Raw genomic sequence first — 57,671 nt, 5'->3', positions numbered from 1 at the left:
TGCCGTCGGATATCTTGAAGGTGAACTTTTCGACGAGTTCGTCTCCCGGTCCGAGTGCGGCGACTTCGGGCTTGGAATGATCGAGCGCGTAGGTGTAGGTGCCGTTGGAGTAAATGGTGAGCGTACCGTATTTTCCTTCGATGATCGTCTTTGTCGGCTCGCCTTCCGCATCCGCCGGTTGTTTGATCCGCTGTCCATTGACGAAATTCAGGCGCACCTGATCTCCGTCGGTATCGTATGAGTTCTCGAGAATGTCGCCGCTGATTGGGTCGTTAATATCGAAAACAGGCAAGTATACGTCGCCTGCGAACGGCTTGTGGTTTGCCATTTCTACCTCCCGCCTGATGTGCTGTTGGACTATGCAACTGCATCGAGTATCCGGCAACAAAAAAGACCGAGCTGTCGATCAACTCTACCACCAGATCGAACAGATCCGATGTTTGCAACCTAAACAATCAAATACAGAGATCGATGCCGGCAGCACAAACCGGAAGGCGAAATAAGAATGGCGGATTGCCGATGACATCGTCATGGCTATGTATTGCACCTGTTGTTCTGCCTGTCAGGCAACCTTGCGACTGAACCGGACTAAGCGGCAGTGGCGGTGGAGCTCATGTCAGTGGAGACCGCCGACGCCGAGGAGGCTCTCGACCGTCTGATGATCCCTGGAGAGGCTTTCCGGCGTCCCCGTCCAGGCCAGTCGTCCGCGTTCGAGAATGACGACTTGATCGGCGAAATCGAGGGCGCTCTGGATACGCTGTTCGACGAGAAGGATGGTCATATCACCCGATTTGGCAAGATCGGTGAAGGCGGCCATCAGTTCCTCGCAAATAACCGGGGCGAGGCCCTCGAGCGGTTCGTCGAGCAGCAGAAGGGATGGACGGCCGAGAATGGTGCGGGCGGTTGAAAGCATCTGCTGCTCGCCGCCCGAAAGTTGATTGCCGAGATTGCGGCGGCGTTCTTTCAGCCGCGGGAACATGGCATAGGCTTCTTCCAGCGCCGTTTTCGGCCGCGCCTTCAGGCCGACGAAGAGGTTTTCCTCGACTGTCAGCGTCGGAAAGATGCAGCGTGTCTGCGGCACATAGCCGAGACCCTTATGTGCGCGTGCGGCGCTTGGCGCCGCCGAGACATCCGAACCGCCAAGACGAATGCGGCCGTCATAGCGCCTGGTCTGCCCGGCAAGGGTCGCCAGCAGCGTGGTCTTGCCCATACCGTTGCGGCCGAGAACGGCCAGCCGTGCGCCCGGCGGTACGGAGAAGGAAATGCCCTCCAGCACTTTCGTCGGTCCATATCCGGCCGAGAGATTTTCGACCTCAAGCGACAGGGCTGGCATTGGCATAGCTCCCGAGATAGGCCTCGCGCACGCGGGCATCCTTGGTGACATCGGCCGGCAGGCCGTCGAAAATGATCGCGCCGGCCGCCAGCACGATGACGCGCTTGGCGAAACGGAAGACCAGGTCCATATCGTGTTCGATCATCAGGACGGCGAGATCGGCGGGAAGGTCGGCCAGCGCCTGCTCGATGCGGCCGGTGTCGCTTTGCGGCACGCCGGCGGCCGGTTCGTCCAGCAGCAGCACCTTGGGCCTCAACGCCAGCGCCACGGCGATCTCGAGGAGCCGCTGCTGGCCATAGGCGATCTCGCTGACCCTGCGATGCGTCAGCGAGGCCAGCCCGAGTTTTCCCAGGAGATCGTCGACCTCCGTCATGACGTTGGGCATGGCAAGGAAATTCCCGAACATCTTGCGGGTCTTTCCGTCGCGCTGGAGCACCGCAAGCCCCACATGTTCGGCCGGCGTCATATCCTGGAAAAGCCGCGTCACCTGAAACGAGCGGACGAGGCCGCGTTTGACCCTGCCGATCGCATCGATCTTCGTCACCGCCTCGCCGCCGAGGCGAACCTCGCCGGAATCGGGGGAGAGATTGCCGGTGACGAGGTTGACGAAGGTGGTCTTGCCGGCCCCGTTCGGGCCGATCAGCGCGATGCGGTCGCCCGGCGACATCGCCAGCGAGACGTCATTGGTGACGGCCAGGCCGCCGAAGGCTTTTCTGAGGTTGGCGACTTCGAAGACGGGGCTCATGGGCGCTGCTCCCTGTATCGGCCGATGAAGGCGGCGGCCGTTCCGTAGAGACCTTTCGGCGCAAACAGCACCACGGCGATCAGCAGGGAGCCGACCATGGTCAGCCAGTGGAAGGGATTGGCGGCCGAGACATAATCTTCGAAGAGCATGAAGATGACGGTGCCGGAGAGCGCGCCGAAGAGGGAGCCGGTGCCGCCGAGCACGAGCATGACAAGCGCTTCGGCCGATTGCGTGAAGGACAGGCTGTCGAGCCCGACGACCTGGGTCGCGATCGCATTCAGCGCGCCGCCGACGCCGGCAACGGCGCCCGAGATCACGTACATCTTAATGAGAGCAGCCTTCGGCGAGCCGCCCATGGCGCGGATGCGCAGCGGGTCTTGCCGGACGCCGCGGCAGAGCATGCCGAAGGGTGAGCGAACCAGCAATCGCAGCAGTACGAAGACGATGACGAGCAGTGTCATTCCGAAGAAGAAGGCGGTATGGCCGTAGAGATCGAATTCAAAAATGCCGAATATTGGGTCCGGCGCGATGCCGGAAAGCCCGTCGCTGCCTCCCGTCCAGGAGGAGGCCTTGTTGGCGAATTCATGGAAGAGGTGGATGAGGGCAATCGAAAGCACGAGTTGCGGCAGCCCATGGGCGCGCAAGATGATCGCGCCACAGAGCAGCCCAGCAAGCGCGCCTCCTGTTATGCCGGCAAGCATCATCAGCAGTGGATCGTTGATGCCGTAATGCGCCGACAGAATCCCGGCGGCATAGGCGCCGGAGCCGAAGAGCGCGGCATGGCCGAGCGTTGCGACGCCGCAATAGCCGGTCACGAGATCGAGCGACAGGACGAGCAGGGCGATCGTGATCATCCGCGTCAGAAGCGCCAGATTGTCGGGAAAGGCGAAATAGCCGATCGCGGCGATGGCTGTGATGGCCGCTATTCCGAGAAGATCGGCATTCAATGCGCGCCGATGCCGGAGGCGTTCGGTTTGGTTGTTCATCACGAGCGTCATCCTATTTCACCCTTCCGGCAAGGCCGCGCGGGAAGACGCAGATGATGGCAATCACGGCGAGATAGAAGAAGAATTCCCCGAATTCCGGCATCAGATAGCGTCCCGTCGTATCGATGGCTCCAAGCAGCAGGCAGGCAATCAGCGCGCCCGGAATGGAACCGGCGCCACCGACGGAGACAACGACAAGGAAGGTGACCATGTAGCGCAACGCGTAATAAGGCTCGACCGGCAGGAGTTCGGCGCCGACCACGCCGCCGAAGGCGGCAAGCCCGACGGCAACGGCGAAACTCACCGCATAGATGACCTCGGTGCGCACGCCGAGTGCGGCAGCCATCGCCGCATCGTCGACGGAGGCGCGCAGCTTGACCCCGAAGCTGGTTCGCTCGATGGCGAACCAGAGCGCGAGCGCAACGGCGAGACCGCAGAAGATGACGAAAAGCCGGTGCACGGGAATGGTGCGGAAGCCGAGATCGGCCGATCCCTGCAAGGCGCCGGCAAGCGGTATGGTTTTCAGCGTCGGTCCCATCACGTAGTTCGCGATGCCGATGACGCAGAAGGTGATGCCGATCGTCATCAGGACCTGGGTCAGCTCAGGCGCGCCATAGATCCGGCGGTAGAGAAAACGCTCGAGCGGAATTGCGATGATGATCGTGGCGACGACGGCGGCGACGACTGCGACAGCATAACCAAGACCGAGGTCGCGGGCGGCATAGGAGGCGATATAGCCTCCGATCATGGCGAAGGCGCCGTGCGCCAGGTTGACGACACGCATCAGCCCCATGGTCACGGAAAGGCCGATCGAGATTACGAAGAGCACCATGCCATAGGCGAAGGCGTCGACGGCGATGCTGAAGACTGTCTGCATGAAAAATACCTTACTTCGATGCGGCGGGCGCGATGCGCGAGCCCGCCGCCGGTCCGGATGCCGGATCTTACTTGGCCGCCGCGAGGCCCGGATCGCCCTGCTTTTCGAAGGTCTGGACCTCCTTGTTTATGTAGGTCCCGTCATCGGCTTTGGCGACTTCGCGCAGATAGATGTTCTGTGTGATGTGACGGCTTTCCGGATCAATCGAAACCGGGCCGCGCGGGCTCGTCCAGGCCAGGCCCTTGACCGCGTCGACAGCCTTCTCGGCATCCTGCTTGCCGCCCGTCGCCTCGATCATCTTGTAGATGACATACATGCCGTCATAGGCGCTGACCGAGGGGAAGGAGAGCTCTGCCTTGTTGCCGATCGCCTTGGCGGCAGCCTCGACGAAGGCCTTGTTCTCGGGCGAGTCGTGGGAAACGGCATAGTGGAAGGTCGTCTGGATGCCGAGTGCGGCGTCGCCGAGCGCCGGCAGATCGGATTCCTGCGTCAGATCACCCGGCGCGAAGAACTTGATGCCGGCGGCCTTCAGGCCGTTTTCATTGTAAGCCTTGACGAAGCCGAGTGTCGTCGGGCCCGACGGCAGGAAGGCGAAGACGCCGTCAGCGCCGGAATCCTTGATGCGCTGCATGATCGGGCTGAAGTCGTTGGTGGCAAGCGGCATGCGGATCGCCTCGACCACCTGACCGCCGGCCTTCTCGAAGCCGGTCTTGAAGGCATTCTCGGCGTCAATGCCGGGGCCATAGTCGGTGACGACCGAAATCACTTTCTTGACGCCGGCGTCGAAAGCGACCTTGGCGATCGGCGTCGAGGTCTGCCAGGTGGTAAACGAGGTGCGCACGACGAGCGGGCTCTTGGTGACGATCGCCGAGGTGGCGGCGTTCATGACGACCATCGGCACATTGCCCTGCTTCAAGATCGGCGTCACCGCCATGGCATCGGGGGTGAAGTAGAAGCCGGCGAGATACTGGACCTTTTCCTTGACGATCAGTTCCTGCGCCAGCGCCTTCGATTGAGCCGGATCGGCCTGCGGCACGTCGCGATAGACGATCTCGACCGTGTCGCTGCCGAACTTGTTGCCGTTGACAGCTATATAGGCGTCGATGCCGGCCTTGAAGTTCTTGCCCTGGAGGGCGAACGGACCGGAGAACGGGCCGATGACGCCGACCTTGATGGTGTCGGCATAGGCGCTCGTGCCCATGGCGATGGCCGCAATTGCGGCCAGAAGCAGTTTCTTCATTTTCTCTCTCCCTGTTAGGCGCCCTCCCGGCACCGTGCTTGCAAGCGCTCAATACCGAGCGCCAGCTTGTCATGCGAAATGGTGATGTAAAATGAAATAAATGCTGTAATTCATCACCGCGCGATTATGATTGTATCATGGAATTATCGTCGTATCAGAACGGCAAGCCCACATAGTTCTCCGCCAGCGCCGTGGAGGCCGCGCGGGAGTGCGTGAGATAATCGAGCTCCGCCTCCTGGATCCTCTGGTCGAAATTGCCCGTATCGGGAAATCGATGCATCATCGTCGTCATCCACCAGGAGAACCGCACGGCCTTCCACACACGGGCGAGCGCCCGTTGGGAATAGGCGTCGATCCCGCCGTTCGAGCGTTCCTGGTAATGTTCGCGGAGTCCGGAGAAAAGATAGTGGACGTCGCTGGCGGCGAGGTTCAGCCCCTTGGCGCCGGTCGGCGGCACGATATGGGCGGCGTCGCCGACGAGGAAAAGCCGGCCGAAACGCATCGGCTCGGCGACGAAGGAGCGCAACGGCGCGATCGATTTCTCGAAGGATGGCGCGGTCGTCAGCGCCTCGGCGTGATGTGCGGGCAGGCGCCGTCTCAACTCGTCCCAGAAGCGGTCGTCGCTCCAGTCCTCGACCTTTTCGTCGAGCGGGCACTGGATGTAGTAACGGCTGCGCGTGGTCGAGCGCATCGAACAGAGCGCAAAGCCCCTTGGATGGTTGGCATAGATCAGTTCATGGCTGACAGGCGCCACGTCGGCAAGAACGCCGAGCCAGCCGAAGGGATAGACCTTTTCGAAATTCCGGATAGCCCGTTCGGGGACGGCCTTGCGGCTCGCTCCGTGAAAGCCGTCGCAGCCGGCGATAAAGTCGCAATCGATACGCTGGACAATGCCGTCCTTTGCATAAGTGATGAAGGGAGAGCGACCATCGAAATCATGCGGCGTGACGTTGATGGCATCGTGGATCGACGGGGCCCCACTCATTTCGCGCCGCTCCATCAGATCGCGCGTCACCTCGGTCTGTCCGTAGACGGTGACGCGCCTGCCGCCGGTCAGTTCGTAGAGGTCGATGCGATGGTCGCGTCCGTCGAAGGCGAGTGAGAAACCGTCATGCAGCAGGCCTTCGGCATGCAGTCTTGCTCCAGCCTTGGCCTCGTCCAGCAGCCCGACCGTGCCTTCCTCAAGAACCCCGGCGCGGACCCGGCCAAGGATATAGTCTTTGTTCACACGGTCGAGAATGACATTGTCGATGCCGGCTTCCGTCAGAAGCTGGCCGAGCAGCAGGCCGGATGGTCCCGAACCGATGATGGCGATCTGGGTTCGCAAATGCTTCCTCCCTCACATTTTTGCGTTTTGCCAGATTCTGCCGCGCCGCCATTGCCGCAACAATGGACATTCCAGCCTAAAAATTGCACTAATCGAACATTGACGCGGGAGACGTCCAATGAGCAAACATGTCCCAACCTATGAGCTCTACGGCGAAAATACCGGGCGATCGCCGGAATTTTGGTTGCATTGCGAAACAATTCGCTCCCGCAGCAGCCTGCATCAATGGGAGATCCGGCTTCACCGTCACGAGAGCTTCTTTCAGATATTGTACATCGGAGCCGGTTCGGGCGATGCGATCTTCGGCGAGAAGAACCATGCCATCCATCCGCCGGCGGTCGTTACAGTTCCGCCTGGCCTAAATCACGGCTTTCGCTTCTCGCGCGATATCGACGGTCTCGTCATCACCATTTTGAGATCCCATCTCAGCCACCCGCCCGGTGAGCGAAGCCCTCTCGGCGAATGGCTGGCGACGCCGCATCTGACGCCGCTCGATCCCGATAATGCCGAGGCTGCCTATGTCATGCAGACGTTGAGGCGGATCGGCGACGAATTCGAAAACCGGCGCAGCGGCCGCAACGAGATGCTAGCCGCCTATGTCGGGCTGGTGTTGCGCCTGACGGCGCGCGTTTCCGATGAGGCGAATGCGCAGGAGCCTCCGTTAAACGAGAGCGAACGGAGGATGGGGATACTGAACGAGCTCATTCAGCAGCATTATCGATCCCATAGGCCGGCTTCCTTCTATGCCAGAGAGCTTGGCGTTTCGCCGACGCATCTCACCCGGATCGTCCGGTCGATGACCGGCAGTACGCCGCATGAATTGCTCGCCGGCAAACTCATCGAGGAGGCGAAGCGACAGCTGGTCTTCACGCTTGGCAGCGTTCAGGAGATCGGATTTCGGCTCGGCTTTGCTGATCCTGCCTATTTCTCGCGTTTCTTCCTGAAATACACGGGAGAAACGCCGCGGGTCTGGCGTATGAAGGAGAAGGTCCGGCTTGAAGGGGCATAGCGTGCAGCGCAGCGGCGGACAGTCCTACCGCCGGAACATTTTATCTGATGCCGCGTTGCCAAGGCACGGATTGGAGGACATCAGATGTCTCAATATCTCGATGAAAACAACAATCTGCCTATCGACGAGACAACCGGCCTGCCGCTCGAGACCAGCCCGCGTCGCCAAGATGAAGAGATCGTCACCAGTAAGCGGCGCGCCTTCTTTGCCTGGAATGTCATGGCAGCCGGTATCGTTATCGTGCTTATGGCGACCGCGACCGTTGCGCTGTGGCCAGGTCAGACAACCGATCCGACCACGACCGCATCGACGACACCCGTGGCCCCGATCACCTCAGGCGTAGCCGACAATACGCAGTAGTTGCGGTCTCGCAGTTTATAGACGAGTTAATCGCGCGGATGGTCTTCGCGCGAGCGCATTTTGTATTCGCCTCACGCGGTCGGCCACACCCAGTTCCGCACCTCCGGCATGTCCTCGCCGTGCTCTCTGACGTAGTCATGATGTTCGGCAAGCTTGCCGCGGAAGGCGGCGAGCGCGTCTTTTGCCTTCTCCTTCAGGCCCGGCACGCGCTCGATCGCTTCGATTGCGAGGTGGAAGCGGTCGAGCTGGTTGAGAACGGTCATGTCGAAAGGTGTGGTCGTCGTTCCCTCCTCAATAAAGCCGCGGACGTGGATGTTCTGGTGGTTGGTGCGCTTATAGGTCAGGCGGTGAATGAGATAGGGATAGCCATGATAGGCGAAGATGACAGGCTTGTCTGATGTGAAAATCGCGTCAAAGGCTTCATCGGTCAGGCCGTGCGGATGCTGGTCGCTGGATTGCAGCGCCAAGAGGTCGACGACGTTGACGGTGCGGATTTTCAGCGCGGGAATGGCCTTGCGCAGCAGGTCGACGGCGGCGAGCGTCTCCATGGTCGGCACATCGCCGGCGCAGGCCATGACGAGATCGGGCGAGATCGCGTCGTCCTCGTTGCTTGCCCAATGCCAGATGCCGATGCCGGCTTCGCAATGTTTCACCGCCTCGTTCATCGACAGCCATTGCGGCTCCGGCTGCTTGCCGGCGACGATGACGTTGATGCGGTCATAGGTGCGCAGGCAATGATCGCCGACCCAAAGCAGGGTGTTCGCATCCGGCGGCAGGTAGATGCGGACGATGTCGGCCTTCTTGTTGGCGACGAGGTCGACGAAACCCGGGTCCTGGTGGCTGAAGCCGTTATGGTCCTGGCGCCAGACATGCGAGGTCAGCAGGTAGTTCAGCGACGAGATCGGCTTTCGCCATTCGAGCTCGCCCGTCACCTTCAGCCATTTGGCGTGCTGGTTGAACATGGAATCGATGATGTGGATGAAGGCCTCGTAGCAGGAGAAGAGGCCGTGCCGGCCCGTCAAGAGGTAACCTTCCAGCCAGCCCTGGCAGAGATGTTCGGAGAGCACCTCCATGACACGCCCATCGCGGGAGAGGTGGATATCATACGGTTCGATATCTTCCATCCAGATACGGTCTGTGACGTCGAAGACACTGCCGAGGCGGTTCGATTCCGTTTCGTCCGGGCCGAAGATGCGGAAATTGGCGGCCGCCGCGTTGCGTTTCATCGTGTCGCGCAGGTAATGGCCGAGGATCTCGGTCGATTGGGCAACGACGCTGCCGCGTTTGCCGATATCAACCGCATAGTCGCTTATATCGGGAACGTTGAGCTCCAGGCGCAGCAACCCGCCATTGGCATGCGGATTGGCGCCCATGCGGCGTTCGCCGACGGGCGCCAGTGCCCGCAGATCGGGTTTCAGCCGGCCATCGGCGTCGAATAGGTCTTCGGGATCGTAGCTGCGCATCCAATCCTCGAGAATCTTGCGATGGCCTGCATTCTCGCGGCAGTTGGAAACCGGCACCTGGTGGGCTCGCCAGAAGCCTTCCACTTTCTTGCCGTCGACCTCTTTCGGCCCGGTCCAGCCTTTGGGACTGCGCAGCAGGATCATCGGCCAGCGCGGGCAGCCCTTTGCCGCCTTGCCGTTGCGGGCTCGCTTCTGGATATCGCGGATGCGGTCGAAGACCTGATCCAGCGTCGCGGCCATTTGCTGATGCATATCGCGCGGCTCATGGCCGTCGACGAAGAAGGTTTCGTAGCCGTAGCCTTCGAAGAGACGGCGGAGTTCGTCGTCACCGGCCCGGCCGAGAATGGTCGGGTTGGCGATCTTATAGCCGTTCAGATGCAGGATCGGCAGAACGGCGCCGTCGCGGGCGGGATTGAGGAATTTGTTTGAATGCCAGCTCGCGGCGAGTGGTCCGGTCTCGGCTTCGCCATCGCCGACGACGCAGGCAACGACCAGATTGGGATTGTCGAAGGCGGCGCCATAGGCATGGACGAGGGCGTAGCCGAGTTCGCCGCCCTCATGGATCGATCCCGGCGTTTCCGGTGCGGCATGGCTCGGAATGCCGCCGGGGAAGGAGAATTGCCGGAAGAGCCTGCGCATGCCTTCGGCGTCTTCGGAAATCTCGGGATAGATCTCGCTATAGGTGCCTTCGAGGTAGGTGTTGGCGACCATGCCCGGTCCGCCGTGGCCGGGGCCGCATATGTAGATGACGTCGAGGTCGCGGGCGCGGATCAGGCGGTTCAGATGCGCATAAATGAAATTGAGGCCGGGTGTCGTGCCCCAGTGGCCGAGCAGGCGGGGCTTGATGTGCTCGGGTTTCAGCGGCTCGCGCAGCAACGGATTGGCAAGCAGGTAGATCTGTCCGGCCGAGAGATAGTTGGCGGCCCGCCAATAGCGGTCGATCAGGGTGAGTTCGGCATCGGTCACGGCGGCGGCAGTCGAGACATGCTTTTCCATGGGTTTCTCCCGGTCAAAAACGCGTTCAACGTCCATTCTAGTTGTGGGCGCCGGCCCGCCATTGATCTGGATCAGCGGGCGCCAAGAACGGAGAGCGCCTCATCGGCGATCACCTGTTCCTCGTCCGTGGCAATGACATGGGCGGCGATGCGGCTTTCGCCGGTGCTGATCGTGAAACCATTAACGGCATTGGCCTTTTCGTCGATCGAAAGGCCGAGCCAGGACAGGCGTTTGGCCACGCCGGCGCGGATCTCCGGCTGATGCTCGCCGATGCCGGCGGTGAAGACGACGGCATCGAGGCCGCCGAGCGTCACTGCCATGCGGCCGATCTCGCCGGCAATGCGCAACGTGAAGAGGTCGATCGCCTGGCGCGCCTCCGGCCGTCCGTCCTTCAACAGGTCGCGCGTGTCGGCGCTGATGCCGGAAACGCCGAGCAGGCCTGAGCGGTGATAGAGCAGATCTTCGATCTCTCCCAGGGAACGCTTTCTCTCTCCGGCCAGATGCAGGATGACGCCGGGGTCGAGCCAGCCCGGGCGCGTTGCCATCGGGATGCCATCGAGGGTCGAAAAGCCCATGCTGCAATCGCGGCTGACGCCTTCTTCCAGCGCGCAGAGGCTGGCGCCGCTGCCGAGATGGGCAACCACGGCCTTTGCCGCCTGCGGCGCCTTGCGCTTAAGTTCGCCGGCGATGAATTTATAGGAAAGCCCATGGAAGCCGTAACGCTTGACGCCCTCCTGATGCAAGGAACGGGGTATGGCAAGGCGGCGAACGAGATCGTCCTGCGTGGCATGGAAGGCCGTATCGAAGGAGGCCGCCTGGACAAGATGCGGCTTCAGATGCCGGAGCGCGCGGATGAAGCGCAGCGCCTGCGGCTGGTGCAGGGGGGCGAGCGGGATCAGTGCTTCGATCCCATCGATGGCGGCGTCATCAAGCGCGATGGCGCTCGTGAAGCGCTCGCCGCCATGGACGACGCGGTGGCCGGCAGCGACCGCGGCAGCCATGTCGAAATGATCGGCGAGAAGCGCGAAGGCTTCGTCGATGACCCCGTGCAGATCGTTCGTCACCTCCGCCTTCAGCGGCATGTCGAATGTCTGCGATCCCTTGACCAGACCGAGAGAAAGCGGTTCGGCGCGAAGATCGATGGCGCCCTTGCCGATGTGTCGCGCCTCGGCGCCATCAATCGAGAAGACGCCGATCTTGACGGTCGAAGAGCCGGCGTTGAAGGTCAGGAGGAGGTCGGTCGAGGGCATGTCTTCAGAGACTCCGCGCAGCCATGACGATGACCGAACTTAGGGCCGGGACTTCAGACGGAAAGACATTTGTTCGTTCCTCACGCGTTTTTGCGCCGCCCCGACCGTCGTGATCCGCACCGTTTGCAAGGCGGCATCCTTCATGAATGCGCTGGCGCGGCCAGCCCGGAGCGGTCGCGTCGACCTCGCCAACCAGTTCCTGGCCCCGGTTGGCACCGCGACGGCGATCACGCGTCGGCCGGTCAACTCGGCCTGCCAGTGTCGACCGCGCATGTTCGGTCGTCAGGCGCACGATGGCGACGAACGGTTCCGGCCTGCAATGGTCGACGGTGCACTACATGCCGATGGCCTGGGTGCTGACGCTGCCGGCTTCGATCGCGATCGGCTTCGTGCTGTTCGTGAGCCTGCGGCAGATGTTTTAGAGAAAATTCCAGGAAAAATGCGAAGCGGTTTCCCAGGCAAGGCGCTAAGCGGTTTGCCGAGAATCGCGTCAAAACAAAAGGTGGAACGCAGCGTCAGGCCGTTGACGCCAGATTGGCATTGCGATCGCGCAGGAAGATGCTCGCCTCGGCGGCGGGCATCGCCTTGCCGAAAAGATAGCCCTGGCCGATGTCGCAGCCGAGCTGCAGCAGGAAGTTGAGCTGGCCATACTCTTCGACGCCTTCCGCAGTCGCCTTGATATTAAGGCTTCTGCCGAGGCCAAGGATGGCGCGGACGATCTTTTCCTGGCGTTCGTCGTCGCGACAGGTGGCGATGAAGCTTTTGTCGATCTTGATCTTGTCGAAGCGGTAGCGGGCGAGCTGCGCGAGGCTCGAATAGCCCGTACCGAAATCGTCGAGCGCGATCTGGATACCGGCCGCATGCAGTTCTTCGAGTACGACGGCGGCGACGGCGGGATCCTGAATCAGCGCGTTTTCGGTGATCTCGACTTCCAGGCGTTGCGGCGGCAGCCGGCTTGCCGAAAGGACCTTGAGGATGCGGGATGTCAGCAGCCTGTCTTCCATCTGGACCGGCGAGACGTTAAAAGACAACATGACATGCGCCGGCCAGGTCAGCGCATCGCTGCAGGCCTGGGCGAGGAGATCCTCGAACAAGGTGGTGATCATCCCGGTTTCCTCGGCGATGTCGATGAAAACAGGCGGCGGAATATTGACGCCATCCTCGCCGATCCAGCGCGCCAGCGCCTCGAAACCACAAAGCTCGCCAGTCTTCAGATCAATCAGGGGTTGATAGAAAGGCTTGATCGCCTTATTGGCGATGGCGGCGCGCAGTCGGCTTTCCAGGGAGGCGCGCTCCGTTACCTTGTCCTGCATCGACGTTTCGAAGACGAGATAGTGGTTGGGGCCGCGTGATTTGGCCTCATACATGGCGAGATCGGCACGATGGGCGGCGTTTTCCATCGGTTCGCTGCCCTCAGCCCAGCGATCGTAGCCGACGCTGGCGCCGACTTCGACGGCAAAGCCATCGATATGGATCGGCCGGGTAACGGCCTGGATCAACAGTTTGGCGAAACGCTCCTCGCGCTGCGCGGTCAGGGCGAAGGCGATAATGATGAATTCGTCACCGCCGAATCGGTAGACGCAATCGGCATTGCCGAGCGCGCAGATGCGTCTGGCAACTTCGATCAATAGCACATCGCCGCCCTTGTGACCGACGAGATCGTTGACCTTCTTGAAGCCGTCGAGGTCAACCGAGAAGATGGTGACGTTGTGCTCCCATTCCTCGATTTCGGCCTCGTCGCTCCTGATCGGCCGTGAGAGAATCTTGCGCTCGAAGGCGTAGCGATTCGGCAGCTTGGTCAGGTGGTCGTGGGTTGCCGTCCAATCGGCCTTCGCCTGGGCGGCGACGCGCAGCTCCATTTCCTTGCGCAGATCGGCAATACGCAGCCCTGAATAGACGAAGCTCATGGCGCCGGCGATGCCGAGCCCCAGAACGAGCTTGTCGGCACCGTATTTGCCAAAACCGGTCATGAAGGAGACGAGGCCGTCGTCCAAGTGCAGCAGAGTACCGAGGAGCCAGAGGGTTATCCCCAAACCGACGATCGACATGCATTGCCTTCCGGCCCTGCTCTGGAAAAACACCGGCATTATGCCTTCTCCATCTCCACCCTGTGCCGAACTATCATGAAAATCTGAAATGTTCGTTGAAACCAGAAGGCGAATTATTGAAGGGGGCAGCCTGTGGCGGCTGGTATTGGGACGGCGGTGGTGTTTGCGACCGTTGGTCGGCGCGATTGAAAAACAACGGACGTCGGGCAATGGTGAAGGAGGAGACCTCGGGAGAGAACGAGGGCGAGCGTGCTGTCGCATCGCTCGCCCTGTCTCGCTTTTTCAGGCGGTGACGATCAGTAGCGGGACGCTGACGACCAGACCGACCAGAATTACGGTGAACGTCGCAACCCGCATCAAACGCAGGCGCCGCGTACGCTCCCCACTCCAATCATATGCCATGTCTTCCATCTCCTTAGGACAAGGAAGTAGTCCCGGTCTCACCCGGTTCTATAGAGATGACGCGATTTGCTTGCGTAAAGCTGGATAAGTATCAGCGAAGTCTAATGCTAAAGGCGCAGCGACCAGCGCTGTCCGTTGCTGGTCATGCGAACGACCGCCAGCGGCTCGATGTCGACGAGCCAGAAGGAAGCGAGCGGCGCCTTCAGCACATGGGCGACCGCTGCCCGGATGACAGCCGCGTGGCTGATGGCGATCACATGGCCTCCGAGCAGAGATTGCTCATCCATCCAGCCGGAGACGCGCCTCCGCAGATTGAGAAAGTTCTCGCCGCCGTGTGGGGTGGCTTCCGGATCGCTCATCCAGGCCATGAGATTCTCCGGCTCTTCGGTCCCGATCGCTGCGATCGGCCTGCCGGCCCAGCGGCCGTTGTCGCAGTCGGCAAGCCGCTGTTCTATCTCGGCTTCGAGACCGAGCGCCGTCGCGGTCTGGCGGGCGCGCAAGGCCGGGCTCGTGACGATGCGCTCGGCCTGGGGCAGGGCGGCCATGTTGCCGGCTTTGTCGAGGGTCTTGTCTTCCAGTGGTTCGTCAAGCGGGAACCGGGCCTTGCGGCTTGCCGCCGTCGCACCGTGGCAGATCCAGGTGAGGCGCGTATTCACGATCGTTCTGATCTCCGCAATGTGGTGGGACGGCGCTTTGCCGCTTCGTGAAGTTTCGTTGACAGTCTCTTCGGCGTGCAGATATAAGCGTGCTGTTGCGGGTTTGGAAGCCGGTGGAAATCCGGCGCGGTCGCGCCACTGTGACCAGCGTGTCGAAAGCTCTTCGCGCTGGAAGTCAGACCCTGCCGCACAAAGCACTCTTTCGACTGAACGCGTCATTCCGGAGGAATACATGTCTGACACCACTTTCGCGCCCGCAGAGGCACCGGCGCCGATCCCCGTAGGAGATATCCTCCCCTGGGCGATCTTCGGCGGCCTGCTGATGCTTATCGCCATCTATTTCGTCGGCACCGAGGAAGGCGCGATGGCGCTATTCAACGGCATGTATGTGCACGAATTCGTGCATGACGGCCGCCATCTCCTCGGCTTTCCCTGCCACTAAGGGAATACTGACATGGTCGGAAACCTTCTGCTTCGCGGGATGCTCGCGGGCCTGATTGCTGGCATCCTCGTTTTCGCTTTCGCCCACACCTTCGGCGAGCCGCAGGTCGATGCGGCGATCGCCTTCGAGGAGGCGAGCGCCCAGGCGGCCGGTGAAGCTGCCGAGCCTGAAATCGTCAGCCGCGCCACACAGGCCGGTCTCGGCCTTTTCACCGGCGTCATGGCCTACAGCATCGCCGTCGGCGGGCTCTTTTCGCTCGCCTTCGCGTTCGTGCACGGCCGCCTCAGCAGCCTTTCGCCACGCGGCACCTCGGCCGTCATCGCCATCGCCGCCTTCGTGGCGATTGTGCTCGTTCCTGCAATCAAGTATCCGGCTACCCCGCCGGCGGTCGGCAATCCCGATACGATCGGCGTCAGGACCGAGCTGTTCTTCCTGATGATCGTCGTTTCGCTCGCCTCGCTGATTGCGGCGGTCGTGCTTTCGCGTCGCCTTGCCGAGCGTTTCGGTGTCTGGAACGGCGCGATTGTCGCCGGCATCGCTTATCTCGTCTTCATCGGCGCGGTTCTCTATCTGTTGCCGCCTATCAACGAGGTGCCGGAGAATTTCTCGGCGGTGGTGCTTTGGCGTTTCCGCACCACCTCGCTCGGCATGCACGCGATCCTTTGGGCGACGCTCGGCCTTGTTTTTGGCATCCTGGCGGAGAAGCGGCTTGCCGTGAAGGGCGGGCTGCGACCGGCACTTCGGTAATGCGGTGTGTCGAGGTTGCGGCTTGTTACCCCTTCTCCCCAGCGGGGAGAAGGTGGCCCGAAGGGTCGGATGAGGGGGCCACACGGCATGCCCTATATATTGCCCTTCGCTTGCGCTCCGTGCATTCGCAGCTTCGCTGCTTACCCCCTCATCTGCCTGCCGGCATCTTCTCCCCGCTGGGGAGAAGGGATGTGGCGCAGCGCCGTATTTCTCTCACATCTGTCAGGAGCCCGACGACTGGAACGAGCGAAACTGGAGGGGGGGCGCGCTTTCTCTATCGACGGATTGCCGTTGTTGCCATTAGTGCAAGCTTGCTCTTCCTCGCTGTCGGCAACGCCTGCGCGCATGGTCGCAGTGCAGGCGGCAGCCATGCCGGTATCGATATTCCGGAAATTTCCCATGGCGAGATGGCGGTGATCTCAGATTATCGCAGTGGGATCATCGACCTTGCGTCGGGCGCGGTCGATACGAACGAGCCGTTCCGGCGCGTCCTGAACTATGCGGAGATCCAGTATTCCTACTGCCTCTGGGGCAGGGTGCCGGGCAGCGTGGCGGATGAGGAAAGCCCGTTCAACGAATGCGCCCATGCCTATCTTGCAGCGACGAAAGCCGTGCTGATGGCGATGCGGGAGATGCCGCGGGAGGCGGATCGAGCCAACGAGATTATCTCCGCCGTCGACATCGACATGGTACGGCGCGGGCTTGCGCTCGTCACCTGCCGGTTCAGCGGCGAAGCTTTCAATACGGCCGATATCATCAAGCCGCGCTGGAGCAGGATACCGCTTCATTTCGCCAGCATGGCATCGCTGACGGGGCTTGCGGCTTTGTTTTGCCTTGCGGTTTTTGCCCTTCGGCGCTTCCTGCGGCCGAGGGCTCAGTCGTCGGAATAGCGCTGCTCGCGCCAGGGATCGCCATACATGTGGTAGCCGTTCTTTTCCCAGAAGCCGGCTTCGTCTGCGGCCAGCAACTCGATCCGGCGCAGCCATTTGGCGCTTTTCCAGAAATAAAGGTGCGGCACGACGAGGCGCATCGGCCCGCCATGATCCGGCGTCAGCGGCAGGCCCTCCCATGAAGTCGCCAGGATTGCGTCCTCGGCGGCGAAATCGGCCAGCGGCAGATTGGTGGTATAGCCGTCATAACTCGTCAGCATGACGTAAGCTGCTTCCGGCTTCGGCATGGCGCGGTCGAGCAGATCGCGCGTCGATACGCCCAGCCAATTGTTATCGTAGCGCGACCAAGTGGTGACGCAGTGGATATCGCTCACCCCAGTGCTTTGCTCGATCGCCTGGAAATCGGCCCAGGTGAGGGTGAGAGGCGTTTCGATGAGACCGCGCACCTCGAGCCGCCAGCTATCGGTGGAAATGACGGGCTGCTGGCCGAGATCGAGCACCGGCCAGTTCTTGACGAGGTGCTGGCCCGGCGGCAGGCGCTCGGTCTCGGGACGGCTGATGCGGCCGGTGAGGAACTTGCCTTCTGCCGCCCAGCGGCGCTTGGAGCTGGTGAGCTTGCTGTCGGCGGGCGTCTGGTCGTCGCTCATGGGCGGGGTCTCCTTGCGGTGCAGCAATAGGACATCCGCTCCCGCCGGCTGTCAAGTTTCGGTGAGCCCTTGGAAATCCTCGCCTGCCTCATTAAACTGAGACCGTCGGGCGTGCCTTGCTGGGGAGTGAAGGCAGAAGGGAGGAGCCGGATCTGTCTTCGAGATATCGTGCGATAGCGGCGCTGCTGGTTGTGCCGATCGTCATTTTCGCCTTCTTCACCTATGGAAGCGCGATTGCGACGCGCGCCTATATGCAGGAGGCTTCGGCTCAGGCGGGAACGGCGCTGCGCCTTGCCGTCTCGGCGCTCAGCGGCCACCTCAACCGTTACGAGGCGCTGCCGGCGCTGATTGCCGATCACGACGATATCAAGGAACTGGTCAGCGCTCCCGACGACATGGCGCTGCGCGATGCGGCCAATCTCTACCTCAAGGAGATCAACGGGCTCCTGAAATCATCCGACATCTATGTGGTGAAGCCGGATGGGGAGACGATCGCGGCGAGCAATTACGATGGACCGGCAAGCTTCGTCGGGCAGAATTTCAACTATCGGCCCTATTTCCAGGAGGCGATCGAAGGTCGGCAGGCCCGGTTTTACGCTCTCGGCACCACTTCCCTGAAGCGCGGCTACTATTTCTCGGCTCCGATCAGGGTCGATGCGGACGTTCGCGGCGTCATCGTCTTCAAGGTCGATATCGACATGATCGAGTCCTCCTGGAGCGGTGGTGAATACAAGATCTTCGTCTCCGATCCCGAGGGCATCATCTTCATGTCAGGCAGTCCGGAATGGCTCTACGGCGCGATCCTGCCGCTGACGGCCGACCGGATCGCCCGCACCGAAGCGTCGCGGCGCTATGCCAACGCCAAGCTGACGGCGCTGCCGGTGACGCGCCATCGCTTCGAGCCGCATGATTTGATGACGCTCTCGGGCGACCGAGGCGCGAGCGAATATCTGGTGCTGTCGCATTACATGCCGGCCGAGGACTGGACGGTGAACGTCCTGATGGAGACGAGCTCCATCCGGACGCAGGCCCGCACCGCACTTGTCGCCGTCTTTCTCATCCTTTGCATCGCCGGTCTTGCTGTGGCGGTCATTCGCCAGCGGCGGGCGCGGCTTGCCGAGCGCATGCAGATGCAGGCCGAGGCGCGGGGCGAACTGGAGCGGCGGGTGGAGGAGCGCACGGCCGATCTTGCCCGCGTCAACAGCCGCATCGAGGAAGAGATTGCCGAGCGGCGGTTGACCGAGCAGCAGCTTCGCCAGACGCAGGCCGATCTTATCCAGGCCGGCAAGCTTGCTGGCCTCGGACAGATGTCGGCCGCGCTTTCGCATGAGTTCAACCAGCCGCTCGCCGCCGCCAAGACTTACACGGACAGCGCCTCCGTGCTGATCGACCGCGGGCGGATGGAGGAGGCGCGGGACAATATAAGGCGGATCGGGGGGCTAATCGAGCGCATGGCTTCGATCAGCCGGCACCTGCGCAACTTCGCCCGCAAACCGAACGAGAAGCTCGGGCCGGTCTCACTCGACGACGCGATGCGCGACACACTCGAAATCATCGCCTGGCGGCTGAAGGCTGCGGATGCCGAGCTCCTGCTCGATTTCGGGCAGCGGCCGCCGGTGGTGCGCGCCGGTTCGGTACGGCTGCAGCAGGTGCTGGTGAATGTGATCTCCAATGCGGCGGATGCGGTGGAAGGGCTGGATGACAGGCGTATCGAGGTTTCGGCGCTCGAAGAGGCTGGCAAGGTTGTGTTGACGGTGCGCGACCACGGACCCGGCGTACCGGCGGCAATCGCCGAACGCATCTTCGATCCCTTTTTCACGACCAAGGGCGTCGGCAAGGGGCTCGGCCTCGGCCTCTCGATCTCCTATAACATCGTCAAGGATTTCGGCGGCAGCCTGACTGCTGCCAATCATCCCGAAGGAGGCGCGGTCTTTCGCATCGAGCTGCAATCGGCGGCGGGGCTGATGCCGGAGGCGGCGGAATGAGTGATGCGAAAATCCTTCTGGTCGATGATGAGGAAGAACTGCGCCGTTCGACGGCGCAGGCGCTGGAACTCTCCGGCTTCAGCGTCGAGACCTTTTCGAACGGCGATCACGTGCTGGAGCTGATCGGCTACAGCTTTCCCGGTGTCGTCGTCAGCGATATCCGCATGCCTGGCATGGACGGCATGACGCTGATGCAGAAGATCCGCGAGATCGATCAGGAGGTGCCGGTCATTCTCGTCACCGGCCACGGCGACGTGCAGCTTGCGGTCAAGGCGATGCGCGAAGGCGCCTATGATTTCATCGAAAAGCCGTTCACGCCCGAGATGCTCGCCGGTGTCATCCGCCGGGCGATGGAGCGGCGTGGCCTCGTGCTCGAAAACCGGTTGCTGAAGGCGGTCGCGGGCAAGCGCGATGATATCGAGGCGCGGCTGCCGGGGCGCACCCAGGTGATGGTGGATCTGCGTTACCGTATCCGCGCGATCGGGGCCAGCGATGCCGATACGCTCATCGTCGGCGAGACCGGAGCGGGCAAGGAGGTGGTGGCCCGCGCGCTCCACGACATCAGCGCCCGGGCGAGCCGGCCGTTCATTGCGATCAACTGCGCCGCGCTGCCGGCGAACCTGATCGAGAGCGAGCTCTTCGGCCATGAAGCTGGCGCTTTTCCCGGCGCGGTCAGGCCGCGTTACGGCAAGTTCGAGCATGGGCGCGGCGGCACCATCCTGCTCGACGAAATCGGCTCCATGCCCTTCGACTTGCAGGCAAAATTCCTGCGGGTGCTGCAGGAGCGGGTGATCTCCAGGCTCGGGTCGAACGAGCTCGTGCCGCTCGACGTGCGCTTCATCGCAACAAGCAAGGTCGATCTGGAGGCGGAGGTGGCAGCGGGGCGCTTCCGCGCCGATCTGTTCTACCGGCTAAACGTAGCGACGCTGCACGTGCCGTCGCTGTCGCAGCGGCGGGCGGATATTCCGCTGCTTTTCCTGCAGCTCGTGCGGGAGGCGGCAGCCCGCTACGGCCGAGATGAGATGGCCGTGTTGCCGGAGATCATATCCGACATTGCCCAGCGCGACTGGCCCGGCAATGTGCGTGAACTCAGGAATGCTGCCGACCGTTTCGTCCTGGGCCTCGACAATGGCGGACGGCAGACGGAGGAGGCGAGCGGGCTCGCCGAGCGGGTCGCAGAATTCGAGCGGGGGGTCATCGCCAGCGCGCTGGTGGCGCATGGCGGCAGCCTCAGACCGGTCTATGAGTCGCTCGGGATTTCGCGGAAGACGCTCTACGAAAAGATGCAGAAATACGGCCTGGACAAGCGGATGTTGATCACCGAAGGCTGATGGCTCGGCGGCCAACCGCCCACTTTCTCCATTCTCAGCTGTCAATTCCTTAGTGCGATGGGTGGATTTCCACCCATCGCACTAAGCGTTTGTTTCCAAATCGACCCATGCTGCATTGCACTGTCGCAAAATCGTCTCGTGAAACGGGCGGCGATGATTGCGGGCCGGTTTTTCTCGGCAGCAAATAGGCCATTCCAACGGCGCGGAGGATGCGTCGGCGGGTTGATTGTTTCATCAGGGAGGAAACGATGAAAATACTGAAGGCCATGCTCGGCCTGACCGCGGCTGCCGCGGTCTCTCTTCTCGCTGGCGTCGCTTCGGCGCAGACCTATCCCGAGCGCACCATCACCATGGTCGTGCCCTTTGCTGCCGGCGGCCCCACCGACACGGTCGCGCGCCTCGTCGCCGAATCCATGTCGAAGGATCTCGGCCAGCAGATCGTCGTTGAAAATGTCGGCGGTGCGGGCGGCACGCTCGGCGCCGGCCGCGTAGCGAATGCCGATCCCGATGGCTACACCATCCTGCTGCACCATATCGGCATGGCGACCAGCGCCACGCTCTACCGCAAGCTCGCCTATGACACGCTCGGCGCCTTCGAGTATGTCGGTCTCGTCACCGAAGTGCCGATGACGATCGTCGCGCGCAAGGATTTCGAGCCGACCGATCTCAAGGGCCTGATTGATTATGTCAAGGCCAACAAGGACAAGGTGACCGTCGCCAATGCCGGCATCGGTGCCGCTTCGCACCTTTGCGGCATGATGTTCATGAGCGCCATTCAGACCCCGCTCACGACCGTTCCCTACAAGGGAACCGGCCCCGCGATGACCGATCTGCTCGGCGGCCAGGTCGACATCATGTGCGACCAGTCCACCAACACGACGAAGCAGATCACGGGCGGCACGATCAAGGCCTATGCCGTGACCTCGCCGAAGCGTCTCGACGTGCTGAAGGATATTCCGACGGCCGTCGAGGCCGGTCTGCCTGGCTTCGAAGTCGGCATCTGGCACGGCATCTACACGCCGAAGGGTACGCCGGCTGAGGTCAACGATCGCCTGTCGAAGTCGCTGCAGGTGGCGCTGAAAGATCCGAATGTCGGTGCCCGTTTCGCCGAGCTCGGCACAGTGCCATCTTCCGACGCCGATGCGACGCCCGCTGCTTTGAAAGCCAAGCTCGAAAGCGAGATCGCCCGGTGGAAGCCGGTGATCGAGGCAGCTGGCGAATACGCCGACTGAGCCTTCCCTACGCTCGGAACAGGCCGGACGAGCCTCACACCTGCCCCTCTCGCCGGGAGAGGGGATCTGCCCCAAGCAACGATGGCGGTGGCGAGAGGTTCGCGGCAATCCCCTTCTTCCCGATGCGGGGAGAAGGGGACACGAGCGGATGAGGGCAATCGCAGCGGTGACGGCGTCCTTTGAACCATCTCCAACTCCAGGAGACACCATGAAATCCATCAGTCTCGATAGCACCAATGCGATTTGCGGTGCGCTTTTCGTCGCGACCGGCGCTTTCTTTGCCTATCAGTCGGTCGGGCTCGACCTCGGCACGGCATTGCGCATGGGCCCCGGTTATTTCCCGTTCATCCTCGGCTGCGCGCTGATACTGCTCGGCGCGATTATCTTCATCCAGGCGCTGCGCGTCGAGGGGGAACCGATCGATCCCTTCGCCTGGCGCGGCATGCTCTTCATTCTGCCGGCTCCCGTCTTCTTCGGGCTGACGGTGCGCGGGCTCGGATTTGCGCCGGCGCTGTTCTTCACTGCCTTCATCGCCTGCTTCGCATCGCGAAAGATGAATGTGGTGTATGCGATCATCCTGTCGCTGCTGCTGACGATCTTTTCGGTCGCGGTCTTCAGCTATGGGCTCGGGCTGCCGTTCGAGCGCTTCGGCCCCTGGGTCCGGTTCTAGGAGGCGATGATGGATCTTTTCAGCAATCTCGCGCTCGGCTTTGCAACGGCAGGCACTCTGGAAAACCTGTTCTTCTGTCTGATTGGCGTCCTGCTCGGCACGCTGATCGGCGTGTTGCCCGGTATCGGTGCTACGGCGACCATCGCCATGCTGCTGCCGATCACCTTCCAGCTGGAGCCTGTCTCCTCGCTCATCATGCTCGCTGGCATCTATTACGGCGCGCAGTACGGCGGCTCGACCACTGCCATCCTGATCAACATGCCGGGCGAATCCTCGTCCGCCGTAACCGCGATCGACGGCTACCAGATGGCCCGCAAAGGCCGGGCCGGCGCAGCACTTGCCATCGCCGCCCTTGGTTCGTTCTTTGCCGGCTCGGTTTCGACCTTTCTCGTCGCGATCTTCGCACCGCCGCTGACCGCTATCGCCCTCCAGTTCGGTGCGGCGGAATATTTCTCTCTGATGATCGTCGGCCTCGTCTCGTCGATCGCACTCGCTCATGGCTCGGTCGTCAAGGCCCTGGCGATGGTGGCGCTCGGGTTGCTGCTCGGCCTCGTCGGCACCGATATTTATACCGGTACGCCGCGTTTCACGCTCGGCATCCGTGAATATGCGGACGGGTTGAACTTCGTGGCGCTCGCCGTCGGCGTCTTCGGGGTGGCGGAAATCCTTCGCAACCTCGAGGGGGAGTCGACACGCACGGTGCTGATGGCCAAGGTTTCCGGCCTCTTGCCCTCGCGTCAGGAATTCAAGGAGATGATCGCGCCTGTAATCCGTGGCACGGCGATCGGCTCGGCGCTCGGCATCCTGCCGGGCGGCGGTGCGATCCTTGCCTCCTTCGCCTCCTATACGGTCGAGAAGCGCATATCGAAGACGCCGGAGGAATTCGGCAAGGGCGCGGTTGCCGGCGTCGCCGGACCGGAATCGGCCAACAATGCCGGCGCGCAGACCTCGTTCATTCCGCTCCTGACGCTCGGCATTCCGGCCAATCCCGTCATGGCGCTGATGATCGGCGCGATGATCATCCAGGGCATCGTACCCGGACCGAATGTCGCCACCGAGCAGCCGGCGCTGTTCTGGGGCATCATCGCCTCGATGTGGATCGGCAATCTGATGCTCGTCATCCTCAACCTGCCGCTGATCGGGCTCTGGGTGAAGCTTTTGACCGTGCCCTATTACGTGCTCTTCCCGGTCATCATGGCCTTCTGCTCGATCGGGGTCTACAGCGTCAACACGAACGTCTACGACCTCTATGCCGTCGCCTTCTTCGGCCTGATCGGCTACGTCCTGGCGAAACTCCGCTGCGAGCCGGCGCCGCTCCTGCTCGGCTTCGTGCTCGGGCCGCTGCTCGAGGAAAATCTCAGGCGCGCCATGATCCTGTCTCGTGGCGATCCGATGACCTTTGTCACCCGGCCGATCAGCGCCACCCTTCTGGCGATCGCGGTCGCCGTGCTCATCGTCGTCTTCCTGCCGAGCGTCAAGAAGAAGCGCGAGGAGGTCTTCGTCGAAGAGGCTTGAGGGTTGAACTTGCTGCCTGTTTGATGAACAAGGGATGATCTGACGCGGGCGCCGTTCGGGCGCCCGTCTTGCATTTAAGGGATATCCAGGCCCATGAGCATCCCCGTCGGGATCAAGGACGATCTGCCGTTCCTCACCGCCTTGCGCCGCGATCTGCACGCCCATCCCGAACTTGGCTTCGAGGAGAAACGCACTGCCGGGATCGTCGCCGAAATTCTCGAGGAGGCCGGCATCACAGTGCATCGCGGGCTTGCCGGCACCGGCGTTGTCGGAACGCTGCAAGTCGGCAATGGCACGCGCAGGATCGGGCTGAGGGCCGACATGGATGCCCTCGCCATGCCGGAAATGGCGGAGCGGCCCTATAAATCGAAATCTCCGGGAAAGATGCATGCCTGCGGCCATGACGGCCATACGGCAATGTTGATCGGCGCCGCGCGGTATCTGGCGGCGACGCGGGTTTTTTCCGGCACGGTGCATTTCATCTTTCAGCCGGCAGAAGAAGGCCGCGGCGGTGCAAAACGCATGGTGGAAGAGGGGCTTTTCCGGCTTTTCCCCTGCGATGCCGTTTATGGCCTGCACAATATGCCGGGGCTGTCGATTGACGAGATCGCCATCGTCCAGGGGCCGCAGCTAGCTTCCTCCGACAGCTGGCACGTCACATTTCGTGGGGTCGGCACGCATGGCGCCAAGCCGCATCTCGGCCGCGATCCGATCACGGCAGCCGGTACCTTCCTATCATCACTGCAAACAATCGCCGGACGGGTGGTCGATCCGCTGCAACCGGCCGTCGTCAGCGCCTGTTTCCTGCAGGCGGGTGACAGCAAGGCACTGAACGTTATTCCTGATATCGTCGAGATCGGGGGTACGGCGCGCGCCTATACGCCCGAGGTGCGTGATCAGCTGGAAACTGAGATCGGCCGATTGGCGAGCGGAACGGCTGCCATGTACGGCATATCAGCCGATTATCGTTTCGAGCGGCGCATTCCCCCTGTCGTCAATGATGCGGATGCAACCGCCCGGGCACTTGCCGCCGCCGGCTCGACATTTGGCGAGAAGGTGCGGACAATCTTTCCACCCTCGACTGCCGGGGACGACTTCGCCTTCTTCGCGGAGAATGCGCCTGGTTGTTATGCCTGGTTGGGGAACGGGCCGGCGGTGGATGGAGCGCTGCATCACAACACGGCTTATGATTTCAACGACGGGGCGCTTGGATATGGGACAGCTTACTGGGCGGCGCTGGTGGAGCGGGAGTTGAAGCTTGAACCGGCATTCAATGCCGCGTAATCGCTGATTTGCGGCTGTGGCAATCACGTTCGATTGGCACGACTTATCGGAAGTGAGACGTCGTTCGCATGCTCGTCCCGATTGGCGGAAGCTCGTGGCTTTTCGCTTCAGCAGAGAAGTGGGATGCAGGGTGAATCAACTGCCGCTAGTTGACCGGCCAGACAAACAGCAGCGCCGGCACGCTAACGAGAATGATCAACGCCGACAGCGGCAGGCCGAGACGCGGATAGTCGGAAAACTTGTAACCGCCAGGACCGAAGACGAGCGTGTTGCATTGATGGCCGACAGGCGTGAGGAAGTCGCAACCCGCGCCAACCGCTACCGCCATCAGGAAGGCTTCCGGTCTGAAGCCTAGATTCGTTGCAAAGCTGGCGGCGATCGGCGCCATCACGAGAACCGTGGCGGCGTTGTTGAGGAAGGGTGTGACGGCCATGGCCGTTAGCAAAATCAGGCCAAGCGCACCCCATGCCGGCAGATTCATCGCCACCTCACCCAACCAGCCGGCGATCAAATCGCTGCCGCCGGAGGTGCGCAACGAATCCGAGACAGGAATGAGGGCTGCGAGCATCATCAGGATCGGGCCATCGACCGATTTATAGATATCGGCGAGTGGGATAGCCCGGAAAACAACCATGCCGAGGGCGGCTGTGAAGAAAGCCACCGACACCGGCGCGAGGCCGACGGCAGTTGCCGCCATGGCGAGCGCCAGGATGAGAAGCGGAACGAAGGCGCGGCGGCGGGTGCCGAGCAGCACTTCTCGCTGGGCGAGTGGCAGAAGGCCGAAATCCTGCAGAAGAGCAGTCAGGCTTGCCCGGCTGCCTTGCAAGAGGAGCACATCGCCCGTGCTCAGGGTCAAGCTTCCCAGCCGTTCCTTGAGGCGTTCACCGCGCCGGCTGATCGCCAGAAGGTTGACCCCGCGCGTATAGGAAAGCGCCAGTTCTTTTGCCGAAAGGCCAGCGAGTGACGATTCCTGACTGACGATTGCCTCGAGCGAAATGATGTCCGCTTCCCGCTGGCCATCTTGCGGAAGAGGCTTGCCGGAGAGCTTCAGTTTCCCTTGGGAGACGATGCGGTCTATCGCTGCCGAGGGACCTTCCAGCATGACGATATCGTCATTGCGGAGTGTGAGATCGGGGAATGCAGCCATCCGGGTGCCGCCGCGCAGCACGGCCGTGGCTATGACCTCACCATCGCCGAGCTTCAGGAGGTCACTCAGTGCCTGCTCCAGCAGCGTCGACTGGTGCGTGATTGCGACTTCGCTCGTGTAGTTCTTGATCTCTATTGCATCTTCGATCGAGCTGTTCTGCTTGGTGCGGCTTGGCACCAACCAATGGAAAAACAAAAGAAAGGCGATGCCGACAACCGTTAGAATACCGCCTACAGGTGTGAAGTCGAACATGGTGAAGGAGGCTCCCGTCATCTCCTCCCGCAGCCGCGACACGACGATATTGGGCGACGTGCCGATCTGCGTCATAAGTCCGCCAAGCAAAGCAGCAAACGACATCGGCATCAGGTATTTCGATGGAGAGGCACCGGATTTTTTTGCGAACTGAAAGGCGACAGGCATCATGATCGCGAGCGCGCCGATATTTTTGATGAAAGCAGAAAGGATCGCCACTGCTATCATCAAGAGCGCGAGCTGCGCGTAAAGCGTGTTCAGGTTCGGGAAGAATCTCTTGATGGCCGAATCGACTATGCCCGACCGAGCCACGCCCGCGCTGACGATCAGCGCGCTGCCAACGATGACGACAATGTCGTCCGAAAATCCGGAAAACGCTTTTTCCGGTGGCACGATCCCAGTCGCGACCGCCAACACCAGCGCGCAACACGCGACAACATCATAGCGGAAGCGATCCCATATAAAGACCGCCATCATGAGCGCGATGACCGAAAATGCGATTATCTGCTGTGTCGTCATGCGGACCTGGGAAAGAGGCTGGGATGTCGCCGACAACCAAGCGGAGGAAGATGTTCAAAAACGCCGTAACGTAGCGCAAGTTCCTTGGCAGCACAGTTGAGTCGCCCCCCGAGATGCAGCGCCGACAGAAAAGCCGCATGAAACCCGACCATCACCACCTCTTGAGGTCTCGCGAGAAAGCTTCTGGAACTGTGGAGCCATGTTGTGGTTGGGGTGCCGAGCTTTGGAGGATGCCGAATCAATGACAAGCGGATTCGTAGAGTTGGATGCCCTCGTTATAGGCGCCGGGCCGGGTGGGATGACGGCCGCTCTGTATCTGAAAAGGCTTAATCGGCGGGTTGTCGTCTTAGACTCGGGTTGCAGTCGCGCACTGCCTATTCCGCTCTCTCGCAATCATCCAGCCTTTCCCGAAGGGATCGCAGGAGCCGAGCTATTCAGGCGCATGAGAAAGCAACTGCGGAACCTCGATATCGAGATCGTGGCCGAGGCGGTATCGCAGGTGCGGCGGAGCGCCAGTTCAGGCTTCATCGTCGAATTCGCCGGCCGCTCGATGATGGCTGAAAATGTCGTCCTCGCGACCGGCGTCGAGGACACGCTGCCGCCCATCGACCAAGCGAACGATCTTACCCGATCGGGACATCTTCGCTTCTGCCCGATCTGCGATGGTTACGAAATCTCTGGTCGACCGGTGGTGATCATTGGTGCGACGGAGCACGCGGCCTCCGAGGCGCGTTTCCTGGGGTCGTTCACGAACAAGATTACCATTGCGACGCTGGGCGAAAGGATGAACGTTACAGAAGCAACCATGGCCCGGCTTGTTGATGTTGGAGTCGCCATACGCTGCGAGAAGTTGATACACTGCTCGCGTCGCGAAAATGGTGCCGTTGACCTTGTCATGGAGGCCTCAGCAACCTTGGAAGGGGTGGTCCTCTATTCGGCATTGGGAATTCGCCCGCGCTCACAGTTGGCGGAGCAACTGGGCGCTGATCTCGAGGACGAGATGCGGATAAAGGTTGATGCACATCAGGCCACGCGGGTCCCGGGACTATATGCGGTCGGGGACGTTGTCACCGGTCTCAACCAGCTCGGCGTGTCAATGGCCCATGGCGAAATAGCGGCCATTGCAGTTCATAATCGTCTTCGGCGAATGGAAGAAAGCCGTCATTTGGCTCCCGGCTGGGGGTGAATCTTGGTTGTCATAACCACTGGCGCGTTGCGCCGCAGTCATCGAAAACGAGGCGTTCGCGCGGTGACAGGCGATCTTGCCGATGTCGTTGTGGCGGCTTGGGCCTTCCCTGATCAGTTCGGAGGCCATTCACCACATCAATCATGCGGCGATCACGATCGCCATCATCGCGACCGCACATACCATACCCAAGAGGTTGAAACCCAGCGATACGAATCCGCGCATCTGTTGCCGGTGGTGACGAGAGTGCTCGGCCGTGCCCAGCACTGCAACAGCTCCTCCCAGCATCCAACATGTCAATGTCAACGCACCGAAAAGCAGAGCAAGATTCATCATAACACTCATTCCACAGCAATCTATACTGTCCTCGAACCGGCGCACCTCCGGTTTGTTCCCGCTTTCGACACGTCATCCGATTTTGCGCAAAGCTCGAAAACTTGTCGGACGCGAACACGACAGGCTATGCCCTACTTAGCTGAGGGTGCAATTATTCCGGGAGCGTCTTGCATCGACGGCGAAAAACTCAACCAATGATAAGCCTCTCCCAGGCGCCAGCAACTCACCCATTTTGATGATGGAACCAAACGGCTTAGCCGTGGTTGGGCGGGCTCTCACGGTTTCAGAGCATAAGGGAGATCCTTTGAACGAGCTGCATCATGAATTCCAGCTACGAAGAGATTTTCTGCCGAGAGCCGAGGAGGACGAGTGGCCTCAACCTGAGCCCGCGGCATTGCCGGTGGATAGTCCACCGGACCTGCAAAAACCGCTGTCGCCCCGCCCGTTAGTGGTTGATCTCGACGGCACCCTGGTGCGATCGGACCTCCTGATCGAGACGGCCTTCTCGGAGCTCAGCCGTCGGCCCCATTCGATCGTCGATTTCATCAGGTCGCTGTCCGTTGGAAAGGCGTATCTGAAGCACCGCCTTTCGCAACCAGCGGATTTCGATCCGTCTATCCTTCCTTATGACGCGGAAGTGCTGAAGGTCATCAAGGGCGCACGGGAGGAGGGGCGTTCAGTTTATCTCGCTTCTGCAACCCACGAGCGGCTGGTTTGCGCGGTTGCCGACCACCTCGGCCTCTTCACTGGCTGGTTTGCAACGAACGAAACGATCAACTGTGTCGCCGAGGCGAAGGCGGCCAAGCTCGTCGCCGCCTTCGGGGAGGGTGGCTTCGACTATATCGGGAATGATCCGGCCGACTTGTCAGTCTGGCGCCATGCCGCAAAGGCTTATGCCATAAGGACATCGGCGGCCGTTGCGCGAGAGCTTTCGCGCCAGTGCGACAACGTCGAGCATCTTAGCCACGACAAACCGACATGGCGGATTTGGGCGCGTTCGTTGCGGGTGCATCAATACGTCAAGAACGGGTTGGTCTTTATTCCGCTACTGACAAATCAGCTCCTTACCCTACATAGCCTTGCGAATGCCGCCCTGGCTTTCGTGGCTTTTTCACTTTGTGCCTCGGGCGTTTATCTCCTGAACGACCTGGTCGACCTGCAGGACGACCGGCGTCATAAAACCAAATGCCGCCGACCCCTTGCCTGTGGCGAAATCCCGCTGTCGCACGCCCTTTTGGCAATCCCGATCCTGCTTTTGATGTCGCTTACGATCGCGGCCATGGTGTCACCAGTCTTCGTGCTCGTACTCGCGGGATATTTCGCCTTGACCACCGCCTACTCTTTCTTCCTCAAGCGGAAGATGATCCTGGACGTGGTGGCTCTCGCCTCTCTTTACACCACACGGGTGATCGGCGGCGCTGCCGCCGTCTCGGTGTGGCCATCTCCCTGGCTGCTTGCCTTCATGATGAGCTGGTTCCTCTCGCTCGCTTTGGTGAAGCGATACACCGAGCTCATCTCGCGCCGCGCCGCGCACCTGCCGGACTCCAAGAGCCGGGACTACAGGAAGGCGGATATCGGTATGGTGGGTGCCCTGGCAGCTGGAGCGGGAATGAACGCGCTCACGTTATTTGCCCTCTATGCCGCAAGCGACAGTGCCCAAGACATCTACGCCCGGCCAGCAATGTTATGGCTGGCAGGACCGATCCTTGCCTGCTGGATCGCCCGCACCCTGATGCTCGCCCACCGGGGTCAGATGCTCGACGATCCAGTAGTCTTCGCGATCCGGGACAAGGTCAGCCTCGCCACGCTCGGCGCCGCCGGCGTACTTGTCGTTGCCGCGATGTGAGGTGGCCGAATGGCTCGTCAGTCCTCAGAGCGAAGCACTTCTGCAGGCATCGCAGCCCGCTACTTCGCCTTCGCCATGCTCTCCACCGCCGCCAACTTTGCGGTCCAGGCTGCTGTCATGGAGCTGGCGCCGTCGCCGAGCCTCATGCCATCGATCCTCGCAGGGACCGCCGCCGGCTTCGGCTTGAAATACCTCCTCGACAAACGGTGGATCTTCTTCGACGGCTACACGTCGTACGGCGACGAGATGCTGAAAGTGGTGCTTTACGGCGTGTTCAGTGTCCTGACGACGCTCATATTCTGGGGCTTTGAAATTGCTTTTTGGACGATCTGGAAGACCGAACTTGCAAAATACACCGGCGGAGCGCTCGGTTTGGCGATCGGCTATATCTCAAAATACACACTGGACCGGAAATTCGTCTTCAAACCAGAGGAGGCGTAACAAACGCATGGAGGGCTGGGGACGTTATCCACGCCACGAGAGCCAGGCGATCGACTGTTGGCTGCCGGAAGCGCTCGCAGGCACCGTGACCTCCCGGACGGGATTGATCGGGCGCGGAAATGGGCGCTCATACGGTGACGCGGCGATCGGCGAATACTCCACCTTGATGTGCCGTGGGCTGAGCCGGATGCGGAGGTTCGATCCCTCCAGCGCGACGCTGACCGTGGAAGCGGGCGTCATGCTCTCCGACATTCTGCGCTCGTTTGTCCCGAGAGGCTACTTTCCGCCTGTGGTACCGGGCACGAAATTTGTCACCGTCGGCGGTATGATCGCCTCTGATGTTCACGGCAAGAACCATCATCGCGACGGCGGATTCGGTGACCATGTCATCGAGTTCAAGCTGGTGGTCGCCAGCGGAGAGGTCCTCACCTGTAGCCGCACGCATAACCCCGAGCTTTTTTTCGCGACCGTCGGTGGTATGGGCATGACCGGGATCGTCGAGGAAGCGACGTTCCGCTTGAGGCCGATCGAATCCGGCTGGATCGCGCAAAAGACGATCGTGGCCGAAAATCTTGGCGAGGCATTGAAGGCCCTGCAGCAGACCGAGGATGCCACTTATTCGGTCGCCTGGATCGATACCCTTTCCCAGGGAGCTTCCCTCGGACGCTCGCTGATCTTTGTCGGCGAGCACGCGACGCTGGACCAGCTTGCCGGCATGCCGCGCGCCGATCGCTTTGCAGCGAAAGATGCGGGAGTGGTTTCACTGCCCTTTGACCTGCCACAATGGCTGCTCAACAAAACTAGCGTAGCAGCCTTCAACGAGCTCTATTTCAGGGCGGGAGCGCGAAAGGCGGCCAAGACGTCGTTGGTCCACTGGGATAAATACTTCTTTCCGCTCGACGGCATCCTTGAATGGAACCGGCTTTACGGGAGGAGGGGCTTTCTGCAACACCAGTGCGTGGTCCCTGCCGAGGACGCTCTGCCGGTCCTGAGCGGCATTCTCGACCGCTTCGCGCGTTCGGGAAAAGGCTCCTTTCTTGCTGTGCTGAAGAAGCTGGGGGGCGGGAATGGGCTGCTGTCCTTTCCTTCGCCGGGCTACACGCTCGCACTCGACCTTCCCGTCACGCAGGAGGTGTTCGGGCTGCTCGACGAAATCGACGAGCTGGTTGTCAGAGCAGGAGGGCGGCTCTATCTCGCCAAGGATGCACGACAGTCGCGACAAACATTCGAGGCCGGTTACACTCGGTTGGCGGCGTTCAAAGAGCTGCGAAAAGTAACGGGCGCCGATCGTCACTTTAATTCCCGCTTGGCAAAGAGGCTCGGCATATGAAGGGGATCGGCAAGACACTGCTCCTGATAGGCGCGACGTCGGATATCGGCCGTGCGACGGCGCTGATCTATGCCGAAGCGGGATGGGACGTGCTTCTCGCCGGACGAAATCGCTCCGCCGTGCAACGCGAAGCCGACGACATCAGCGCGCGGACCGGCGCTAGCGTCCTGATTCACGAACTCGATATCCTCGCTACAAGCCGCTTCGAAGATTTCGTGGGCGTCGTTTCGCCTCTGCCCGACACAGCGGTCTGCGTCGTTGGCGAATTGGGCGAGCAGTCTCGCGCCGAACGGGAACTCGAGCACGCCGCCATGATCATGCGGACGAACTTCGAAGGACCGGCTTTGCTTCTTGGTCTTCTGGCGGAGCGTTTTGCGGCGAGAGGATCAGGTACCATCGTCGGCATTAGCTCCGTCGCTGGCGATCGCGGGCGCGCGTCCAACTATGTCTATGGCGCCGCCAAAGCCGGGTTGACCGCCTTCTTGTCCGGCCTGAGGAACAGGCTGTCCAGCTCCGGGGTGCGCGTGCTGACCGTGAAGCCGGGTTTCGTTCGGACACGCATGACGAACGCGATGAAGCTCCCGCCGCTTCTCACAGCCGAACCTCGGGAGGTCGCGAAAAGAATCTTTGCTGTCGCCGAGGGCGGCAGGGGCGGGGACGTCGTCTACGTCAGACCGATATGGCGACCGCTCATGACGGTGGTCCGGTCAATCCCCGAGCCAATCTTCAAGAGGTTGCGGCTGTGACCGAACCGGGCAACCACGCCGCTTTCGCGGCCATCGTGAAGGGAGCAGGCGCCAGCAAGAGGCCGGCGGCAACGATAAGGCGGGTGCTGTCGGCAGAAGGCGCGATCATCTTCTCAGCATTGGCCTGCGCCATCATGCTTGCCCTACCCGGGAGGACCATCAACGCCGCCTTTATCAATGACGTGCTGATCTTTATCGACGGCGCGCACCGCATCACGTTCGGTCAGGTGCCGAACCGCGATTTTCACACGGCGCTCGGGCCGCTCGTCTTTTATCTTCCGGCTGCGGGATACCTGCTGTCGGGGAATTTCGGCGCTGCCATACCGCTTGGAATGGCCATCGTTGTCGTCGCCTTCATCCCGGCGATGATCCGGATCCTTGTGTCGCGCCTCAGTCCGTCATTGGCGGCCGCGCTCGGCATATTCCTCATTCTCATCCTCGCGGCGCCGATCAATCTCGGCAGTTCCATCTGGTATCCTTCCTTCGCGATGTTCTATAACCGCATCGGCTGGGTCGCACTCGGCTTGCTGCTGATGATGTATCTGACGCCGCAGCTCCAGCGCGGGCGAAACGATGCAGCCGATGCTCTTGCCGCCGTCTTTCTTCTGCTCGTCTCATTCTACACCAAGGCGACCTACGGGCTTGCCGGAACCGCCTTTCTCCTCGTCGTCATCCTCTTGGACCGGCAGCAGCGCCGCTGGGTCCTGACTGCCCTGCTGCTGACTGGACTGGCCATGATCGCCATCGAGTTCGTCTGGCGCGGAACCGCTCAGCATATAGAGGATCTGCGGGCGGCGGCGCGTGTCAGCGGCGGCCGCGATGTCGGCAGCATCCTGAAGAACCTGCGTGAGAACCTTTCCGACGTCGTCGTATTCGCGGCCTTCGTTTTGGTCGTCATCTGGCAAACCCGCAGCTTCCGAGATCTTCTCTTCTCTGGGTTCTGCATAGGCAGCGGCCTGGCGATCATAAATCAGAACGCCCACAGTTGGGGCATCATCACGCTCTACTGCGGCGCGGTCGTTCTGGCGCAGAGAGCCGCCTGGCGTCAGCAAGGCGATGAAGGGAGAAGGGCAGGGGGGGTGGCTCTTCCTGCCGGCGCTCTTTCCGTGCTCGCGGCCTTATTCCTGTCACCGCCGATCGTACATCACGCCGCGGCCCTCATTCTGCATACATCGCTTGCGGCGGACAAAGCTGGGCAATCTCTCGGGCTGCCGCATTTCGACGATGTTCGTGAGATCGATCCGCCTGGCGGCGAGCCTGACTTCATAAGGCGCTATCTCGACGACATCGTAACCGGGGGAGCGCTGCTGCAGGCATTGCCGGTGCCGCCGGAGCGCGTTTTCGTGCTCGATTTCGTCAACCCTTTTTCAGCGGGGCTCGGCATTCGCCCGCCTGCCGGCGACACCGCCTGGTTTCACTGGAACCGCAATATCAACGAGAAAGCCTATATCCCACCGGAAGTGCTCTTTGCAGATGTAAAGATCGTCATGGTGCCTAAAACAGGAATCAACAGCCTGCCGCTGCAGGAGCTGTACGGCCCGTTTCTTTCGGCACGGTTCGAGGTCGTTCATAAGACATCGGAGTGGACGGTCTACCAGTGGCGGCAGGTAAAGGCGCAAAGCGAGGTGCAGTGATTGAGACGGAAAGGTCGGTGGTGGTGGGAGACGGCGCATCGCCCGCGATGTCACGGTTGTGTTGGTCGCGGGCCGTCATCATTGGCGCGGGCGTCATTCTCGCCGGCCTTCTCGCTCTGCCCGGCCGAACGGTCACGACCAAGTACGTCAACGATCTCTTCGTTTTCCTGGATGGTGCTCATCGCATCGTGCTTGGCCAGGTGCCGAATGTGGATTTCCATTCGTCGCTAGGGCCGTTGACATTCTATATCCCCGCTGCCGGCTATGGCTTGTCGAGCAGTATGGGCGGCGCGATGCCGGCTGGAATGGCGATAGTGGTCTTCCTGCTTGCAGCTATTGCCGCGGAAATCGTGGGCAGCCGGATGCATAAGGCCTTTGGGCTGCCGCTTGCGATCTTCCTGCTCCTGATAGTTGCGGCTCCCGCAAATCCAGGCGAGCGGATAGGAGAGCTGACATTTGCCATGTTCTATAACCGGATTGGCTGGGCGTCGCTCGGCTTTCTGCTGGTGATGTATCTGCCCCGGTTGCCGGCCGCCGGCAATAGCAGGGCCGTCGATGCCGCATGCGCCAGTTTCCTTGTGTTGCTGATGCTCTATACCAAGATCACCTATGCCGTCGTGGGGCTTGCCTTTCTGTTGTTCATGCTTTTCGATCGTCGCCAGATCGGTTGGGTGAGTTTGGCGCTCGGGATGATCGCCGTCAGCAGTATCGCAATTGAAATCATCTGGCGCGGCGGGTTCAACTATCTTGCCGACCTCGGCCTTTCGGCCAAAAACAGCGGCGGCCTGCTGGCGTTGACCGCGCTCGGTCATTTGCTACGGAACAATCTCGCCGACCTTCTTGTCTATCTGGCGGTCGCGCTCATCGTTCTCAGCCTGTCGCCAGGTTACCGACATCTGCTCTTCGTTGCCTTCTGCGGCACGACCGGAATTCTCTTGATCGGGCAGAATTTCCAGGCCGTTGGTATACTGACACTTGGCGCAGGCGCTGCCATCATCACGGAAAGCCTCTTTCGCGCCAAGCTGCTCTCCCGATATGGGACGGCGCGATTCGCTCTGCCGCTACTCTTGGCGTTCCTGTTATTGCCCGCCGCCCTCGGCAACGCTGCATCCCTGGCAATTCATGCCTATTACACTGCCGGCGGCCGAGGCAAACCGATCCCGCTGCCGGCGTTTTCCGAGATCAGGCTCGTTGAGATTTGGAGCGCCGGCCAATACGAATATTTCGAGGGATACAACAGGACATTGGCTGACGCTTCGGCCGCCCTGTCGCAGCTGATGTCCGCTGACGAGCGCGTCGCGGTTCTCGATTTCGTCAATCCCTTCTCTGCCGGCCTGGGGCTGACGCCGCCCGTGGGCGACAGCGTCTGGTATCATTGGGGGCGAACTCTTGGACCGGATGATCATCCGGCCGCGGAAGAGATGTTTGCCGACGTTGACCTTATTCTCGATCCGAAATGGCCGATCGAGATCTGGACGGGCAACGGGCTGCGCGACCTTTATGCTCACTATATCGCCCGTCACTATGCGCTGGTGCGAGAAACGGCCGATTGGCGTATTTATCGCAGAAAGGCTTCCTGAGTCGGCGCAGCCTGTTGTTTCAGCTCCGCGGTGATAAGGCCGATCAGCATCAGCACCAGCGTCCAGGCGTAAATGGATCCTGCCGTCAGCTGGTTCAATCGGGGAGCTCCGAAGTAACCGAGTATGACGGGGACCGGGATCACTAGCGCTGCTGCTGCCAGCCATGCCCACGGACGCTGCCAATGGTGCAACAGCACGGGTAGCAGGAAGAGCGTGTAGTGGATCCATCCGAGAGGCGAAGCCAGCAGGGACGCCAGCAGCGCGAAACCACTCACCACGATAACCGGCGGATGACGAAAAAAGGCCCAACCTGCTAGTCCAAGCAACAATAGTGCGGCAACGACCGTGCCTGCGGCCGGAACACCGGCGCGGGCCGCAAGGCCTGCAAACGACGCGTTGGTTAGAAAAACAGCCCGTTCGCCGTCTGTTGCGACGAGGCGCAGCCAATCGACGTAGATCTGCGGGCCGAAGACGACCAGCGGGATCGTGGCTATAACCGCCGCGGTTGCCACCGACACCAGACCCGGAAGGCGGTGGCCGGCAAGAAAGAGCAGCACCGGCCACACTGCAAAATTGGGCTTCATCGAGATCAGCAAACCGATCATGATACCGGCGACGATGCCATCACCCTTTTCCAATCGAAGCCAGCCGGCGACCGCGAGTAGCACAAACGGCATATAGATTTGGCCAAGATAGAGCGTGTCCCAAAAGCCAGCCAGTGCAAACGCCCAGATCGCTAGCAGCGGGAGCTCCAAGCCGCCGCTATAGCGTCGCAGCAGCAAGACAACCGCAGCGACGTAGCTGGCGATAGAAATCATCCACCAGATGCGAAGTGATTGCACCGGCTCGAATATATCGAAGGATTGGAACAGGAGTGCCGAAATCGGGGGATTGAGGTTTGGATTCCAGGATTCGAATCCAGGAAAGACGACATGCGGCGTGAGAGGCGGGTAGATGCCATAGGGATCCAGTCCTGCAGCGGCTGCGCGCCCCGACGCGACGAAGGCGCCGAAATCCCACAGCCCATGATCTGAAACGACACGCGGAATTTCTCCCTTGATGACCCGCAAGGACATGAGGGCAAGAGCTGCGGTCGCGGCCAGCTTGAGCAGCCTCCATCGCGGCCCAATGGTGGCATCATTGTCCATTATGACGCCCTCTCGATGTCCCCGGAGCCTCATGAGCGGTAGCGGCATATGCTCTGGCTCTGCGTGATCGCTGCGGCCTCGTCACTCACTATCGATTGTCGTGCACGTCGGCGAGTGGCCCGTAATGTTCCGTCTGTCTCCGACGTTTGCTAACTCCCGCTTAACGCGGATGTTCCCGGCTGGTCTGCCGCAGCTCGGCAGATCGTGGATAGCACGCGACTAGCATCTACCGCGGGAATCGTGCGCCGCCGCCGTACTGACATTTGCTAGCGACGAGGAGGGCTGGACGAAGCCGCTGAGCATCTTCCTGAAAGCTCACAACTAGAGCGGCTTAATTCGGACTCGGTTCTGGTGTGTGCGTCCCGGCTTACAAAATCGCCAGCACCGGGCTGTCCAGTACCTTCCCTGTCGCCACGTCGGCGATCCCCCGGTCCGTTTGGTGCGGACCGGCATTGCAGGCGAGTGTTGCGCCGAAGCAGGCTTTGAAGACGCGGTAGGGCGGTTTCCAGTCGACGATCTTGTCCATGGCCTTGCGGATATCGGAGAAGGCGAGGGCTGTGTCCCTTAGGGGCGCGTCGGTTACCAAACCGGAAAGCGGCAGCGGCAGAATCGCTTCGATTGCGCCGTCCTTGGTGACCGCCATACCGCCGCCGGCTGCTATGACGGCGTTGGCGGCGAGCGCCATGTCGCGCACATTGGCGCCGAAGACGGTGAGGTTATGGCTGTCGTGGGAGACGGTGCTGCAGAAGGCGCCGCGCCATTCGCCCCAGCCGGTGAGGAAACCGACACGCGGGGTGCTGTCGGCCTTGCCGTGGCGGTGGACGACGGCGATCATGGCGCTGCCGGCGGGCGGCACGACGAAGCCGTCTCGGATCTCCGTTTCGGCCTCGCCCCATTGGGTGAAGCGCGGGCGGTCGATGGTGGCGACGCGGGCGCGCTCGCCCTTCGCGGGGATGCGGAAATCGTTCTCGGTGAGCGGCGGCAGCTTGACGGAGTTGACGAGCGGCGTGTTGTCGAGTGGCTGGACGGCCGCATCCATGCTGCCGTTGCGGGCGACGATGCGGCCGCCTGATATGACCAGCCGCGCGTGGAATTCCGTCAGGTTCTCGAGGAGAACAATGTCGGCGCGGCGGCCGGCAGCGATCAGGCCGAGATCGGAGCGTTTCAGCCGCTGTGCGGCATTGAAGGTCGCGGCCCTGAGCGCCCATTCCGGCTTCATGCCGTAGCGCACCAGGCGCCTGATGACATCGTCGAGACCGCCGCTTTCGTAGAGTTCATCGGGAAAGACGTCGTCGGTGCAGAGCGTCACGGTCGGGGGGAGGTGGCCGAGACCGTTCAGCACCTCGACGAACTCCTGAAGCAGATGGTCGTGAGAGCCGCGCAGCTCGATCGTCAGGCCTGCGGCAAGCTTGGCGGCGAGGTCGGAGCCGGAGGTGAGTTCGTGGTCGGAGGTGACCCCTGCTGCCATGAACGCGTTGAGGTCGGCGCCTTGGAGGCCACGGGCATGGCCGCAGACGAGCTTGCCGGAAGCAAGGCCGGCGTTGACGATGGTGCTCATGCGCGGATCACCGTCGATGACGCCGCGCATGTTCATGACTTCGGCAACACCGCCGACGGCAGGCGAGCGCAGCATCTCGACGATGATTGAGGCATCAAAATCCGCGCCGGCCAGTTCCAGGCCCGGTGCTGACGGCACGCAGGAGGGCGCGAGCAGGATCATGCGAAGCGGCAGTACGCGCGCCGCCTCGATCGCCCAGCGCACGCCGTCAAGCCCATGGACATTGCCGAATTCGTGCGGATCCCAGACGACCGTGGTGACACCGCGCGGCAGTACGGCGTTCATATATTCTGCGGGTGTCACCATCGAGCTTTCGAGGTGCATGTGCGTGTCGATCAGGCCCGGCGTCAGGATGGCGCCGGTCGCATCGACGATCTCGACGGCATCCGTGCGGCTTGCCGGGGCGTGGACGCTTGCGATCAGCGCGCCGACGAGGCCGATATCAGCCTCTCGGATCAGGCCCGTCACCGCATCGAGCAGGCGGCCGCCGGTAATCAGCATATCGAAGGGAGCGTCGCCGCGGGCGGCGGCAACGGCGCGGGCGCGCAAGGCGGGGTCGTTGAGATCGAAAGGTTCCTGACGAGGAATGGCGTTCATTTGCGGGCCTCGTTGAGCAGGGCGTCGAGAATGATGGCATGCGCCTTATCGGCATCGATATCGGCGGCAAATTGCGCGTTGAAGGGCGCATGCGTGGCGCGGGTCTCGACGACGGTACGGCCACGGGTTAAGGCGCCCTGCAGTTCGACGTCTATGCGCGCGGGGCGGAAAGTCACCAGATCGGGAGCGACGAAGGCAACGGCGGCAGAGGGATCGTAGATCGCCATGCCGGGCCGGCCGCGGCTGGTGCCGATGCTTATATAACCGGCGAACATGTCGGCGATCAGCTCGGCGTTGGCGCCGCCGTCATTGCGCACCTGTTCGGCATCCTCAGGCCGAGCCACCACCTTGCGGCAGAGGTCGAGATCGACCATGCGCAGCGGCACGCCATGGGCGATGACGATCGCGAGCGCCTCGGGATCGGCAAGGGCGTTGAATTCGGCAGAGGACGTATGGTTGCCCGATGTAACGCCGCCGCCCATCCAGACGAGTTCGGTAATGCGCGCGGCAAGGTCAGGGCGGGCGAGCGCCACAGCGGCGATGTTGGTCAGCGGGCCAAGGGCCAGGATGCGGTGCGGGCCTGGGCTTTCCAACCAGCGGGAGAGGGCGGTGAAGGCATCGCTTTCGGCTAGGGCGGCAGGCTTCGGCAGGCTCTTGCCTGTTGTCGGAATGCCGGTTTCGCCAAGGATCGCCTGGGCGGTTTCGAGCTTGCCGAGAACTGGCATCGCGCGGCCGGTATGGATGGGAAATGTCCAGCCGAAAGCGTCGGCGGCGCCGGCGGCGTTCTCCCTCACTTGCGACAGCGGCGTGTTGCCGAAGACCAGCGAGATCCCATCGATCTCATATTCCGACTGCGCCACCACCAGAATGGCGGCGATATCGTCGAAGCCCATGTCGGTATCGATCCAAACACCCATGATGTCACCCGAAGCGCTTGAGGTTGGCTGCGCCGGCCACCGGCAAGTCGAAAGCGAGCGCGCTGCCGATCTCATGCGGCGGCAGGCTCGCGTCGATCTCGGCCTTGATTGGCCCGAGCGGCGTATCGAGGAGGTATTCGCGGCTATTGCCGGCGAAGGAGGTGCCGCGCACGGTGCCCTGGAAGGGACCGGCGCCGAGGGTCACTGCCCGCGGACGCCAGGCCAGGCCGGCCGCAGCTCGCGGTGGCGGACCGGAAAGTGCCGCCGGACCGTTCGGCGTCACAAGCTGTCCTTCCTTCAGTGCGAAGACGTTCTCGAAGCCGACGAAATCGGCAACGAAAGCGGAGGCGGGGGAGTTGTAGATCACTTCCGGCGTGCCGATCTGCTCGATACCGCCGTTCAGCATCACGACGATACGGTCGGCGAGCGCCAGCGCCTCCATCTGGTCGTGTGTGACGAAGATCATGGTGACGCCGGTCTCCTTCTGTACGCGCTGCAACTCCGCGCGCATTTCGAGGCGAAGTCGGGCATCAAGGTTGGAGAGCGGCTCATCGAGCAGCAGGACCTTCGGTTCCATCACCATCGAACGGGCGAGCGCCACGCGCTGCTGCTGGCCGCCGGAAAGTTCGGCGGGCTTGCGGCCGGCAAAGCTGGTGAGGCCGACGGATTTCAGGCCGGCCCCGACGCGGGCATCGAGGTCCGCGCCCGAAATTCCCTTGAGACGCAGGCCGAAGGCGACGTTTTCGTAGACCGTCAGGTGGGGGAACAGGGCATAGGACTGGAAGACAAGGCCGACGGCGCGCTTATTGGCGGAGACGCGGGTGATATCGGCGCCGTCGAGGCCGATGCGGCCGGAAGCCGGCGTCAGCAGGCCGGCAATGGCGCGCATCGTCGTCGTCTTGCCGCAGCCGGAGGGGCCGAGGAGGGCGACGAGCTCGCCCTTGGCGATCGCAAGATCAAGGTCTTTCACCGCGACCGTATCGCCGTAGCGCAGCGTCAGCTTGTCGAGGTGGAGGTAGGCATCAGACATAACGCGAAAATCCCAGGAAGCGTTCGGCGAGGAAGACGATGCCGATCGAGAGGAAGGCGAGAAGGGCGGACAGGGCCGCGATGGAGGGGTCGTAGGTGGTTTCCATGTAACCCAGCATGTCGATCGGCAGTGTCCGTACACCCGGGCCGGAAAGGAACAGCGAGACCGGCACCTGATTGAAGCTGGTGACGAAGCCGAGGATGAAGGCGGCCAGGATGCCGCCGCGGATATTCGGCATCACCACGCGGAAGAAGGCGCCGAGCCGGGAGGAACCGAGCAGGACGGCTGCTTCCTCGATATCCGCCCGCAGATTGTCGAGGCTTGCCGAGACGACGCGTACTGCATAGGGCAGCACGAGCGCCGCATGGGCGAAGAAGAGGGCCAGCGTGATGTTGAAGCCAAAGGGCACGACGAGGTAGCGCAGCAATGCCAGCCCGACGATGATGCCGGGGACGATGATCGGCAGCGAGACGACGGTCCGGATAGTCTCGGCGGCGGGCAGGCGGTAGCGCGACAGCGCATAGGCGGCGGGGATGCCGAGGACGAGGGCCGCGAGCGTTCCGAAGACGGCGAGGAACATCGACATGGCGAAGCTGTCGCGGAAGCTTTCGATGGTCAAGACCTTCGTGACCCAGCGCAGCGACACGCCCTGCGGCGGAAAGGCCAGCGTGTCGCCCGCCGAAAGCGAAGCGGCGATGATGATCAGGAACGGGCCGATCAGGAAGACCAGCAGCAGGAAGAGGACGACGGGCGAAAAGAGACGAATGCTCATCTGCGGTTCCTCGCCGTTGCGAGACGTTTCAGCAGGATGTTGGCGGCAAAGCTCATGACGATCAGGATGAAGGCGATGACGCTCGCCGAGACGAAATCATTGGCGACGGACACCTGCTGATACATGAGCGTTTCGAGCATCAGCACCTTGGAGCCGCCGAGGACGGCGGGGGTGATGTAGGCGGTGAGCGAGCCTGTAAAGACAAGCGTGCCGCCGATGACAAGTCCTTCGCGGGTGAGCGGCAGAACGATCTTCCAGAAGACCTGGAACCAGTTGGCGCCGAGCACGCGCGCTGCCGGGATCGCGTCTTCAGGCATGTTTTCAAGCGCGCTGATCAGCGACAGGATCATCAGCGGCAGGAAGAGCTGCAGGAGGCCGACGAAGACGGCGGTTTCGGTAAAGAGCAGTCGCAACGGTTCGGCACTGAAACCGAGGCCCGTGATCGCCTGGTTGACAATGCCGGTGCGGCCGAGAATGACGATCCAGGCATAGGTGCGCGCCACCGGCGAGATCATCAGCGGCAAGGTGACGAGGCCGATCATGCGGCCCTTGCCCTGTGCCGGCAGGCTGACGATGGCAAAGGCTGCGGCATAGCCGATGACCGCGGAGACGGCCGTGACTTCGAGCCCGAGCCGGAAGGAACGCAGGAAAACGGTGCGGTTCAGCGTCTCGGAAAAGAAGCCGGTATAGGCCGACAGCGTCCAGGCGCCGCCGGTGCGGAAGCCTTCCGACAGCAGGATCGCCACCGGCAGGAGAAAGACCAGGGTCGCAAAGACGGCTGCCGGCAGGGCGAGCGCCAGGGCTTCTGCACGGTTCTGGAACATGAGGCGCCTTTTTAGGAGAGGAGGGCGGTCCCGGCAGGCCGGGACCGGTTCAAGACGGCTTACTGACCGACCTTCTCGTTCCACGCCTTCAGCCAGCCGGCACGATTGTCGAGGGCTACGGCCGATGGGATCAGCTTGAGACTCTTGGCCGTTTGCTCGCCATAGGTGAGATTGCCGGCGGCGGCCTCGGAGAGCTTGACCTCGCTGTTGGCGGGACTGTCGATCAGCTTTTCGGCGAGCTTGGTCTGGGTTTCGGTCGAGAGCCAGAAATCCATGAACTGCATGGCTAGATCCTGGTTCTTCGAACCCTTGGTCAGCACCAGCACGTTCATGCCGCCGGTCTGGCCCTCCTTCGGCGTTGCCCAGGCTACGGGCACGTCGAGCTTGGTGAAGCCTGCCCAGGAGAAACGGCCGATGGGTGCTGCCCAGATCTCTTCCTGCTGCATCAGTTGCACGAGCTGCGAGGATTTTTCGTAAAAGGTGACGATGTCGTCCTTCTTCTCGCCCAGCGCCTCGATCGGACCTTGCAGATCAGGCGTATCCTTGCCGAGGGCCAGGCCCAGCATGTAGAGCGCCGGCGGCCCCTGGTTGGTGGTGACATTCGGGAAGGCGACGTGGCCGACATATTCCGGCTTCAGGAGGTCGGCCCAGCTGTCGATCTTCATCTTGTCGGAGCGATAGGCGATCGAAGTGGCATAGAAGGTATAGCCGACGCTCGTGCCGTCTCCGTTCGGATTCCTGGCAACGTCGTAGAGCTTGGAGAAATTGGTAAGCTTGGCGGTATCGATCTTGTCGATTAGACCGGCGCGCGAGGCGGCGAGCGCGTCCGCCATCGAAACAGCGGCGAGATCGACAACGGGGTTGGCCTTGTTCGCCTCCAGCTTGGCCAGCCGCTCGACGCTGTTGCCGGTCTCGACCACCAGCTTGCAACCGCATTGGGCTTCGAACGGATCATAGACCAGCGTCTTGAAATCGTCCTGAGCGAAGGCATAGACGGAAATGGTCAGCGTCCGTTCGGCTGCGGCTGCGGCAAGCGGCGGTAGTGTGGCAAGCGCCACCGACGCAATGAGAGCTTTTTTCATCCTACATGTTCTCCATCTCTGAGGTTTTTAGTGCCGGGCTCGCGGGCCCGGATGAGTGGCGGACGATCAGTTGCATCGCGACGCGTTCGATCTCCGCGGTAACAATCACGCCCTCCCGGGCGCGGCTTTTTCTGATGGTTTCGGCCAGTGCCGATACCGCGATCCCAGCAATCCTATCCATGTCCATCCTGACCGTCGTCAGCGAGGGTGTCACGACAGGCGACCAGATGAGATCGTCGAAGCCGGTGACGCTGACATCGGTGGGAACGTTGATCCCCGCCTGCTGCAGCTCCGTCAGCGCGCGCAACGCCTGCAGATCGGAGAGAGCTGCGAAGGCGGTGAACCCCTGGCGAACTTTTTCTGCGAGGCCGAGCAGACAGCCGCTGCCGCCATCTTGCTCCACCTTTTCGATCCACAGCGTTTCGGAATGCATGTTCGGGCGCATGCCGGCCCGAATGCCGTCGGCGCGGTCGTTCTGGACGCCGGATTCCTGGTTGTTGCCGATGATGAGGAGGCGCCGGTGGCCGAGACCGGCGAGATGGAGGGCGATTTCGCGGCCACCTTGCCAATGATCGGCGGAAACGGTGTTACCCGGCGTCGAGGGCGTGTCGATGACGGCAACCGGACAGGCGGCGGACGAAATGCGGGTGGCGCGGCGGGGGATGACGATCATGCCGTCGACGCCGCGTTCGACCAGTCGGTTGATCGCCTCTGTCTGGGCGGCGGCATCGCCGCGGGAATCGGCAATCAGCACACCGTAACCAGTGGCGGAGGCGGCAAATTCGATCGCCTGCGCGATCTTCGGGAACAGGGGATTGGCGATATCGGGCAGCACCAGGCCGAGAACGCCGCTGCGGCCGGTCCTGAGCGCCCGGCCGGCCTGGCTTGGGACATAGCCGAGTTCGGCGGCATGCTCGCGGATTTTTTGGACGAGTTGACCGGAGACCCGGCCCTTGCCGGAAAGCGCGTTGGAAACCGTGGCGACGGAGACGCCGAGCGACGTTGCTATCCTGCTGAGGTTCGGTCCCGGGCGCGATGGAGCCATGATCGACGGCGCTCTGATTAATCGTTTAATCAGGCATATATCAACGGCCGCCGCTTGTCGAATCCAAATTCCTCTTATGCGCGCATTATCCAGCGCGAAGCGGCATTAAAAAAGCCCCGCGAGATGATCGCGGAGCTCTGTATTTCCAGAAAGGCGAAATGCCGATCAGCTCTTGGCCTTGGCAGGCGTAGGCTTCACCGGTGCGGTGGTGTTGCCGCCGGGCGCGTAGCCGCCGCCGACTGCAATGTTCAGCGAGACATAGTCCTTGGCCATCTGCTGGACGGCCTGTGCAAGGCTTGCCTGGGCAAGCGAAACCTGACGCTGTGCGTCAAGAACGTCGAGCAGCGACGAGGCGCCGTCTTTGTAGGATGCTGTGGAAAGTTCGAGCGTTTCCTGCGTGGTCTTCACCTGGGCCTGAAGGGCTGCGACCGTGCGGGCGTCACGCCGGACAGCTGCGAGTGCGTTCTCGACCTGCTCGACGGCGGTCAGCACCGTCGACTTCCAGTTGAGGTACGCGGTTGCGGCTTCGGACTGCGCAGACTTGACGTTGGCGCGCAGACGGCCGCCATCGAAGATCGGCAGGTTGAGGGTCGGGCCGAAGGACCACGGCGTCAGACCGCCGTGGACGCCGCGCTGGTTGATGTAGGACGGCGAGATCGAGCCGCTGAGCGAGATGCTCGGATAAAGCTGCGCTTCGGCAACACCGATATTGGCGGTTGCGGCGGCGAGATCACGCTCCGCGACGCGAATGTCGGGACGGTTGCGGATCAGGTCCGCCGGAATGCCGGAGTTGATGCCACCGCGGAATACCGGCTGGCCACGACCCTTCAGCAGTTCATCGACGAGGGCGGAGGCCGGCAGGCCGAGCAGCGTGGCGATGTGATGGGCAGATATGCGGATGTTGGTTTCGAGACCGGGAATTTCAGCGAGCGTCGACTGGACGAGACCTTCGGCTTGAACGACGTCGAGACGCGAGGCGGCGCCAGCTTCAAGCTGGAACTTGGTCAGTTCGTAGGTTTCCCGGCGAGACTTCAGGTTGGCGTTCGAAAGCGCCAGGCGCTGCTGATAATAGCGAACGTCGATATAGCTCGAGACGAGATCCTGCACGAGGGTCAGCTTGGCGACATCAGCGGATGCGTAAGCGGAATCGAGCGAAGCGAGCGCGCTTTCGGTGCTGCGCTTGTAAAGGCCGAATAGATCGAGCAACCAGCTCAGCTGGACTTCGCCGGCGCTGGTGTTGCGTGTGTCGAACTGCGTGCGCAATTCGCCCTTCTGGCCGCTGATCGTGTGCGAGGCGCCGACCGTCAGGTTCGGCAGGCCGCCGGCGCCGGCGGTGGTGACGTTGGCGGAGGCCGCATTGATGCGTTCGATCGCCTGCTGGACTGACAGGTTCTGATCGAGGCCGGCCTGGACGTAGCCATTCAGTCTGGGGTCGTTGAAGGCGGTCCACCAGGATGCGGTAGCGACGTCGCCTACACTCTTGGTTCCGCCCTCTCCAAATTTGGCGGGCAGCGGCATTTCAGGGGGAGCATGATCCGGGCCTACGACGCAGCCCGACAATAATAACAATAATGCCGGTGTGGCAAAACGAAGAGATACCATTCATTTGATCCTGTACTCGAGCAAGCCAATTCTTGTCCGAAGCTTCATGCTTCACTATCGCCGCCGCGCCTCGTCCTACCGAAAACACACACCGAAGCAGTCGGCCGCAATGTAGCAATCGGAACAGCATTATCACAGTGCATTTATATCACACCGCTGCCGCATTTTTGCGGCGTGTGGCAAAGATGCGTCGAATGACGACGAAGAAGGACGGTACGAAGAAAATTCCGAGCATCGTCGCTGCCAGCATGCCGCCGAGAACGCCGATGCCTATGGCGTTCTGGGCCGCCGAGCCGGCGCCCGTGGCAATCGCCAGAGGCACGACGCCGAGGATAAAGGCAAGCGATGTCATGATAATCGGCCGCAGGCGTAGCCGCGCCGCCTCCAGCGTCGCTTCGAAAAGCCCCATGCCGCTTTCCATGCGATCCTTGGCGAATTCAACGATCAGAATCGCGTTCTTCGCTGCCAAGCCGATCGTGGTGAGCAAGCCGACCTTGAAATAGACGTCGTTCGCCTGGCCGAAGAGCGTTGCCGCCGCCAGCGCGCCGAGAATGCCGACCGGCACCGCCATGATCACCGAGAAGGGGATCGACCAGCTTTCGTAAAGCGCTGCCAGGCAGAGGAAGACGACGAGAACCGAAATCGCGTAGAGCATCGGCGCCTGCGAGCCGGAGAGGCGTTCCTGATAGGAGATGCCCTGCCAGGCGACCGTATAGCCGCCGCCGAGCTGTTCGGTCAGCGCTTCCATTTCGTTCATCGCGTCGCCGGAGGAAACCCCGGGTGCCGACGCGCCGTCGAGCGGAATGGCGCTGACGGCGTTGAAACGGGCAAGCGAGGGCGCGCCCTTCACCCACTCGGTTTTAGTAAAGGCGGAGAAGGGCACCATTTCGCCGGTAGTGTTGCGGGCATACCAGTGATTGAGATCATCCGGCTGCATGCGGAAGGGTGCGTCACCCTGGACATAGACCGGCTTGATTTCACCGTTCAGCGTGAAGTCGTTGACGTCGCGCCCGGTGAAGATGATCGATAGCATCGAATTGACCGAGGCGATGTCGACACCCATGGCGCCGATCTTTTCCTGATCGAGCACGATGCGCATCTGCGGCTCGACTTCCTTGTTGCTGCTGCGCAAAGCTACGACCTTGCCTGACGTGTTGCCCATCTGGATCAGCCGCTTGGAGGCGGCCGTCAGGGCGTCGTTGCCGTGGCCGCCGGTATCGACGAGATACATCGAGAAGCCGCTCGACACGCCGAGGCCCTGGATTGCCGGCGGCAGGAGCGCGAAGACCTGCGCCTCGCGCATCGCAAAGAAGCTGCGCAGCGCACGGTTGACGACCGACTGCGCGCTCAGATTCGGATCGGTGCGCTGCGAGAAGTCCTTGAGTTTGGTGAAGACGATTGCGCTGTTCTGTCCGGAGCCGTTGAAGCCGAAGCCCAGCGCACCGAAGACGGATTCGACGGCGTCCTTCTCATTTTCACGATAATAGTTTTCGACTTTCTCGACGACTGCCTGGGTCTGTTGCGTGGTCGAGCCCGGCGGCGTGGTGATGATCGTCAGCAGCACGCCCTGGTCTTCCTGCGGCAGGAAGGAGCTCGGCAGGCGGGTGAAGAGAAAGGCGCAGCCGGCGCCGACGAGAAGGAAGACCAGCATGACGCGGATCGGCCGCTTCAGCAGATAGCCGATGGTCCTGATATAGCCGTTGGTCGAGCGCGTGAAATTGCGGTTGAACCAGTCGCCGACGCGGTGCTTCCTGTGTTCGCTGACCGGCTTCAGCATCGTGGCGCAGAGCGCCGGCGTCAGCACGATGGCGACGAGTGCCGACAGCAGCATGGCCGAGACGATGGTGATTGAAAACTGGCGGTAAATGATGCCGGTCGAACCGCCGAAGAAAGCCATCGGAATGAAGACGGCAGTCAGCACCAGCGCAATGCCGACGATGGCGCCAGTGATCTCGCCCATCGATTTCTCCGTGGCCTCCAGCGGCGAGAGCTTCTCTTCGGACATGATGCGTTCGACATTTTCGACGACGACGATCGCGTCGTCGACGAGAAGGCCGATCGCCAGCACCATGGCGAACATCGTCAGCGTGTTGATCGAATAGCCGGTGACCGCTAGCACCCCGAAGGTGCCGAGCAGCACCACGGGAACGGCGATGGTCGGGATCAGCGTGGCGCGGATATTCTGCAGGAAGACGAGCAGCACCACGAAGACGAGCACGATCGCCTCGATCAGCGTATGCACGACCTTTTCTATCGACAGTTCCACGAAGGGCGTCGTGTCATAGGGATAGGTGATCTTCACGCCTTCCGGCAGGGTGCTGCCGATGACATCGAGTGCGGAGCGCACGCGGGCGGCGGTATCGATGGCGTTGGCGCCGATCGCCAGGTTGACGGCGAAACCACTCGACGGCATGCCGTTGTAGCGCGAACTGCCACCGTAGCTTTCCTGACCGATCTCGATGCGCGAGACGTCGCTCAGGCGCACGGTCGCGCCGTCCTTTTCGACCTTGAGAATGATGTGCTCGAAATCGGCGACGGTGGTCAGCTGGCTTTGGGCGGTGATGGTGACATTGAGCTGCTGACCGGGGATCGTCGGCTGGGCGCCGAGCGAACCGACGGAGACCTGGGTGTTTTGCGCCTGGATCGCCGAGGTGACGTCGCTTGGCGTCAGCTGGTATTTGACGAGCTTGAAGGGATCGAGCCAGACGCGCATGGCGTATCCGGAGCCGAAGACGTTGATGCTGCCGACGCCTTCCAGGCGCTGGATTTGATCCTCGATGGAGGTCGACATTATGTTGCCGAGATCGACCGAACTACGCTTGCCGTCGGTCGAAACGAGCGAGCCGACGAGGAGGATGCTCGAGGTCGAGCGCGTCACGCTGATGCCGGCATCGATGACGTCGCCGGGAAGCTGCGACTGCACCAGCTGCAGCTTGTTCTGCACCTGCACCTGAGCGATATCCGGATCGATACTGGTTCCGAAGGTCAGCTGGATGCTGGCGGATCCTGTCGACGAAGTCGAGGTCATGTAGGTAAGGTCGTCGAGGCCGGTCATGCCGTCCTCTATGATCGTCGTCACCGATTTTTCGACGGTTTCGGCGCTGGCACCGCGATAGGTGGCGTTGATGCGTACCGTCGTCGGGGCGATGTCCGGATATTGCGAGATCGACAGTGTGAAGATCGCCAGCAGGCCGGCGAGCATGATGGTGATCGCAATGACCCAGGCGAAGATCGGACGTCGGATGAAAAACTTGGCCATCGGTTGTTCCTGCTGAGACGGTGACGATACGGGCTCGAAGCGATTATTTCGCCGCAGGCTTCTCAGCGTCACCGGCCGCAGGCTGCTCGGCAGGCACGACCACACCGTTGTCGTTGATCTTCATCGGGACCGGCTTCACCGGCATGCCCGCCGTGATCGACTGCAGGCCGGTGACGATCAGCTGGTCGCCGTCCTTGATGCCTTCCGTCACCAGCCAGGAATTGTTGGAAGGCGAGCTGTTCTCGAAGGCGCGGGTTTCGACCTTGCCGTCGGCGGAAACGAATTGCGCCGTCAGCCGGCCGTTGGCGTCGCGGCTCGTGGCAAGCTGCGGCAGGGCGTAACCGGTTTCGGCGCCAAGTTCGACCGTGGCGCGGACATACATGCCGGGCAGGACGATACGATCGGGATTGGGGAAGAGAACGCGGATGATGAAAGTGCCTGTGGTCTCGCTGACCACCTGCTTCGACATATCGAGCTTGCCCTGCTGATTATATTCCTTGCCGTCCTCGAGGATCAGGTGGAAGGCGACGTTCTCCGCGCCCTTGATATCGCCGGCGGCCATCGCATCGCGCAGTCGCAGGAGGTTGGTGCTCGATTCCGTCAGGGAGATATAGATCGGATCGAGCTGGCGGATCGTCGTCAGCGCTGTCGTCTGGTTGGCCGAAACAACGTTGCCGGTATTGTAAGCGGTCTGGTCGATGACGCCGTCGAAGGGCGCAAGGATCTTCGTATGGTCGAGGTCGATCTGTGCGGCGGAAAGGGCTGCCTTTGCCGACTCGACCTCGGCCTTCGCCTGGAGAAGCGTCGTCCTGGCCGTTTCGTATTCGATCTGCGTAGCACCGCTGCCGACGAGACGCTGGTAGCGTTCGAGATTGCTTTCAGCACTCGGCACGCTCGCCTCGGCCTTGGAGATGGCCGCCTTGGCCTGCTCGACGGCGGCGATATAGGGCGCATCCTCGATCTGATAGAGCAGGTCGCCCTTCTTGATCTCGCCGCCTTCCTTGAAGGCGATCTCGCGGATGATTCCGCTCACCTGCGGCCGGATGTCGGCCGTCTGGAAGGATTCGGCGCGGCCTGGAAGGATGGTCGTGATCGGAAAACTTGCCTTGGTCAGGGCGACCACGCCGACGGGGGTCGCCTGCTGCGCGGTGCCCGCGCCGGCATTGCCGGCGGGCTTGCCGGCGTTGTCGCTGCAGGCGCCAAGCAATGCGCCGGCCAGCAGGGCCGAGAAGATGAGGAGGGCACGCCGTGTCATGCTGAAGTCCCTGTGCGGTGGCAGTCGCCGTTCGATCCACAAGCTCGGCCGAGGCGAGCGCAGGCTTACATAAGCGTCAGGATTGAGCTGGCTTCGAATGCCGCGATCCGAATTTAAGAAAAGCTTTACGAAGTGACGTAAGTCAGCAATCGTCACTTATCAAGCTTTATTTCGCAGTGCGGCATCCACCAGGCACACGATTTCTTCGGCGCGATGCACGAGTGTGTCCTTGTTGTCCCGGGCGATGAGGACGGGATGCAGCACGCAGGCGAGCACGTCGGCCACCGTATGTGCCGCACGCTCGGGATCGTGGCAATGATAACCTCCCTCCGCCACGCCCGTGCGGATAATCTCGCCGAGCTTCTCCTCGATTCGGGCGCGATAACGATTGCCGGCCTCGAGTTTGGCCTCGATCGTCGAAAGCACCATTTCGAAGAGATAGGGGTTGTTCTGGATGTCCTGCAGATGGCTTTCCAGCAGGCGCAGGACGAAACGGAGCAGTTGCTCCTTGGGCGACAGGTCCTCGTCGAAGGCGGCGAAACGTTCGGTGGCGTTGTCGAGATGGCGCCCGGCGATCGCATCGACCAGTGCGACCTTGGAATGGAAATGCTTGAAGACGTTGGCGGGCGACATGTGGAGCGCGCCTGATATATCGGCGATTGACACGGCAACGTAGCCGCGCTCACGGAACAGCATCTCCGCCATGGAGAGGATGTCCTCGCGCGTTTCCTCGGCCTTGCGTCTCGGCCTTCTTGCCATTCGTTCCCCGCCGGGCAGAGCCCGATCCCCTTTTTGTCGATGCTAGCGCGACTGAATGAGATGCCGCAAGCGGACGATCGGGATGGCGGCTTTCGCGCTTGGGCTTTTCAAGGGAAATAGGGGGCGAGGTTGTTTCGGACACGGGCAAGCGGCGTCTCGCCGCTATCGTCGGGAACAAAGCGTTCGCCCGTGATCGACTCATAGGCTTTGATGTAGACCGCCGAGGTCTGCTCGATCAGTTCGACGGGAATTTCGGGGATTTCGTCCTTGTAGGGATCGCAGCGTTCCGCCACCCAGGCACGGACGAAATCCTTGTCGAAACTTTCCGGCCGCTTTCCGGCGGCAAAGCTTGTTGGATAGCCTTCGGCAAGCCAATAGCGGCTGCTGTCCGGCGTGTGGATCTCATCGGCGAGGATGATGTTGCCGTCGCCATCGGTGCCGAATTCATATTTGGTATCGACAAGGATCAGGCCGCGTTTGGCGGCCATCTCCTGGCCGCGAGCGAAGAGGGCGAGCGCATATGCCGACAAGGTTTCCCACTGCTGTCTGGTCAGAAGGCCGCGCGTGACGATTTCGGCAGGCGTCAGCGGCTCGTCATGGCCGCCGTCGAATTCCTTGCTGGTCGGGGTGATGACGGGTTCGGGCAGGATCTGGTTGTCGCGCATGCCATTGGGCAAGCGTATGCCGTACATCTCGCGCTCACCCTTCTTATAGAGCGTCAGGATCGACGTGCCCGTGGTGCCGGCGAGATAGCCGCGGACGACGATTTCGACCGGAAGGATGTCGAGGCGTCTGCCGATGACGACATTCGGATCCGGATAGTCGAGCACGTGGTTCGGGCAGATATCTTTGGTCGCCTCGAACCAGTAGCGTGCCGTCTGCGTCAACACCTGGCCCTTAAAGGGAATGCAGGTGAGAATCCGGTCGAAGGCACTCAGCCGGTCGGTGCTGATAATGATGCGGCGTCCGTCCGGAAGGTCGTAATTTTCGCGCACCTTTCCGCGATAATAGTTCGGCAATTCCGGAAAATGGGCTTCGGAGAGGATTCGCACGGTGCTCGACTGTCCTTGTGTCTAGGGGAGGCTTCTTGCTCTAGTTTCATCGCCGGGGAAGTCAAGTCAGGCATCAACTATCGCATCAGAGCCAGAACAGCGCCAGGAGAAACAGCGCGAGGATGTAACTTGCGACTGCGAGCGGCCAACCGGCGCGCAGGAAGTCGCTGAAGTGGTAGCCGCCGATGCCCATTGCCAGGGCGTTATTGTGGTGGCCGAAGGGTGTCAGGAAATCGAGCGAAGCACCGGCGGCAACCGCGATCAGATAGGCGTCCGGCGGATGTTGCCCGGTCCTTGCAAATTCCAGCGCGATCGGCGTCAGCACGATTGCGACCGTTGCGTTGTTGACGAAGGGCGTCAACGCCATCGCGAGGAAGAGGATGAGCGCGATGCCGGCGAGCGGCTCGCCGATGGGCACGACGAGGCTGAGCCAGCCGGCGATCGCCTCGGCCGCTCCGGAGCTTGTCATCGCCTGGCCGATTGGAATCATCGCCGCGAGCATGATGATGATCGGCCAGTTGAGGTCGGCCATTGCTTGACGGATGTTGAGATGCGCGAGCACGGCGAGGGCGAGCACGACCCCGGCAAAAGCAATGTCTGGACGCATGCCGGCCGCCGACGCGGCGACGCCGCAGGCAAACAACGCGAAGGGCCGCCAGGAGAAGAGGGGCGGTTCGGCCGGCACCGTCGAGGCGAGCGGCAGGCACTCACTTTCCTCCAGCGCTTCGGCGATGGCGATGCGCGGCCCCTCGAGCGTCAATATATCGCCAATCGATAGCTGCAAGTCGAGGAAGCGGCCCTCGATGCGCGGGGTGCGCATGGAAAGAGCGGCGACGACGATGCCGCGATGGTGGAAGACCTCGAGCGAGCGGATGCGCGAACCAATCAAAGTGCTTTCCGGCATGACGACGGTTTCAACGCGGGCAAAATCGGGCTGCATGCCTTGCGGATGGGCATCGGCGATCAGCCCTTGTGTGGCGGCGAGGTCGGCAAAGACCGCATCGCCGCCCTCGGTGAGCAGCACGTCGCCGGCTTCGATCACCGATTGGTCGAGCGGGCCGAAGACAAAATTGTCGCCGCGGATCAGCGCGTGCGGCTTGATGCCGAAGCGGGCCGGGCACTCGGAAAGCCGCACGCCGACCAGCGGTGAAACGTTCGGGACGCGACGCTCGACGATGATGCGACGCGTGCCCGAGGAGATCTTTGCCGGCGCTTCGTCTGGTTCCGGAAACAGCCGCTGGGCTCGAGAGGCGATGAGGAAAATGCAGGTGATTGCGACAGGCAGCCCGACATAGGCAAAGTCGAAGAAACGAAAGCCTGCTCCGGTCGCCTTGGCGAGCGCGTCGCTGACGAGCAGGTTGGCCGGCGTGCCGATCAGCGAGACGAGCCCGCCGAGCAGAGCGGCAAATGAGATGGGCATGACCAGCTGACGGCGGGGGATCGAAAGCGCCGTGCCGAGCCGCAGCGCCACCGGCAGGGTGATGGCAAAGGCGCCGATATTGTTCATGAAGACTGAAATAAAGCCGGCAAGCGAGGAGGCGCCGGCGATGACCTTGAAGCGCGACGGTTTGGCGGCCGCGAAATGTGCGGCGAGACTGTCGAAAAGCTTGGCGCGCGCCAGCACCTGGACGATCAACAGGATTTCGATGACGGTGATGACGACGGGGCTGGCGAAGCCCGCGAAGACCTGGTCGGCCGGATAAAGGCCGAGTGCGTAGCCGGCGAGCAGGCCGGCGATTGCGACGACTTCGATGCGGATATGTTCGCGCGAGAAGAGAACGAGCATTGCCAACAGAAGGATCAGTAGGGTTGCTTGCTCGAAGGACATGGGCAGATCCAGTGTATCATCGGCTAGAAAAGGATCCCCGAACGCTGCACTCTTCCGGGTGACGTGCGGGGACTGTAATCGTTCCCCGCCCACTGTACAGAGGCGATCCTCACGTCCCCGGTCGGGAGGATACCTGCCACCGGCCCGCGCCGTTGCGCTCCAAAATGGGCGTCGCGAACACGCCGACGGTCCGCGCGATCCATTGCGGCCCGGCGTCAGCGAGGTTTTCGCGCCAGCGCTCCGATTGCAGCATGGCCGCGCCGATGACGACGGGTTCGATGCCGCAGGCCGTCAGCAGGTTGAGACCCGAGACGATCGATGCGCCGCTGGAAATGACGTCATCGATCAGGGCGACGCGCCGCCCGGTCAGCAGCGGCAGCATGCGCGGATCGACATAGAGGCGCTTGTCCTGCGTCGGTGTGGTGATCGAAGACAGGGCAACGGAGAGTTCGTCGCGGTACCAGAATTTGCGGGAAGTGCCGAGCGGGACGTAGCGGTCGTGTCCGAGCTTCTGGGCAACGGCGGCTGCAAGTGTCAGGCCGAGCGTCGGCAGGCCGGCAATGATCTCAACGCGCATGGGCTTGATCTTTTCGGCGAGACATTCCGCCAGCGCGTCAAGCACGGCGAAGCTCGCCTGGTTGATGATCAGCGAGGCGAGCGCATGAGTGCCATCTGCCAACACGCGGATCGGCAGGCGAAGCTGGCGGCCGTCTTCCAACGCGGCGACATAAAAGATGGTGAACTCCTGGTCGTCGGGAAAGGTGCCGGGCGGGTGAATCTCCTGCCAGAAGTCATGCGGTGCCATCTCCGTCACTTCGGTCAACGCCTCGCCCTTTCCATGCCGGCTCTTCGGCGCAGCGTCTGCAATTCTACCTCAGTTAACGCACGCACAGCGCCTTTTGGGAGTTCGCCGAGTTCGAGCCCTCCGATCGCGACCCGCACGAGGCGTAAGCACCCGGTGCCTAGCGCCTCCAGCATGCGACGGATCTGGCGATTGCGGCCTTCATCGAGCTCGACCTCGATCCATGAATTCCTGTCGCCCTGGCGCAAACGTCGTGTGGCGGTTGCCGTCAACAACTCGCCGTCATGACGGATGCCGGATGTCATGGCGGCAATTTCCTCGTCATCCATGAGTCGGTCGATCTGGACATGATAGGTTTTGGTCACATGCGTGACCGGATCGAGCAGGATCTGGGCGAATTCGGTGTCGTTGGTGAAAAGCAGCAGGCCTTCGCTTGCTTTGTCGAGCCGGCCGACCGGAGAAAGGTGCGGTATGTCGAAATCCTTGAGGCAATCATAGACCGTTGGCCTGCCCTCGGGATCATGACGGGTCGTGACGAGCCCGCGCGGCTTGTTGAGCATCAGATAGATTTTCGCCTCGGCGGCGACAGCAAGTCCGTCGACACTGATCTTCGCCGTCGAAAGATCGACCCATGCAGAGGCATCGGTGACGGTGCGGCCGTCGACGGTGACGCGGCTTTCGGCAATCAGCCGTTCGGCCTGGGTGCGGGAGCAATAACCGAGCTTGGAAAGGGCGCGCGGGAGAGTGACCCGCTTGCCTGCCGTGTCGGCGGTGGGCTTTAGCCGCTCGCGCGTCTTATGCGATGGGCGCCGGTCCCTCATATGCCATCCCTGTCCTGCCTCGATGCCGCTTCTTGGCACGAACGGCACATGGATGCCAGCATGACAGCTAAAAACCGGGAGGAATAATAGAGCTGCAAAACGACGTCAGCGCTTCAGACAAAGCGCCGTCAGGGAAAAATGGGCCCACGCCGTTTCAGCGGCAGGCCATGAAGCCGGCGAGCTCCTTGCGGCTGACGACGATGCCGGCAGCGGCCTTCACTGGGTCGGGATGTGTATAGGACAGGCTTGGCATTTCCGGCAGTTCGAGCGCCTGACGCATATTCATGATGCCGACCGCGTAACGGCCGTTGACGCCGTCGACGCTGACTTCAATGATGCAATTGGCCCTCTTGTTTTCCATAATCGTCCTCCCTTTCGTTTTTTATGTTCCCCTCACTCGCATTAAAAATTGGTTTTTCTGCGACATAAGCATTTACGCACCCTGCCAAAAAATGGATTGGCGGGTGCGTAAAAAATCGGCTCTGGGCGGATTGAGCGCTCAGCGCCACCAATGACGAGGCTGCGGCTGCGAGCTGCCGGAAAGCAGATAGCCAATGAGGAAGCCAACTGCCCCGGCGAGTACCAGTGCGGTGGTCGTTGCGGCCGCATGCTCGCGGGCGGCGCCGGCGGCGGCTGCCCCTTCGGCCCGAATTTGAGCAACGGCATTCTTTGCGCGGGGCAGGGCTTCATCATAAGCCTTGCTGGCGCGGCCGCGCACTTCGTAATAGGCCTCGGCGCCCTGGGCGGAAATCATCTTCTGCAGGCGAGAGACTTCCTGCTGGAGTGCAGCGATGTCCTTGCTGACAGATGCCCTGATATCATCGGTATTGGCAGCCATATCGGTCTCCTTCCTTCAATGGGAGAAACA

At 61.7% G+C, this 57,671-nt stretch carries 50 protein-coding genes and 1 pseudogene (1 of these 51 cut by a window edge); 19 read left to right on the top strand and 32 right to left on the bottom strand.

Features of this window, described 5'->3' with window-relative positions; all coding sequences use genetic code 11:
- The 7 genes from J0663_RS05095 to pobA form a co-directional block, all read right to left on the bottom strand.
- A protein-coding gene (locus J0663_RS05095; RefSeq protein WP_207243349.1) for a VCBS domain-containing protein crosses the window boundary here: on the bottom strand, positions 1 to 328 show its 5' portion. Its footprint begins 500 nt before the window's first position; 328 of the gene's 828 nt are visible here — the first part of the coding sequence; it begins with the start codon at positions 326 to 328; the stop codon falls past the left edge of the window.
- Positions 329 to 616: 288 nt separating this feature from the next.
- Positions 617 to 1,333 carry an ABC transporter ATP-binding protein gene (locus J0663_RS05090; RefSeq protein WP_207243347.1) on the bottom strand — a complete coding sequence of 239 codons (717 nt, stop codon included), beginning with the start codon at positions 1,331 to 1,333 and terminating at the stop codon, positions 617 to 619.
- Complete coding sequence (locus J0663_RS05085; protein WP_207243346.1) at positions 1,314 to 2,078, bottom strand: ABC transporter ATP-binding protein; 765 nt, start codon at positions 2,076 to 2,078, stop codon at positions 1,314 to 1,316. Before J0663_RS05085 ends, J0663_RS05090 begins: the two co-directional genes overlap by 20 nt.
- Positions 2,075 to 3,076, bottom strand: coding sequence for a branched-chain amino acid ABC transporter permease (locus tag J0663_RS05080; protein WP_207243345.1), 1,002 nt, complete (start codon positions 3,074 to 3,076; stop codon positions 2,075 to 2,077). Before J0663_RS05080 ends, J0663_RS05085 begins: the two co-directional genes overlap by 4 nt.
- Position 3,077: 1 nt before the next feature.
- Positions 3,078 to 3,941, bottom strand: a complete 864-nt coding sequence (locus J0663_RS05075) for a branched-chain amino acid ABC transporter permease (RefSeq protein ID WP_207243344.1) — start codon at positions 3,939 to 3,941, stop codon at positions 3,078 to 3,080.
- A gap of 67 nt (positions 3,942 to 4,008) precedes the next feature.
- Entirely contained in the window at positions 4,009 to 5,181 is a 1,173-nt protein-coding gene (locus J0663_RS05070) for an ABC transporter substrate-binding protein (RefSeq protein WP_207243342.1), read from the bottom strand.
- 154 nt (positions 5,182 to 5,335) lie between these two features.
- Positions 5,336 to 6,508, bottom strand: coding sequence for a 4-hydroxybenzoate 3-monooxygenase (pobA, locus tag J0663_RS05065; RefSeq protein WP_207243341.1), 1,173 nt, complete (start codon positions 6,506 to 6,508; stop codon positions 5,336 to 5,338).
- 118 nt (positions 6,509 to 6,626) lie between these two features.
- Here pobA and J0663_RS05060 point away from each other — a divergent pair, with 118 nt between their 5' ends.
- Positions 6,627 to 7,517 (top strand): helix-turn-helix domain-containing protein, encoded by an 891-nt coding sequence (locus tag J0663_RS05060; protein ID WP_207243340.1) that lies wholly within the window; start codon positions 6,627 to 6,629, stop codon positions 7,515 to 7,517.
- Positions 7,518 to 7,601: 84 nt separating this feature from the next.
- A complete protein-coding gene (locus J0663_RS05055) occupies positions 7,602 to 7,877 on the top strand; it encodes a hypothetical protein (protein ID WP_207243338.1) in 276 nt (91 codons plus the stop codon).
- 71 nt (positions 7,878 to 7,948) lie between these two features.
- On the opposite strand, the gene J0663_RS05050 is transcribed toward J0663_RS05055, so the two are convergent.
- Together J0663_RS05050 and J0663_RS05045 are read right to left on the bottom strand one after the other, a co-directional pair.
- Positions 7,949 to 10,336, bottom strand: a complete 2,388-nt coding sequence (locus J0663_RS05050; RefSeq protein ID WP_207243336.1) for a phosphoketolase family protein — start codon at positions 10,334 to 10,336, stop codon at positions 7,949 to 7,951.
- A gap of 71 nt (positions 10,337 to 10,407) precedes the next feature.
- Positions 10,408 to 11,586, bottom strand: a complete 1,179-nt coding sequence (locus J0663_RS05045; RefSeq protein ID WP_207243335.1) for an acetate/propionate family kinase — start codon at positions 11,584 to 11,586, stop codon at positions 10,408 to 10,410.
- Between the two features lie 234 nt (positions 11,587 to 11,820).
- On the opposite strand from J0663_RS05045, the pseudogene J0663_RS05040 reads away from it, so the two are divergent.
- Positions 11,821 to 12,008, top strand: a pseudogene (locus J0663_RS05040) (inorganic phosphate transporter); the annotation flags it as partial.
- 93 nt (positions 12,009 to 12,101) lie between these two features.
- Here J0663_RS05040 and J0663_RS05035 read toward each other — a convergent pair.
- Positions 12,102 to 13,673, bottom strand: coding sequence for a putative bifunctional diguanylate cyclase/phosphodiesterase (locus tag J0663_RS05035; protein WP_207243334.1), 1,572 nt, complete (start codon positions 13,671 to 13,673; stop codon positions 12,102 to 12,104).
- Between the two features lie 470 nt (positions 13,674 to 14,143).
- Positions 14,144 to 14,692, bottom strand: coding sequence for a histidine phosphatase family protein (locus tag J0663_RS05030; RefSeq protein WP_207243333.1), 549 nt, complete (start codon positions 14,690 to 14,692; stop codon positions 14,144 to 14,146).
- Between the two features lie 232 nt (positions 14,693 to 14,924).
- Here J0663_RS05030 and J0663_RS05025 point away from each other — a divergent pair, with 232 nt between their 5' ends.
- The 3 genes from J0663_RS05025 (at position 14,925) to J0663_RS05015 (ending at position 16,771) form a co-directional block, all read left to right on the top strand.
- A complete protein-coding gene (locus J0663_RS05025; RefSeq protein ID WP_207243332.1) occupies positions 14,925 to 15,134 on the top strand; it encodes a CbtB domain-containing protein in 210 nt (69 codons plus the stop codon).
- Between the two features lie 12 nt (positions 15,135 to 15,146).
- Positions 15,147 to 15,881: a CbtA family protein gene (locus J0663_RS05020; protein ID WP_207243331.1), complete on the top strand. Its 735-nt coding sequence runs from the start codon at positions 15,147 to 15,149 to the stop codon at positions 15,879 to 15,881.
- 284 nt (positions 15,882 to 16,165) lie between these two features.
- Complete coding sequence (locus J0663_RS05015) at positions 16,166 to 16,771, top strand: hypothetical protein (protein ID WP_207244440.1); 606 nt, start codon at positions 16,166 to 16,168, stop codon at positions 16,769 to 16,771.
- Here J0663_RS05015 and J0663_RS05010 read toward each other — a convergent pair.
- Positions 16,756 to 17,418: a sulfite oxidase-like oxidoreductase gene (locus J0663_RS05010; RefSeq protein WP_207243330.1), complete on the bottom strand. Its 663-nt coding sequence runs from the start codon at positions 17,416 to 17,418 to the stop codon at positions 16,756 to 16,758. The two genes, J0663_RS05015 and J0663_RS05010, sit on opposite strands and share 16 nt — an antisense overlap.
- 191 nt (positions 17,419 to 17,609) lie before the next feature.
- On the opposite strand from J0663_RS05010, the gene J0663_RS05005 reads away from it, so the two are divergent.
- The 6 genes from J0663_RS05005 (at position 17,610) to J0663_RS04980 (ending at position 25,435) form a co-directional block, all read left to right on the top strand.
- Complete coding sequence (locus J0663_RS05005) at positions 17,610 to 19,403, top strand: sensor histidine kinase (protein WP_259669070.1); 1,794 nt, start codon at positions 17,610 to 17,612, stop codon at positions 19,401 to 19,403.
- The gene (locus J0663_RS05000; protein ID WP_207243329.1) at positions 19,400 to 20,734 is read left to right on the top strand and encodes a sigma-54-dependent transcriptional regulator; all 1,335 of its coding nucleotides are present in this window, start codon (positions 19,400 to 19,402) and stop codon (positions 20,732 to 20,734) included. The genes J0663_RS05005 and J0663_RS05000 overlap by 4 nt, the downstream gene beginning before the upstream one ends.
- A gap of 248 nt (positions 20,735 to 20,982) precedes the next feature.
- Positions 20,983 to 21,966, top strand: a complete 984-nt coding sequence (locus tag J0663_RS04995) for a tripartite tricarboxylate transporter substrate-binding protein (protein ID WP_207243328.1) — start codon at positions 20,983 to 20,985, stop codon at positions 21,964 to 21,966.
- Between the two features lie 208 nt (positions 21,967 to 22,174).
- On the top strand, positions 22,175 to 22,636 hold the full coding sequence (locus J0663_RS04990) for a tripartite tricarboxylate transporter TctB family protein (protein WP_207243327.1): 462 nt from the start codon (positions 22,175 to 22,177) through the stop codon (positions 22,634 to 22,636).
- Positions 22,637 to 22,645: 9 nt separating this feature from the next.
- Positions 22,646 to 24,151 carry a tripartite tricarboxylate transporter permease gene (locus tag J0663_RS04985; protein ID WP_207243326.1) on the top strand — a complete coding sequence of 502 codons (1,506 nt, stop codon included), beginning with the start codon at positions 22,646 to 22,648 and terminating at the stop codon, positions 24,149 to 24,151.
- Between the two features lie 93 nt (positions 24,152 to 24,244).
- A complete protein-coding gene (locus J0663_RS04980) occupies positions 24,245 to 25,435 on the top strand; it encodes a M20 aminoacylase family protein (protein ID WP_207243325.1) in 1,191 nt (396 codons plus the stop codon).
- A 145-nt stretch (positions 25,436 to 25,580) separates the two neighbouring features.
- Here the strand turns inward: J0663_RS04980 and J0663_RS04975 are convergent, their stop codons facing one another.
- Positions 25,581 to 27,353, bottom strand: coding sequence for an SLC13 family permease (locus J0663_RS04975; RefSeq protein WP_207243324.1), 1,773 nt, complete (start codon positions 27,351 to 27,353; stop codon positions 25,581 to 25,583).
- A gap of 241 nt (positions 27,354 to 27,594) precedes the next feature.
- On the opposite strand from J0663_RS04975, the gene J0663_RS04970 reads away from it, so the two are divergent.
- On the top strand, positions 27,595 to 28,539 hold the full coding sequence (locus tag J0663_RS04970; protein ID WP_207243323.1) for an NAD(P)/FAD-dependent oxidoreductase: 945 nt from the start codon (positions 27,595 to 27,597) through the stop codon (positions 28,537 to 28,539).
- 141 nt (positions 28,540 to 28,680) lie between these two features.
- Here the strand turns inward: J0663_RS04970 and J0663_RS04965 are convergent, their stop codons facing one another.
- The gene (locus J0663_RS04965; RefSeq protein WP_246590377.1) at positions 28,681 to 28,875 is read right to left on the bottom strand and encodes a hypothetical protein; all 195 of its coding nucleotides are present in this window, start codon (positions 28,873 to 28,875) and stop codon (positions 28,681 to 28,683) included.
- Positions 28,876 to 29,179: 304 nt separating this feature from the next.
- On the opposite strand from J0663_RS04965, the gene J0663_RS04960 reads away from it, so the two are divergent.
- Genes J0663_RS04960 through J0663_RS04935 form a run of 6 tightly spaced genes read left to right on the top strand, consistent with a single transcriptional unit; the run spans position 29,180 to position 36,452 of the window.
- Complete coding sequence (locus J0663_RS04960; protein ID WP_207243321.1) at positions 29,180 to 30,721, top strand: UbiA family prenyltransferase; 1,542 nt, start codon at positions 29,180 to 29,182, stop codon at positions 30,719 to 30,721.
- A gap of 9 nt (positions 30,722 to 30,730) precedes the next feature.
- The gene (locus J0663_RS04955) at positions 30,731 to 31,162 is read left to right on the top strand and encodes a GtrA family protein (protein WP_207243320.1); all 432 of its coding nucleotides are present in this window, start codon (positions 30,731 to 30,733) and stop codon (positions 31,160 to 31,162) included.
- A gap of 7 nt (positions 31,163 to 31,169) precedes the next feature.
- Positions 31,170 to 32,492: an FAD-binding oxidoreductase gene (locus tag J0663_RS04950; RefSeq protein ID WP_207243319.1), complete on the top strand. Its 1,323-nt coding sequence runs from the start codon at positions 31,170 to 31,172 to the stop codon at positions 32,490 to 32,492.
- On the top strand, positions 32,489 to 33,238 hold the full coding sequence (locus J0663_RS04945; RefSeq protein WP_207243318.1) for an SDR family oxidoreductase: 750 nt from the start codon (positions 32,489 to 32,491) through the stop codon (positions 33,236 to 33,238). Before J0663_RS04950 ends, J0663_RS04945 begins: the two co-directional genes overlap by 4 nt.
- Positions 33,235 to 34,872, top strand: a complete 1,638-nt coding sequence (locus J0663_RS04940) for a hypothetical protein (RefSeq protein WP_246590376.1) — start codon at positions 33,235 to 33,237, stop codon at positions 34,870 to 34,872. The genes J0663_RS04945 and J0663_RS04940 overlap by 4 nt, the downstream gene beginning before the upstream one ends.
- 47 nt (positions 34,873 to 34,919) lie before the next feature.
- Positions 34,920 to 36,452 carry a hypothetical protein gene (locus tag J0663_RS04935; RefSeq protein WP_221122403.1) on the top strand — a complete coding sequence of 511 codons (1,533 nt, stop codon included), beginning with the start codon at positions 34,920 to 34,922 and terminating at the stop codon, positions 36,450 to 36,452.
- On the opposite strand, the gene J0663_RS04930 is transcribed toward J0663_RS04935, so the two are convergent.
- From J0663_RS04930 to J0663_RS04845, 18 genes are all read right to left on the bottom strand, one after another.
- Positions 36,431 to 37,600, bottom strand: a complete 1,170-nt coding sequence (locus tag J0663_RS04930; RefSeq protein ID WP_207243316.1) for a glycosyltransferase family 87 protein — start codon at positions 37,598 to 37,600, stop codon at positions 36,431 to 36,433. The two genes, J0663_RS04935 and J0663_RS04930, sit on opposite strands and share 22 nt — an antisense overlap.
- 367 nt (positions 37,601 to 37,967) lie before the next feature.
- On the bottom strand, positions 37,968 to 39,755 hold the full coding sequence (locus J0663_RS04925; protein ID WP_207243315.1) for an adenine deaminase: 1,788 nt from the start codon (positions 39,753 to 39,755) through the stop codon (positions 37,968 to 37,970).
- Entirely contained in the window at positions 39,752 to 40,672 is a 921-nt protein-coding gene (locus tag J0663_RS04920; RefSeq protein ID WP_207243314.1) for a nucleoside hydrolase, read from the bottom strand. Before J0663_RS04920 ends, J0663_RS04925 begins: the two co-directional genes overlap by 4 nt.
- Positions 40,673 to 40,676: 4 nt before the next feature.
- On the bottom strand, positions 40,677 to 41,702 hold the full coding sequence (locus J0663_RS04915; protein WP_207243313.1) for an ABC transporter ATP-binding protein: 1,026 nt from the start codon (positions 41,700 to 41,702) through the stop codon (positions 40,677 to 40,679).
- A complete protein-coding gene (locus tag J0663_RS04910; RefSeq protein WP_207243312.1) occupies positions 41,695 to 42,474 on the bottom strand; it encodes an ABC transporter permease in 780 nt (259 codons plus the stop codon). Before J0663_RS04910 ends, J0663_RS04915 begins: the two co-directional genes overlap by 8 nt.
- A complete protein-coding gene (locus J0663_RS04905; RefSeq protein WP_207243311.1) occupies positions 42,471 to 43,298 on the bottom strand; it encodes an ABC transporter permease in 828 nt (275 codons plus the stop codon). Before J0663_RS04905 ends, J0663_RS04910 begins: the two co-directional genes overlap by 4 nt.
- Before the next feature lie 59 nt (positions 43,299 to 43,357).
- Positions 43,358 to 44,380, bottom strand: a complete 1,023-nt coding sequence (locus J0663_RS04900; RefSeq protein ID WP_207243310.1) for an ABC transporter substrate-binding protein — start codon at positions 44,378 to 44,380, stop codon at positions 43,358 to 43,360.
- A gap of 1 nt (position 44,381) precedes the next feature.
- Positions 44,382 to 45,425, bottom strand: coding sequence for a LacI family DNA-binding transcriptional regulator (locus J0663_RS04895; protein WP_207243309.1), 1,044 nt, complete (start codon positions 45,423 to 45,425; stop codon positions 44,382 to 44,384).
- Positions 45,426 to 45,590: 165 nt separating this feature from the next.
- Positions 45,591 to 47,027, bottom strand: a complete 1,437-nt coding sequence (locus tag J0663_RS04890) for an AdeC/AdeK/OprM family multidrug efflux complex outer membrane factor (RefSeq protein WP_207243308.1) — start codon at positions 47,025 to 47,027, stop codon at positions 45,591 to 45,593.
- Between the two features lie 148 nt (positions 47,028 to 47,175).
- Positions 47,176 to 50,286, bottom strand: a complete 3,111-nt coding sequence (locus tag J0663_RS04885; protein ID WP_207243307.1) for an efflux RND transporter permease subunit — start codon at positions 50,284 to 50,286, stop codon at positions 47,176 to 47,178.
- Between the two features lie 43 nt (positions 50,287 to 50,329).
- The gene (locus J0663_RS04880; RefSeq protein ID WP_207243306.1) at positions 50,330 to 51,541 is read right to left on the bottom strand and encodes an efflux RND transporter periplasmic adaptor subunit; all 1,212 of its coding nucleotides are present in this window, start codon (positions 51,539 to 51,541) and stop codon (positions 50,330 to 50,332) included.
- Between the two features lie 159 nt (positions 51,542 to 51,700).
- A complete protein-coding gene (locus tag J0663_RS04875) occupies positions 51,701 to 52,300 on the bottom strand; it encodes a TetR family transcriptional regulator (RefSeq protein ID WP_207243305.1) in 600 nt (199 codons plus the stop codon).
- A gap of 107 nt (positions 52,301 to 52,407) precedes the next feature.
- Positions 52,408 to 53,352, bottom strand: a complete 945-nt coding sequence (locus J0663_RS04870) for a phosphoribosylaminoimidazolesuccinocarboxamide synthase (protein ID WP_207243304.1) — start codon at positions 53,350 to 53,352, stop codon at positions 52,408 to 52,410.
- A gap of 85 nt (positions 53,353 to 53,437) precedes the next feature.
- A complete protein-coding gene (locus J0663_RS04865) occupies positions 53,438 to 55,180 on the bottom strand; it encodes an SLC13 family permease (protein ID WP_207243303.1) in 1,743 nt (580 codons plus the stop codon).
- A 109-nt stretch (positions 55,181 to 55,289) separates the two neighbouring features.
- The gene (locus J0663_RS04860; protein WP_207244437.1) at positions 55,290 to 55,985 is read right to left on the bottom strand and encodes a phosphoribosyltransferase; all 696 of its coding nucleotides are present in this window, start codon (positions 55,983 to 55,985) and stop codon (positions 55,290 to 55,292) included.
- Positions 55,986 to 55,999: 14 nt separating this feature from the next.
- Positions 56,000 to 56,803, bottom strand: a complete 804-nt coding sequence (locus tag J0663_RS04855; protein WP_207243302.1) for a pseudouridine synthase — start codon at positions 56,801 to 56,803, stop codon at positions 56,000 to 56,002.
- Positions 56,804 to 56,957: 154 nt separating this feature from the next.
- Positions 56,958 to 57,164 (bottom strand): hypothetical protein, encoded by a 207-nt coding sequence (locus J0663_RS04850; RefSeq protein WP_009987986.1) that lies wholly within the window; start codon positions 57,162 to 57,164, stop codon positions 56,958 to 56,960.
- A gap of 138 nt (positions 57,165 to 57,302) precedes the next feature.
- Positions 57,303 to 57,641: a hypothetical protein gene (locus J0663_RS04845; RefSeq protein WP_207243301.1), complete on the bottom strand. Its 339-nt coding sequence runs from the start codon at positions 57,639 to 57,641 to the stop codon at positions 57,303 to 57,305.
- Positions 57,642 to 57,671 lie beyond the last annotated feature (30 nt).

Source organism: Rhizobium lentis (genome assembly GCF_017352135.1).
GTDB classification, from domain to species: Bacteria; Pseudomonadota; Alphaproteobacteria; order Rhizobiales; family Rhizobiaceae; genus Rhizobium; species Rhizobium lentis.
This window is presented reverse-complemented; position numbering and strand designations above follow the sequence as displayed.

Excerpts from the sequence above, each read along its gene's own strand:
- J0663_RS04975 (WP_207243324.1), bottom strand. The coding sequence starts at position 27,353 with ATGACGACACAGCAGATAATCGCATTTTCGGTCATCGCGCTCATGATG.
- J0663_RS04955 (WP_207243320.1), top strand. The coding sequence starts at position 30,731 with ATGGCTCGTCAGTCCTCAGAGCGAAGCACTTCTGCAGGCATCGCAGCC.
- J0663_RS04905 (WP_207243311.1), bottom strand. The coding sequence starts at position 43,298 with ATGTTCCAGAACCGTGCAGAAGCCCTGGCGCTCGCCCTGCCGGCAGCC.
- J0663_RS04990 (WP_207243327.1), top strand. The coding sequence starts at position 22,175 with ATGAAATCCATCAGTCTCGATAGCACCAATGCGATTTGCGGTGCGCTT.
- J0663_RS05000 (WP_207243329.1), top strand. The coding sequence starts at position 19,400 with ATGAGTGATGCGAAAATCCTTCTGGTCGATGATGAGGAAGAACTGCGC.
- J0663_RS04970 (WP_207243323.1), top strand. The coding sequence starts at position 27,595 with ATGACAAGCGGATTCGTAGAGTTGGATGCCCTCGTTATAGGCGCCGGG.
- J0663_RS04855 (WP_207243302.1), bottom strand. The coding sequence starts at position 56,803 with ATGAGGGACCGGCGCCCATCGCATAAGACGCGCGAGCGGCTAAAGCCC.
- J0663_RS04875 (WP_207243305.1), bottom strand. The coding sequence starts at position 52,300 with ATGGCAAGAAGGCCGAGACGCAAGGCCGAGGAAACGCGCGAGGACATC.
- J0663_RS04850 (WP_009987986.1), bottom strand. The coding sequence starts at position 57,164 with ATGGAAAACAAGAGGGCCAATTGCATCATTGAAGTCAGCGTCGACGGC.
- J0663_RS05055 (WP_207243338.1), top strand. The coding sequence starts at position 7,602 with ATGTCTCAATATCTCGATGAAAACAACAATCTGCCTATCGACGAGACA.
- J0663_RS05090 (WP_207243347.1), bottom strand. The coding sequence starts at position 1,333 with ATGCCAGCCCTGTCGCTTGAGGTCGAAAATCTCTCGGCCGGATATGGA.
- J0663_RS04890 (WP_207243308.1), bottom strand. The coding sequence starts at position 47,027 with ATGGTATCTCTTCGTTTTGCCACACCGGCATTATTGTTATTATTGTCG.
- J0663_RS05075 (WP_207243344.1), bottom strand. The coding sequence starts at position 3,941 with ATGCAGACAGTCTTCAGCATCGCCGTCGACGCCTTCGCCTATGGCATG.
- J0663_RS05080 (WP_207243345.1), bottom strand. The coding sequence starts at position 3,076 with ATGACGCTCGTGATGAACAACCAAACCGAACGCCTCCGGCATCGGCGC.
- J0663_RS04930 (WP_207243316.1), bottom strand. The coding sequence starts at position 37,600 with ATGGACAATGATGCCACCATTGGGCCGCGATGGAGGCTGCTCAAGCTG.
- J0663_RS04865 (WP_207243303.1), bottom strand. The coding sequence starts at position 55,180 with ATGTCCTTCGAGCAAGCAACCCTACTGATCCTTCTGTTGGCAATGCTC.
- J0663_RS04985 (WP_207243326.1), top strand. The coding sequence starts at position 22,646 with ATGGATCTTTTCAGCAATCTCGCGCTCGGCTTTGCAACGGCAGGCACT.
- J0663_RS04925 (WP_207243315.1), bottom strand. The coding sequence starts at position 39,755 with ATGAACGCCATTCCTCGTCAGGAACCTTTCGATCTCAACGACCCCGCC.
- J0663_RS05025 (WP_207243332.1), top strand. The coding sequence starts at position 14,925 with ATGTCTGACACCACTTTCGCGCCCGCAGAGGCACCGGCGCCGATCCCC.
- J0663_RS04950 (WP_207243319.1), top strand. The coding sequence starts at position 31,170 with ATGGAGGGCTGGGGACGTTATCCACGCCACGAGAGCCAGGCGATCGAC.
- J0663_RS04935 (WP_221122403.1), top strand. The coding sequence starts at position 34,920 with ATGTCACGGTTGTGTTGGTCGCGGGCCGTCATCATTGGCGCGGGCGTC.
- J0663_RS04895 (WP_207243309.1), bottom strand. The coding sequence starts at position 45,425 with ATGGCTCCATCGCGCCCGGGACCGAACCTCAGCAGGATAGCAACGTCG.
- J0663_RS04945 (WP_207243318.1), top strand. The coding sequence starts at position 32,489 with ATGAAGGGGATCGGCAAGACACTGCTCCTGATAGGCGCGACGTCGGAT.
- J0663_RS04995 (WP_207243328.1), top strand. The coding sequence starts at position 20,983 with ATGAAAATACTGAAGGCCATGCTCGGCCTGACCGCGGCTGCCGCGGTC.
- J0663_RS05060 (WP_207243340.1), top strand. The coding sequence starts at position 6,627 with ATGAGCAAACATGTCCCAACCTATGAGCTCTACGGCGAAAATACCGGG.
- J0663_RS04885 (WP_207243307.1), bottom strand. The coding sequence starts at position 50,286 with ATGGCCAAGTTTTTCATCCGACGTCCGATCTTCGCCTGGGTCATTGCG.
- J0663_RS04845 (WP_207243301.1), bottom strand. The coding sequence starts at position 57,641 with ATGGCTGCCAATACCGATGATATCAGGGCATCTGTCAGCAAGGACATC.
- J0663_RS04910 (WP_207243312.1), bottom strand. The coding sequence starts at position 42,474 with ATGAGCATTCGTCTCTTTTCGCCCGTCGTCCTCTTCCTGCTGCTGGTC.
- J0663_RS05050 (WP_207243336.1), bottom strand. The coding sequence starts at position 10,336 with ATGGAAAAGCATGTCTCGACTGCCGCCGCCGTGACCGATGCCGAACTC.
- J0663_RS05035 (WP_207243334.1), bottom strand. The coding sequence starts at position 13,673 with ATGCCGGTGTTTTTCCAGAGCAGGGCCGGAAGGCAATGCATGTCGATC.
- J0663_RS04860 (WP_207244437.1), bottom strand. The coding sequence starts at position 55,985 with ATGGCACCGCATGACTTCTGGCAGGAGATTCACCCGCCCGGCACCTTT.
- J0663_RS05045 (WP_207243335.1), bottom strand. The coding sequence starts at position 11,586 with ATGCCCTCGACCGACCTCCTCCTGACCTTCAACGCCGGCTCTTCGACC.
- J0663_RS05070 (WP_207243342.1), bottom strand. The coding sequence starts at position 5,181 with ATGAAGAAACTGCTTCTGGCCGCAATTGCGGCCATCGCCATGGGCACG.
- J0663_RS04920 (WP_207243314.1), bottom strand. The coding sequence starts at position 40,672 with ATGGGTGTTTGGATCGATACCGACATGGGCTTCGACGATATCGCCGCC.
- J0663_RS04880 (WP_207243306.1), bottom strand. The coding sequence starts at position 51,541 with ATGACACGGCGTGCCCTCCTCATCTTCTCGGCCCTGCTGGCCGGCGCA.
- J0663_RS05020 (WP_207243331.1), top strand. The coding sequence starts at position 15,147 with ATGGTCGGAAACCTTCTGCTTCGCGGGATGCTCGCGGGCCTGATTGCT.
- J0663_RS04965 (WP_246590377.1), bottom strand. The coding sequence starts at position 28,875 with ATGATGAATCTTGCTCTGCTTTTCGGTGCGTTGACATTGACATGTTGG.
- J0663_RS04980 (WP_207243325.1), top strand. The coding sequence starts at position 24,245 with ATGAGCATCCCCGTCGGGATCAAGGACGATCTGCCGTTCCTCACCGCC.
- J0663_RS05085 (WP_207243346.1), bottom strand. The coding sequence starts at position 2,078 with ATGAGCCCCGTCTTCGAAGTCGCCAACCTCAGAAAAGCCTTCGGCGGC.
- J0663_RS04900 (WP_207243310.1), bottom strand. The coding sequence starts at position 44,380 with ATGAAAAAAGCTCTCATTGCGTCGGTGGCGCTTGCCACACTACCGCCG.
- J0663_RS05010 (WP_207243330.1), bottom strand. The coding sequence starts at position 17,418 with ATGAGCGACGACCAGACGCCCGCCGACAGCAAGCTCACCAGCTCCAAG.
- J0663_RS04915 (WP_207243313.1), bottom strand. The coding sequence starts at position 41,702 with ATGTCTGATGCCTACCTCCACCTCGACAAGCTGACGCTGCGCTACGGC.